At 68.4% G+C, this 56503-nt stretch carries 51 protein-coding genes, 1 tRNA gene, 3 pseudogenes and 1 riboswitch (1 of these 56 cut by a window edge); of the genes and pseudogenes, 20 read left to right on the forward strand and 35 right to left on the reverse strand.

All coding sequences use genetic code 11. The features are described 5' to 3' along the window. Positions 1-390: 390 nt before the first annotated feature. Entirely contained in the window at positions 391-612 is a 222-nt protein-coding gene (locus MD221_RS15590) for a helix-turn-helix domain-containing protein (RefSeq protein WP_242112856.1), read from the reverse strand. 549 nt (positions 613-1161) lie between these two features. Here MD221_RS15590 and MD221_RS15595 point away from each other — a divergent pair. The 5 genes and pseudogenes from MD221_RS15595 to MD221_RS15615 all read left to right on the forward strand — a co-directional run bounded on the left by MD221_RS15595 (position 1162) and on the right by MD221_RS15615 (position 6714). After that, positions 1162-2001 carry a hypothetical protein gene (locus tag MD221_RS15595; RefSeq protein WP_242112858.1) on the forward strand — a complete coding sequence of 280 codons (840 nt, stop codon included), beginning with the start codon at positions 1162-1164 and terminating at the stop codon, positions 1999-2001. A 269-nt stretch (positions 2002-2270) separates the two neighbouring features. After that, positions 2271-2505: pseudogene (locus tag MD221_RS17675) on the forward strand (transposase); the annotation flags it as partial. A gap of 387 nt (positions 2506-2892) precedes the next feature. Further along, complete coding sequence (locus tag MD221_RS15605; RefSeq protein ID WP_242112860.1) at positions 2893-3114, forward strand: hypothetical protein; 222 nt, start codon at positions 2893-2895, stop codon at positions 3112-3114. A gap of 16 nt (positions 3115-3130) precedes the next feature. Beyond that, on the forward strand, positions 3131-5392 hold the full coding sequence (locus MD221_RS15610; RefSeq protein WP_242112861.1) for a hypothetical protein: 2262 nt from the start codon (positions 3131-3133) through the stop codon (positions 5390-5392). After that, the gene (locus MD221_RS15615; protein ID WP_242112862.1) at positions 5389-6714 is read left to right on the forward strand and encodes a DNA methyltransferase; all 1326 of its coding nucleotides are present in this window, start codon (positions 5389-5391) and stop codon (positions 6712-6714) included. The genes MD221_RS15610 and MD221_RS15615 overlap by 4 nt, the downstream gene beginning before the upstream one ends. Before the next feature lie 239 nt (positions 6715-6953). Here MD221_RS15615 and MD221_RS15620 read toward each other — a convergent pair. The 3 genes and pseudogenes from MD221_RS15620 to MD221_RS15630 all read right to left on the reverse strand — a co-directional run. Beyond that, a pseudogene (locus MD221_RS15620) lies at positions 6954-7908 on the reverse strand (IS3 family transposase); the annotation flags it as partial. Between the two features lie 195 nt (positions 7909-8103). Further along, positions 8104-8271, reverse strand: coding sequence for a hypothetical protein (locus tag MD221_RS15625; protein WP_242112863.1), 168 nt, complete (start codon positions 8269-8271; stop codon positions 8104-8106). A 196-nt stretch (positions 8272-8467) separates the two neighbouring features. Next, complete coding sequence (locus MD221_RS15630) at positions 8468-8686, reverse strand: hypothetical protein (RefSeq protein ID WP_242112864.1); 219 nt, start codon at positions 8684-8686, stop codon at positions 8468-8470. A gap of 185 nt (positions 8687-8871) precedes the next feature. On the opposite strand from MD221_RS15630, the gene dinB reads away from it, so the two are divergent. Beyond that, positions 8872-9957, forward strand: coding sequence for a DNA polymerase IV (gene dinB, locus MD221_RS15635; protein WP_242112866.1), 1086 nt, complete (start codon positions 8872-8874; stop codon positions 9955-9957). Between the two features lie 10 nt (positions 9958-9967). Here dinB and MD221_RS15640 read toward each other — a convergent pair whose 3' ends face one another. Continuing rightward, entirely contained in the window at positions 9968-10606 is a 639-nt protein-coding gene (locus MD221_RS15640; protein ID WP_242112867.1) for an NAD(P)-dependent oxidoreductase, read from the reverse strand. A gap of 101 nt (positions 10607-10707) precedes the next feature. Here MD221_RS15640 and MD221_RS15645 point away from each other — a divergent pair, with 101 nt between their 5' ends. Together MD221_RS15645 and gph are read left to right on the forward strand one after the other, a co-directional pair. Further along, positions 10708-11613 (forward strand): LysR family transcriptional regulator, encoded by a 906-nt coding sequence (locus MD221_RS15645; RefSeq protein WP_242112868.1) that lies wholly within the window; start codon positions 10708-10710, stop codon positions 11611-11613. 35 nt (positions 11614-11648) lie between these two features. Next, the gene (gene gph / locus MD221_RS15650; RefSeq protein WP_242112869.1) at positions 11649-12323 is read left to right on the forward strand and encodes a phosphoglycolate phosphatase; all 675 of its coding nucleotides are present in this window, start codon (positions 11649-11651) and stop codon (positions 12321-12323) included. Positions 12324-12389: 66 nt separating this feature from the next. Here gph and btuB read toward each other — a convergent pair whose 3' ends face one another. The 3 genes from btuB to MD221_RS15665 all read right to left on the reverse strand — a co-directional run bounded on the left by btuB (position 12390) and on the right by MD221_RS15665 (position 15780). Next, the gene (gene btuB / locus MD221_RS15655; protein ID WP_242112870.1) at positions 12390-14318 is read right to left on the reverse strand and encodes a TonB-dependent vitamin B12 receptor; all 1929 of its coding nucleotides are present in this window, start codon (positions 14316-14318) and stop codon (positions 12390-12392) included. 227 nt (positions 14319-14545) lie between these two features. Next, a riboswitch (cobalamin riboswitch) is annotated at positions 14546-14752 on the reverse strand. Positions 14753-14929: 177 nt separating this feature from the next. Continuing rightward, on the reverse strand, positions 14930-15298 hold the full coding sequence (locus MD221_RS15660) for a TfoX/Sxy family protein (protein WP_242112872.1): 369 nt from the start codon (positions 15296-15298) through the stop codon (positions 14930-14932). Next, positions 15295-15780 (reverse strand): GAF domain-containing protein, encoded by a 486-nt coding sequence (locus MD221_RS15665; protein WP_242112873.1) that lies wholly within the window; start codon positions 15778-15780, stop codon positions 15295-15297. The genes MD221_RS15660 and MD221_RS15665 overlap by 4 nt, the downstream gene beginning before the upstream one ends. A gap of 35 nt (positions 15781-15815) precedes the next feature. On the opposite strand from MD221_RS15665, the gene bioD reads away from it, so the two are divergent. The 4 genes from bioD (at position 15816) to MD221_RS15685 (ending at position 22681) form a co-directional block, all read left to right on the forward strand. After that, positions 15816-16547, forward strand: a complete 732-nt coding sequence (gene bioD, locus MD221_RS15670) for a dethiobiotin synthase (RefSeq protein ID WP_242112874.1) — start codon at positions 15816-15818, stop codon at positions 16545-16547. A gap of 94 nt (positions 16548-16641) precedes the next feature. Beyond that, the gene (locus tag MD221_RS15675; RefSeq protein WP_242112875.1) at positions 16642-17889 is read left to right on the forward strand and encodes an efflux RND transporter periplasmic adaptor subunit; all 1248 of its coding nucleotides are present in this window, start codon (positions 16642-16644) and stop codon (positions 17887-17889) included. A 75-nt stretch (positions 17890-17964) separates the two neighbouring features. Continuing rightward, positions 17965-21114 carry a multidrug efflux RND transporter permease subunit gene (locus MD221_RS15680; RefSeq protein ID WP_242112876.1) on the forward strand — a complete coding sequence of 1050 codons (3150 nt, stop codon included), beginning with the start codon at positions 17965-17967 and terminating at the stop codon, positions 21112-21114. A gap of 70 nt (positions 21115-21184) precedes the next feature. Continuing rightward, the gene (locus MD221_RS15685; RefSeq protein ID WP_242112877.1) at positions 21185-22681 is read left to right on the forward strand and encodes an alpha/beta fold hydrolase; all 1497 of its coding nucleotides are present in this window, start codon (positions 21185-21187) and stop codon (positions 22679-22681) included. Between the two features lie 150 nt (positions 22682-22831). On the opposite strand, the gene MD221_RS15690 is transcribed toward MD221_RS15685, so the two are convergent. From MD221_RS15690 to MD221_RS15710, 5 genes and pseudogenes are all read right to left on the reverse strand, one after another. Beyond that, the gene (locus tag MD221_RS15690; RefSeq protein ID WP_242112878.1) at positions 22832-23230 is read right to left on the reverse strand and encodes a phasin family protein; all 399 of its coding nucleotides are present in this window, start codon (positions 23228-23230) and stop codon (positions 22832-22834) included. A gap of 134 nt (positions 23231-23364) precedes the next feature. Continuing rightward, positions 23365-23721 (reverse strand): 6-carboxytetrahydropterin synthase QueD, encoded by a 357-nt coding sequence (gene queD / locus MD221_RS15695; protein WP_277928923.1) that lies wholly within the window; start codon positions 23719-23721, stop codon positions 23365-23367. Between the two features lie 185 nt (positions 23722-23906). Continuing rightward, positions 23907-24056, reverse strand: a pseudogene (locus tag MD221_RS17540) (helix-turn-helix transcriptional regulator); the annotation flags it as partial. 28 nt (positions 24057-24084) lie between these two features. Next, entirely contained in the window at positions 24085-24519 is a 435-nt protein-coding gene (locus MD221_RS15705; protein ID WP_242112882.1) for a hypothetical protein, read from the reverse strand. A gap of 488 nt (positions 24520-25007) precedes the next feature. Then, a tRNA-Met gene (locus MD221_RS15710) sits at positions 25008-25084 on the reverse strand. 158 nt (positions 25085-25242) lie between these two features. On the opposite strand from MD221_RS15710, the gene MD221_RS15715 reads away from it, so the two are divergent. From MD221_RS15715 to bfr, 3 genes are all read left to right on the forward strand, one after another. Next, a complete protein-coding gene (locus MD221_RS15715; protein WP_242112883.1) occupies positions 25243-25842 on the forward strand; it encodes an RNA pyrophosphohydrolase in 600 nt (199 codons plus the stop codon). A gap of 106 nt (positions 25843-25948) precedes the next feature. Then, positions 25949-26185: a (2Fe-2S)-binding protein gene (locus tag MD221_RS15720; protein ID WP_242112940.1), complete on the forward strand. Its 237-nt coding sequence runs from the start codon at positions 25949-25951 to the stop codon at positions 26183-26185. 113 nt (positions 26186-26298) lie between these two features. Then, a complete protein-coding gene (gene bfr / locus MD221_RS15725) occupies positions 26299-26769 on the forward strand; it encodes a bacterioferritin (RefSeq protein ID WP_242112885.1) in 471 nt (156 codons plus the stop codon). Between the two features lie 10 nt (positions 26770-26779). Here the strand turns inward: bfr and MD221_RS15730 are convergent, their stop codons facing one another. The 3 genes from MD221_RS15730 to MD221_RS15740 all read right to left on the reverse strand — a co-directional run bounded on the left by MD221_RS15730 (position 26780) and on the right by MD221_RS15740 (position 31824). Further along, on the reverse strand, positions 26780-29221 hold the full coding sequence (locus tag MD221_RS15730; RefSeq protein ID WP_242112886.1) for a hybrid sensor histidine kinase/response regulator: 2442 nt from the start codon (positions 29219-29221) through the stop codon (positions 26780-26782). Positions 29222-29226: 5 nt separating this feature from the next. Next, complete coding sequence (locus MD221_RS15735; RefSeq protein WP_242112887.1) at positions 29227-31086, reverse strand: EAL domain-containing protein; 1860 nt, start codon at positions 31084-31086, stop codon at positions 29227-29229. Between the two features lie 144 nt (positions 31087-31230). Then, the gene (locus MD221_RS15740; RefSeq protein WP_242112888.1) at positions 31231-31824 is read right to left on the reverse strand and encodes a DUF4126 domain-containing protein; all 594 of its coding nucleotides are present in this window, start codon (positions 31822-31824) and stop codon (positions 31231-31233) included. Between the two features lie 129 nt (positions 31825-31953). On the opposite strand from MD221_RS15740, the gene MD221_RS15745 reads away from it, so the two are divergent. The 5 genes from MD221_RS15745 to MD221_RS15765 all read left to right on the forward strand — a co-directional run bounded on the left by MD221_RS15745 (position 31954) and on the right by MD221_RS15765 (position 35314). Then, entirely contained in the window at positions 31954-32721 is a 768-nt protein-coding gene (locus tag MD221_RS15745) for a DUF6776 family protein (RefSeq protein WP_242112889.1), read from the forward strand. A gap of 32 nt (positions 32722-32753) precedes the next feature. Then, entirely contained in the window at positions 32754-33134 is a 381-nt protein-coding gene (gene erpA, locus MD221_RS15750) for an iron-sulfur cluster insertion protein ErpA (RefSeq protein ID WP_242112890.1), read from the forward strand. A gap of 90 nt (positions 33135-33224) precedes the next feature. Beyond that, a complete protein-coding gene (locus MD221_RS15755; RefSeq protein ID WP_242112891.1) occupies positions 33225-33428 on the forward strand; it encodes a hypothetical protein in 204 nt (67 codons plus the stop codon). Beyond that, a complete protein-coding gene (gene nudC / locus MD221_RS15760; protein WP_242112892.1) occupies positions 33428-34345 on the forward strand; it encodes an NAD(+) diphosphatase in 918 nt (305 codons plus the stop codon). The genes MD221_RS15755 and nudC overlap by 1 nt, the downstream gene beginning before the upstream one ends. A gap of 51 nt (positions 34346-34396) precedes the next feature. Further along, positions 34397-35314, forward strand: a complete 918-nt coding sequence (locus MD221_RS15765; RefSeq protein ID WP_242112894.1) for a hypothetical protein — start codon at positions 34397-34399, stop codon at positions 35312-35314. A gap of 424 nt (positions 35315-35738) precedes the next feature. Here the strand turns inward: MD221_RS15765 and MD221_RS15770 are convergent, their stop codons facing one another. The 19 genes from MD221_RS15770 to MD221_RS15860 form a co-directional block, all read right to left on the reverse strand. Further along, a complete protein-coding gene (locus tag MD221_RS15770) occupies positions 35739-36149 on the reverse strand; it encodes a DUF2752 domain-containing protein (protein WP_242112895.1) in 411 nt (136 codons plus the stop codon). Continuing rightward, complete coding sequence (locus MD221_RS15775) at positions 36146-36520, reverse strand: CD225/dispanin family protein (RefSeq protein WP_242112897.1); 375 nt, start codon at positions 36518-36520, stop codon at positions 36146-36148. The genes MD221_RS15770 and MD221_RS15775 overlap by 4 nt, the downstream gene beginning before the upstream one ends. A 134-nt stretch (positions 36521-36654) precedes the next feature. After that, positions 36655-38613 (reverse strand): MFS transporter, encoded by a 1959-nt coding sequence (locus tag MD221_RS15780; RefSeq protein WP_242112898.1) that lies wholly within the window; start codon positions 38611-38613, stop codon positions 36655-36657. A gap of 86 nt (positions 38614-38699) precedes the next feature. Then, complete coding sequence (gene purD, locus MD221_RS15785) at positions 38700-39986, reverse strand: phosphoribosylamine--glycine ligase (RefSeq protein WP_242112900.1); 1287 nt, start codon at positions 39984-39986, stop codon at positions 38700-38702. Between the two features lie 282 nt (positions 39987-40268). After that, positions 40269-41927 (reverse strand): bifunctional phosphoribosylaminoimidazolecarboxamide formyltransferase/IMP cyclohydrolase, encoded by a 1659-nt coding sequence (gene purH / locus MD221_RS15790; protein ID WP_242112902.1) that lies wholly within the window; start codon positions 41925-41927, stop codon positions 40269-40271. A 352-nt stretch (positions 41928-42279) separates the two neighbouring features. Continuing rightward, positions 42280-42549: a DNA-binding transcriptional regulator Fis gene (fis, locus tag MD221_RS15795; protein ID WP_242112903.1), complete on the reverse strand. Its 270-nt coding sequence runs from the start codon at positions 42547-42549 to the stop codon at positions 42280-42282. Between the two features lie 107 nt (positions 42550-42656). Then, on the reverse strand, positions 42657-43829 hold the full coding sequence (locus tag MD221_RS15800) for a DUF3426 domain-containing protein (RefSeq protein ID WP_242112905.1): 1173 nt from the start codon (positions 43827-43829) through the stop codon (positions 42657-42659). Between the two features lie 8 nt (positions 43830-43837). Next, complete coding sequence (prmA, locus tag MD221_RS15805; RefSeq protein WP_242112906.1) at positions 43838-44758, reverse strand: 50S ribosomal protein L11 methyltransferase; 921 nt, start codon at positions 44756-44758, stop codon at positions 43838-43840. Positions 44759-44800: 42 nt separating this feature from the next. After that, positions 44801-46168 carry an acetyl-CoA carboxylase biotin carboxylase subunit gene (gene accC, locus MD221_RS15810; protein ID WP_242112907.1) on the reverse strand — a complete coding sequence of 456 codons (1368 nt, stop codon included), beginning with the start codon at positions 46166-46168 and terminating at the stop codon, positions 44801-44803. Positions 46169-46255: 87 nt separating this feature from the next. After that, positions 46256-46741 (reverse strand): acetyl-CoA carboxylase biotin carboxyl carrier protein, encoded by a 486-nt coding sequence (gene accB, locus MD221_RS15815; RefSeq protein ID WP_242112908.1) that lies wholly within the window; start codon positions 46739-46741, stop codon positions 46256-46258. A 134-nt stretch (positions 46742-46875) separates the two neighbouring features. Beyond that, complete coding sequence (gene aroQ / locus MD221_RS15820) at positions 46876-47325, reverse strand: type II 3-dehydroquinate dehydratase (protein WP_242112909.1); 450 nt, start codon at positions 47323-47325, stop codon at positions 46876-46878. Positions 47326-47648: 323 nt separating this feature from the next. Continuing rightward, positions 47649-48251 (reverse strand): TlpA disulfide reductase family protein, encoded by a 603-nt coding sequence (locus tag MD221_RS15825; protein ID WP_242112910.1) that lies wholly within the window; start codon positions 48249-48251, stop codon positions 47649-47651. Then, entirely contained in the window at positions 48251-50713 is a 2463-nt protein-coding gene (locus tag MD221_RS15830; RefSeq protein WP_242112912.1) for a protein-disulfide reductase DsbD, read from the reverse strand. The genes MD221_RS15825 and MD221_RS15830 overlap by 1 nt, the downstream gene beginning before the upstream one ends. Before the next feature lie 306 nt (positions 50714-51019). Next, positions 51020-51439 (reverse strand): VOC family protein, encoded by a 420-nt coding sequence (locus tag MD221_RS15835; protein ID WP_242112914.1) that lies wholly within the window; start codon positions 51437-51439, stop codon positions 51020-51022. 154 nt (positions 51440-51593) lie between these two features. Beyond that, positions 51594-51926: a divalent-cation tolerance protein CutA gene (gene cutA / locus MD221_RS15840; RefSeq protein ID WP_242112916.1), complete on the reverse strand. Its 333-nt coding sequence runs from the start codon at positions 51924-51926 to the stop codon at positions 51594-51596. Between the two features lie 249 nt (positions 51927-52175). Continuing rightward, positions 52176-52913, reverse strand: coding sequence for a phospholipase D-like domain-containing protein (locus MD221_RS15845; RefSeq protein WP_242112918.1), 738 nt, complete (start codon positions 52911-52913; stop codon positions 52176-52178). Then, a complete protein-coding gene (locus MD221_RS15850) occupies positions 52910-54028 on the reverse strand; it encodes a toxic anion resistance protein (protein WP_242112919.1) in 1119 nt (372 codons plus the stop codon). Before MD221_RS15850 ends, MD221_RS15845 begins: the two co-directional genes overlap by 4 nt. Further along, positions 54025-54741: a hypothetical protein gene (locus MD221_RS15855; protein WP_242112921.1), complete on the reverse strand. Its 717-nt coding sequence runs from the start codon at positions 54739-54741 to the stop codon at positions 54025-54027. Before MD221_RS15855 ends, MD221_RS15850 begins: the two co-directional genes overlap by 4 nt. A 26-nt stretch (positions 54742-54767) precedes the next feature. Further along, a protein-coding gene (locus MD221_RS15860; RefSeq protein ID WP_242112923.1) for a DNA repair ATPase crosses the window boundary here: on the reverse strand, positions 54768-56503 show its final stretch. 3649 nt of this gene lie beyond the right edge of the window; 1736 of the gene's 5385 nt are visible here — the last part of the coding sequence; its start codon lies off the right edge, out of view; the stop codon is at positions 54768-54770.

The raw sequence follows: 56503 nt of genomic DNA on the forward strand, positions 1-56503 counted from the left end.
CACGCCGCCCTGGCCCGCGGCACCGACGTCGACAAGCCGCGCAACTTGGCCAAGAGCGTCACGGTGGAATAGTTTTCAACGGGGGTAACCTGATCTACATGGTTATCGTGACCACGCCCCAGCTTTGGCAGCCTAGCCACTCTCAAGAACACTTGAAGTTGGTAGACGCAATCCTCTTTTTTAAAGAGAGGGGCCACGGCTTCCTCGGATCGCCAACGAGCTAAGTGTCCGCGGACTAGTCAGTCCAAGAGGAAAGCGGTTCTACCCCGCGCTCGTCTATTCCATCTACTGTAAATGGAAGCGTTGCCTTATCCGCGAGAGCAAGCGAGTCCGCTTCCACTTACACGCAGTTGTCGTGGAGATGTTGGTAGATCAACATGAGGCGGATTCCTAGCCTTCAGCTTCCCTCAATACTTCCCAAGCACGGCAGCCTAAACCCTTACATACACACTGCAGCGTATCGAGCTGTAGGTTCTTCTCGCCCCGCTCGATGGCGCTGTAGTGGCTCCGATGCATCCCAATATGGTCGGCGAACCCCTCTTGGCTGAAGCCAGCCTTCTCCCGCCGGGCTCGAAGGCCACTTCCAAGGCGCTGCAGGAGGGTAGCTGTCATAGCAGACCACCGTAGGGAAAACGCCCCTTTTGGCTCTACAGATGCCTAGGTAGACTACCTATAGGTAGTCAACGAAAGGGAGTGGCAAATGATTCGGGAAGCGATTGTATGGCTGATTCTCCTTACTGCAATAGGGTGTTTGCAGGAGCAGCCGACCAATAAAATCAGCTAAGTAGGAAGTGCGGGTGAGACTACAGCCGCGTCTGAGCCATCCTCGCCTCGTCTAACGAATGATGATCTGGCTGAGCAGAAGGCGCGAGCTGAGGCAGCAGCGAAAGAAGATGAGGAGCGTGCCCGCGACAGAGAGCAGGAAGCCGTCTACAACAAATGCTGGGCTCTCAACGACAGTGAAAGACCCCTGGTTTCGCGTGAGGAGTTCGGCTGGTATGTCGAGAACTGCTCGCACATGCACAATGCCGGCGACTACGAAACCTACTTGAAGGTCCACCAGAGCAGGTCCTGATCGCTCATATGTGCTTAGGAGCGCAACATAGACAGCCTCCAGTGTGATGGATATGATCGCCAAGATCATGATGTCGGAATGCCGATATGGCCGCGATTGGCATGCCTCCTGTAGTGCTGGCTCCGACATTCAAAGCTCTACTTAAAGAAGCACAGTTCACGCAAGAAATGCTGGGGGCTGGCGCTACTCAGATCCGAAAAGCGAACTACGCTTCTAAGGGCTTGTACTTCCAGGCGTTCACCAGCTTGGCGACCGGGCTAGAACGAATCGGTAAGCTGTGCCTTTTACTCGATTGCTATTTGAGTAGCGGAAGATTTCCTGATGACGACTACCTAAGGACGGAAATTGGTCACAAACTCAAGCTGCTGTACGCGAGATCGCAGAATGTTATCGCTCGTCACTCGATCGAGATTGAATACAAGCAGGACCTTTCCGATCCAATACTTCAAGCCATCATTCAAGTGCTACATGATTTCGCCCTTGGTGATCGCTACTCCAACATCGACATGGTCATCCGAAATCCGAGATCGAGTGACCCTGTAATCGCTTGGTATAAGACAGTTGATATCCCGCTTTATGAAAGCATGGTCACGGACGCCAAGAAGCAAAAAATTGCGCACAACGCCGCAGCTGTTGCCGCGCTCATTGGGCAGCATTCCATGGTGCTGCATACGTCAGAGATAGGCGAAGAAATCACCGATATCGAACAAGCAAGCCAAAGAACGGGAATGTTCGAGGCTGTAGCGCCGCATCGTCAACTGCGAGTTCTGCAAATAATCAGATACTGGGTAGAGTTGTTGCGCGCCCTACAATGGAAAGTCTATTTCCGAAATGGGGGTGATATTCCGTGCTTCGGAGAAATATTCGCCATCTTCAACAATGATGACTCGTACTTCCGAACAAGAAAGACATGGATCAGCCCGTGACTTCGCTTAGAGCTTAAGAATTGGGTGGTCAAAACGGTTGGGAATATCGCTGGCGAAGCATTTTCTGCATGTCGGGGCTGCTGACGATAAGACTGGCCTCATCCTTATGAGGTCGCGAAGGAGGGGTGATGGGTCAGTCCCGACGAGTTCGGCGGTAGCCTTCATTGCTGGTCCAGTTCTTCACTGATTCGGAAGTTGCGGTGACCTGAGACGAATCGTGTGGCCACTTGGAAGGTGAGTTCTCTACCCTGAGAGGCCAAGGAGAACTCATGAAGAAGCGATTCACCGACGAGCAGATCATCACGATCCTGCGCGAAGCCGAAACTGGCGCTTTGTCGATCAAGGGGGTGTGTAGGAAGCACAACATCACCGACCAGACGTTCTTCTGCTGGTGCAACAAGTTCGGTGGTCTGGAGGTACCCGATGCACAGCGGCTGAGGGATTTGGAATCGGAGAACAATCGTCTGAAGCGCCTGGTGGCCGAGCAGATGCTGGTGATCGAAGGGATGAAGGAGGTCGTCCGAAAAAAAGACGACCCCGTCGGAGCGACGCGACACGGTCCAGATCCTGGTCCGTCGAGGTCTCTCGCAACGCAAGGCATGCCGCTATCTGAGGCTGAGTCGGCGCATCACCAGTATGCGCCGCGGCAGGCGGCAGCGGGCGGGCAAGCGAGGAGGAGCTTCTCAAGTGGTGGGCGGGGCTCAGGGGCAGGCTCAGGCGGGGCAGGTTAAGGCACCTGATGGGGGACGCCCGCTCAGGGCGGGCTAACCTTTGCTCAGGGGCTCACATATCCAGAATACTTGCTACTGGTAGAATACATTTCATAAATGGATTGCAAAAATGGAGGGAATTGTATATTCTGCTGCCCGAGCAACCAGAGGTCCGGTCACGATGCGAGACAAGCGCGAGCGGTTCCTGGCGCTGGCTGAGAGCCGCGTCAATAGACTGCTTAAGGACATGCGGTTGGTTGGCAACCTCAGCAACCGCGCGAACTATCACTACACCTCTGAGGAGGTGCGAAAAATGTTCGCCGCTATCGAAGCTGAGGTTAAGGCGGCTCGACGCCGCTTCGACGAGCGCACGGAGTCGGCGGAAGCCGGTTTCAAACTCTAGACAGGGCATACAGCAAATGGAACGCAAGGTTGTTGAGCAACTTCTAGCCGCCACATCGGTACGCGATTTGACGAGCTTTACCCGTGCCCTCCAGAAGGAAGTTGGCAAGCTGAAATGGCTTCCTGTTGGCAACAATGACAACAATCTCGCGATCATCAACTTGGGAAGCGACTCCGCCGCAGGTTTGATTGAGCGCGTCACCAACGCGGTGGATGCTGTTCTCGACCGGGAGTGGATTCAACAAGGGCGCCCGGACGGCGTCAAATCACCACGCGCGGCAACCTCTACGTGGTTCGATATTCCAAATGGACGGCTCGGGGGGATCGTCCGAGATGATCTGAAGGAAATTCAGGACCTGTCAAAGAACGTTGTTGTTACGCTCTTGGATTCAGATCACAGCGACCTTCCGACGGTAGATATTCGCGATCAGGGTGTAGGTCTGCTGCCGCAGGAGTTTGGTGATTCGATTCTCAGCCTAAACAAGAATAGAAAGCTGAAGAAGCTTTTTCTTGCGGGTGCGTTTGGTCAGGGTGGTTCGACGGCACTCGCTCACTCTCAGTACACGGTGATCTTCTCACGCCGCGCGGCGCTTGAGGGGGAGGCGGCGGGTCCGTTGGCATTCACAGTGGTTCGCTACAACCCTGGCAACGTTGATCAAGACAAGCACGGCGTCTACGAGTACTTAGTGGACGCTAAGACTAAGGCCCCCTTCTTCGTTGACTGCAACGACAGCTTCTTCGAGCCGGGAACGCTTGTGCGTCACGTTGCGATGTCGCTACAGAAGTACTCTGCCGTTATGACGTCGCCCACCGGTTCCATGTGGTGGCTCGCGCACAACTATCTGTTTGACCCTGTAATGCCTTTTCGCATTGAAGAGAAGCGGAAGAGCAAGCTTAAGGACAAGGAGCCGACGGCGCGAATGGTGACAGGAAACCATCGCCGATTGACTCAAGCTGGGAGTGACGTCGAGCACAAGAGCAGTGCGCATCTTGTATTTCGTGACGGTCGTATCGATATCCATTGGTGGGTTCTATCGTCCGATTCAGAGGACTCCCGAGACAAGATTCGCAACTATGCGATGGTCGGCAAGCCGATTATCGTGACCTACAACGGACAGAAGCAGGGCGATTTCCCCAACACAATCATTCGAGAGGAGGTAAAGCTTCCATTCCTAGACCGCTATTTGGTCGTCCACGTCGATTGTGATGGCTTGGATGGCGAGTCCCGTCGCCAGCTATTTCCAACGACGCGAGAGACGATCCGTGATTCTCAGATCGGTGATGACTTGCGCCGTCTGATCGTCGAGGCATTGGTCGGTGATGATCGTCTCCGTGAGTTGGATCATAAGCGCAAGCAGAAGTATCTGAAGACGTCGTCTTCACCAGTCGAAGCGATCCGTAAGCGTCTCGCCAAGCGCATTAAGGCATCGCTTCTTACAGGCGGCGGCAAGGAAGGTCCGCGTAGCGCGCCACCTGAATCGCCGCACGAGCATGAGGACCCTGCGGCGATCCCGGTAGTGGACCCGCCGACCTTCCTTCAGATCACAAGTGCGGTGCCTCGTAAGGTGTACGCAGGAAAAATGTTTACCGTCAAGTTCGACACTGATGCTCGGGCAGACTATTTCTCATCGCTCGACCACTTCATGGCGCTGGTGACTCCCCCGACATTTGGCGCTTTCCAGGGTATTGCCAATGTCCGCGAAGGTCACGGAGTCGCGTACTTTCGCGCAATGGAGGACATCGAAATTGGGGCAACCGCAAAAGTTACGCTCGAAGTTCGGCCGCCTCGCTCTGCGAGTTTGAGCGACTCTCTCGACCTTGAAGCGGTCGAGCTGCCTCAGACGACGGGCGACAATAAGGGCGACGCAAAAACGCCGAATATCAACATCTGCCCAATCGAGAAGGAGGACGCCTACTACTCGGATAAACATTGGGATGGAAAGTCGGTCGCCGGGGTGGAAAGCGACGACGAATCCACAAACGTGTTTATCAATGTATCCAACGACCGGCTGACAGCGCTCATTACGCGTGCGCAGAGGAAAGATGACTCTGCCGTTGAGGCGATTCGTAGCTTCTATCTGGAACATATCGCGTTCTATGCCGTACTCGATCACGTCACAAAGCGTTTGGCGCCAGCTCAAGATGAGAACGGTGACGCAGGCGAAGCGGCTGTTCGCAAAGATGCAACTCTCATCAATGCCTGCGAGACGGTTTGCGGCATTATGGAGGCGCTGTTTGATGTCCTTGCCGTCGGATCCCCGGAAGCGGCTGTAGCATGAAGCAAGCTGTCGCGAGCCATACCTTGACCGAAGAATCAGTTCTCGAAATCTCAACACCTTGGTCTGGGCTCGGGCAGCGATGGGGACATTCGTGGCACAAGATGTGTTCGTATTTGGGTACGTATCCGCCATCGTTAGCCCGTGCTGCGCTTGCGCTCTTTAGTGGGCGCGGGGATATCGTTCTAGACCCGTTTTCGGGTCGGGGTACAACCCTACTCGAAGCTCGTCTAACCGAGAGGCGTGCATATGCTTCGGATCTGAATCCGATCGCTCTTGCTCTCTCCAAGGCTAAGGGGGCCGCGGTTTCTTACGATGCTGCGATAGAGCGGATTGAAGAATTGCGGGATGAATATGATCGCGTCCTGTATTTGCCAGAAGCACAAGTTCAGCCTGAGCACATCCAGATCATCTTTCACCCCGGCACACTTGCGCAGCTCTGCTATCTAAGGAGCATGCTTGTCGACTCGAACGATTCGACGGATGCTTTTCTCCTAGGTTGTCTTCTCGGGGTGATGCACGGCGCAGAACGGCAGGATGGAACATCAGGATATGCATCAATCAGCATGCCTAATACATTCAGCATGTCACCCAACTACGTGCGTAGGTACGTAGCGGAGAACAGGCTGAACAGAGTAGAGCGTGACGTATTCTCGATTCTTGCGTCAAAGGTTGAGCGGCTCAGAGTAGATGAAGCGCCGCGAGAGTTTGAGGCTTGTGTAAGTGCGTGCGATGCGAAGGAATTGGCTAAGTGCCCAGCGTTCCAGCCAATCATGGGCAAGATTGATCTTGTGGTTACCAGTCCGCCCTACTTGGACGTTGTGAACTACGCAAAGCAGAACTGGATACGGAATTGGTTGTTAGAGGAGGGAAGTACAAGTCATCTTGCTAAGCACCTGGACGATGACTTGAACTTGGGGGAATGGATGAGCTTCTCTTCGCTGGTACTTGAACAAATGGTGCAGACCCTTTCTCCGGATGGCGTGATCGTGTTTGTCGTAGGCGATGTAGCGCGTTCGGGAAAGGGGTCAATCAGTCTCGCGCGTGAGTTCATTCGGCGGGTTGCCCACGACGGGCATTTCGGATTCGTAGGATGCCTTGATGATCACATTGGGGATGACATCAAGACGACGCGCATCTGGCGAGATACGAAAGGCAAAGCTACGCAGATGGACCGCATCATCGTTCTGTCTCGGCGAGAGCCTGAGATCCGAGTCGAGCAGCTGGATGCCGCGTTCCCCGGCGTAAGCCTCATACAAGAGAGCAAACAGTACCTAGCTCCGAAGTACCTAGCGGAGTACGCCCGCAGATTTGCGGGTACCTAACTAAGCCTCGGCTGCGCAGGGCGTAAAGCTCGCTGTAGCGCACTTTACGAGTTGTAAAGAAAAGCATCTAAGCTTTACGAGGACTCCGCTTCCGGGCTTGCTTACGACGTTCGCCGCCCCCGGTCGGGGTCGGCTCGGGGAATCGAAACATTGGGTTTTCGGGCTGGCAATCTCTCCTCGTTGCCAGGCGGTCGCCTGCGATTAGGAGGAGGTGACCTGCGTACGGGTTTTGTAGCCACTCAGGCAGTGAGTCCTGTGGGGATGTTATCGGTTTCCGGCCAAGCACGCCGCACCGTGGCTGGAGGCTTGTAGCCATGCGCGCTGTGCGGCCGCTGCTCGTTGTAGAACTACCGCCAGCGCTCGATCAACACCTTCGCCTCGGCACGGCTACGGAACCATTCGCGATTGAGTAACTCGTCGCGTAGCTTGCCGTTGAAGCTCTCGACGAGGCCGTTTTGCCACGGGCTGCCCTGGGTGATGAAGGCCGGGCCGATGGCGGCGTCGCGCAGCCAGCGCATCACCTTGGCCGCGATGAACTCGGCGCCGTTGTCCGGACGCACGAACGCCGGCTTGCCGCACAACCGCATAAGCCGCGAGAGCGTGAGGATCACGTCCTGCGAACGCAGGCTCGCGCCGGCCTCGATCGCCAGGCACTCGCGGGTGTATTCGTCGATCACGCACAGCAGCTTCAGGCTACGCCCATCGACCATCTGGTCGTGCACGAAGTCGTAACTCCACACCGCATTGGGCCGCACCGCACCAGGGAGCCGAATGTCGCTGCCCGAACGACGTCGCCGCGGACGGCGGCGTGGAATGCTCAGCCCCAGCGCCCGCCACTGCCGACGGATGCAGGCCTCGCCCAAATTCAGCCATGCGGCCATGCGCCGGTAGCCGAAGCGCGGCACTTCCGGCGACGCCGCCAGCAGCTTCTCGGCCACGGCCTGATCCTTGGCCGCCTGCCGCGGCGCCTAGCTGGTGATGCGCCGACTCAACCCCAGATAGCGGCATGCCTTGCGTTGCGAGAGACCCCGACGGATCAGGAGCTGGACCGTGTCGCTCGTTCCGACGGGGTCGTCATTTTTTTCGGACGACCTCCTTCATCCCCTCGATCACCGGCATCTGCTCGGCCACCAGGCGCTTCAGACGATTGTTCTCCGATTCCAAATCCTTCAGCCGCCGTGCATCGGGTACCTCCGGGCAGCAGCGCAAGGGCTGCAAATTGAAGAAGGGGTCTGTCAATAAGCTGGTAGCGCTGCCGATGAGGGGGCCGCCGGGAAAACGATCCCCCCTCCCCCGTTGGAAACGATTCCGTGACGGTGGAATAAGCCCGCGTCCTCGCGCTGCCGGCGCGAGGACGCGGGTGTCATCGTTCATGGACCGAGACGCCGGTCAGCCCTGTTCGCGCGTCCTTTCCTCGTTCGCAAGCTGGGCGGCCAGGCGATCCTCCTCGCGGCACCAATGGCACAGGCGCGGGCCGGGCGCGAGGTCGTCCTCCAGCGGCAGCACGCAACGCTTGCAGAGGATCCCCTGTGCAATGGCATCGCTCCAGTCTTGCATGCCCCCTCCGAGGGTCGGTCAGGTATCGGAAGCGCGCCTATCGTCCTCGCAGAACAGGCCGCAATCAAGACGGTCCGTCGAGGACGTGAACGGGCGCACGGATTGGCGGGCGGCCGTCGTCGCGCGCCACGGGATCGCAATGCAATGACGATGCAAGGCGCGATCGGCGGGGTCGCAAAGCCGATGGCGTGCGGGGCTATCGATGCCCCTTCGCGGGAATGAACGGCGAGACCGGGTCGCTGGCGGGGAACGTCTCGTCCAGGGCTTCGTCCTGGTTCTCGCTCTCGTGGCGCTTGCGCCGGGCGCGCGCCTCGGGCGTCTCCGGGGCATCGTCGCTCCCGGGCGCGGGAATCTCCTTGCGGTCGCGTTCGCCGCTCACCACGGCCGCGAGCCTGCGGGCATTGCGTCCGGCCATGCCCGAGGCCGTGGCGGCAAGGCGTGGGGAAGCGGTGCGGAGACGGCTGGCATGGCGGACTCCCGGCGGGAGGATCGATGCTCCCGCCGGCCGCGTCAGCGGTGCGTCAAGTTTCCGATAAGGGCCGGTGATGCAAGGGCTGGCGATGCGGTGCGCCGCGGGCGGACAGCGCGGATAATCGCCGCATGCGCAAGATCCTCCATATCGACATGGATGCCTTCTATGCCTCGGTGGAACAGCGCGACGATCCCGCCCTGCGCGGCAAACCGGTGGTGGTGGCCTGGCGCGGCGCGCGCTCGGTGGTGTGCGCGGCGTCCTACGAGGCACGCACCTTCGGCGTGCGTTCGGCGATGCCGGCCGTGCGCGCCGAGCGGCTGTGCCCCCAGGCGGTGTTCGTGCCGCCGGATTTCGTCCGCTACAAGGCCGTCTCGCGACAGGTGCGCGAGATCTTCCTGCGCCATACCGACCTGGTCGAGCCGCTGTCGCTGGACGAGGCCTACCTGGACGTGACCGCGCCGAAGATCGCCTCGCCCAGCGCCACCGCGACGGCGCAGGCGATCCGCGCGCAGATCCGCGAGGAAACCGCGCTCACCGCCTCGGCGGGCGTGGCGCCGAACAAGTTTCTGGCCAAGATCGCCTCCGACTGGAACAAGCCGGACGGGCTGTTCGTGATCAAGCCGGCGCAGGTCGAGGCCTTCCTGCGCCCGCTGCCGGTCTCGCGCATTCCCGGCGTGGGCAAGGTGATGGAGAAGAAGCTCGCCGAGCTGGGCGTGGCCACGGTCGGCGACTTGCACGCCTTCGCGCGCGAGGAGCTGGAAGCGCGCTTCGGCAGTTTCGGCGCCAGGCTCCATGCGCGCGCCCGCGGCGTCGACGAGCGCGCGGTGGAACCGAACCAGCCGGTGCAGTCGATCTCGGCCGAGGACACCTTCGAGCGCGACCTGCTGCTGCACGAGCTCGAACCGGCGATCGTGCGCATCGCCGAGAAGGCCTGGCAGGCCTCGCGCAAGACCGAGCGCATCGGCCATACCGTGGTGCTGAAGCTCAAGACCGCGCAGTTCCGCATCCTCACCCGCAGCTTCACGCCCGAGGCGCCGCCGGCGACGCTGCAGGAGTTCGCCGCGATCGCGCTGGCGCTGCGCGATCGCGTCGACCTGGATCCCTCGACGCGCTACCGGCTGGTCGGCGTGGGTCTGTCGGGCTTCCGCGAGGCCGAGGAGAGCGCCGGCCAGCGCGAGCTGTTCTCCTTCGAGACGCCCGCGCCGGCCGAATGAGCGCCGGTGCTCAGTAGGCGACGGTGGCGATCTGGCGCACGAACTGCGGCCGCTCGATCTCGTCGACGAACGCGGCGGCGTAGTCCGGATAGCTGATCCGGCTATGCCCCTGGGCGTCGGCGAGCAGCGTGCGGGCGGCGGTGCGGAACGTCCCGCGCGCCTCGCCCGGGCCGATCTCGGCGGCGGGGGAGTAGAAGGTCCAGTCCAGGTCGTCCGCGGCCTGGAAAACCTTGAGCGCCTCGCGGTGCGCGAGGGCATAGGGCTTGTAGGCCTCGGGGAAATCCGGCGTGTCGACCAGTTGCAGGCCCGGCGCGACTTCCAGGCTGCCGGCGCCGCCGACGGCGACCAGGCGGCGGATGCCGGCCGCGCGCGCGGCGGCGATCAGCGTGCCCGCGACGGTGGCGACCGAGTCGGCCGGCGTCCCCGGCGCGGGACCGTAGGCGCTGGCGAGCACGTCGTGGCCGCGCGCGGCGGCGGCCAGCGCCTGGCCGTCGTCGAGGCCGGCGACGACGATGCGGGCGCCGTCGAGCTCGGCGGGAAGCGCGGCGTCGCTGCGCACGATGGCGGTGACGGCGTGGCCGCGGTCCAGGGCGGTGCGGGCGATCTGGCGACCGATCTTGCCGGTGGCGCCGACGAGGGCGATTTGCATGGCGAACTCCTGGCGGGTGGGAATGGAACCAGCTTAGTTGCCTGAAATGGATCGAAAAACCGCGTATAAGACGCGAGTCTGTTGCACGGATCGCCCCAATCATGGATCGCATGACCGCCGTCGCCGTCTTCGTCGAGGTCGCCGAGCGCGGCAGCCTGACCGCCGCCGCCGAGGCCCTGGACATGTCGCGGGCGATGGCCACGCGCTATCTGGCCGAACTGGAGGGCTGGCTGGGCGCGCGGGTCTTCCACCGCACCACCCGCCGCATCAGCCTGACCGCCGCCGGCGAGCAGGCGCTCTCGCGCTGCCGGCAGATGCTGGAGCTGGGCGAGGAATTGCGCGGCGCGGTCGGCGAGCGGACCGGCGCCGCGCCGCAGGGGCGGCTGCGCATCGCCTGCAGCACCTCGTTCGGACAAAGCCAGCTGGCCGCGGCGGTGGCCGCGTACGCGGCGCGCCATCCGGGCACGTCGGTGGACATGGTGCTGGCCGACCGCACGGTGAACCTGGTCGAGGAGCGCATCGACCTGGCCATCCGCATCGCCCACGCCCTCGACCCCAACCTGATCGCGCGCAAGCTCTCGGTGTGCCGCTCCGTGCTGTGCGCATCGCCCGCCTATCTGGCCGCGCACGGCACGCCGCGCCGCGCCGAGGAACTGATGCGGCACAATTGCCTGACCCATCACTTCGTCGGCAAGAGCCTGTGGCACCTGCGGCGCGAAGGCCGCGAACTGGCGGTGGCGGTGGGTGGCAGCGTCAGCGCCAACGAGGCCGGCGTGCTGCTGGCGGCGGTGCGCGCCGACGCCGGCATCGCCATGCTGCCGACCTACCAGGTGGCGCCGCTGCTGCGTTCGGGTGCGTTGGTGGGCGTGCTGCCCGACTACGACATCGAGCCGATGGGCATCTACGGCGTGTACGCCTCGCGCCGGCAGCTGCCGGCGCTGGTGCGCAGCTTCCTGGACTTCCTCGCCGAACGTTTCGGCGACGCGCCGCCCTGGGACCATCCCTAGGCGGCACGATTCCGCCCCCGCATCTGGAGACCGATTTGAACTTTCCGTATTCGCTGGCGCTGTTCGATCTGGACGGCACCCTGGTGGACACCGCCGCCGACATCGCCGAGGCGGTGAACCGCAGTCTGCGCGACTGGCAGCTGCCGCAGGTCGAGGAGGCCGTGATACGCGGCTGGATCGGCGACGGCGCCCGCGTCCTGGTCGAGACCGCCTTCCGCCACGCCGGCAGCGCCGTCGCCGTGGACGAGATCATGGACGGCTTCATGGTGCACTACGGGCAGACGCTGCTGCAGCGCGCGCAGCCGTATCCGGGCGTGGCCGACACGCTGCAGGCGCTGCAGGCGGACGGCGTCGCGCTGGCGGTGTGCACCAACAAGCCGCAGCGCTACGTGCGTCCGCTGCTCGAGCACCTGGGCATCGCCGGCTTCTTCGGCGCCATGGTCGGCGGCGACACGCTGCCCGAGCGCAAGCCCAGCGCGCTGCCGCTGCTGCACCTGGCGCGCCAGTTCGGCATCGCGCCGGAGGCGAGCGTGATGGTCGGCGATTCGGCCACCGACGCCGCCGCGGCGCGCGCGGCGGGCATGCCGCTGGTGCTGGTGCGCTACGGCTATCCGCGCGGCTTCGACCTGGATTCGGCCGGCGCGCTGGCGGTCATCGGCGAGATGCGGCAGCTGCTCGACCTGCGTCCCGTCTCGCCCGCTTCCGCCTGAGTCGCGCCGCGCGGCGATCCTGGACAGCGGCCCCTCTCCGCCCGGCGGAGAGGGGCGCGGCGAACCTCACTGCGGACGGTAGCGCACGCTGATCCCGTACTCGCGTCCGGGCTGGTTGTACCACTGCACCGTCTCGTAGCGCTTGTCGAAGACGTTGCTGGCGCGCGCCTGCAGCGTCCAGGCCGGCGACAGCGCGTATTCCAGGCGCAGGTCGGCGGTGGCGTAGCCGTGCAGGCGCGAGGCGACGGTGTTGGCCGGATTGTCGTAGCGGTAGCTGGCGCCGGCGACGGTGACGCCGACGCGGAAATCGCCGAAGGCGCGGTCCAGGTCGATGCGGCCGGTGTTGCGCGCGCGACGCGCCAGCAGGTTGCCGTAGTCCGCGTCCGGCGTGCCGTCGGGATTGCGGCGGCTGCGGTTGCGCGGCGAGGTCAGGCTCCACTGCGTGGACAGGTCCCAGCCGAAGACGGTGGTGGCGAAGGTCAGCTCGGCGCCGCGCACGCGCGCCTTGTCGACGTTGTAGCCCTGGCCGACGTAGAGCGGCGGCGGGTACACGAACACGATCAGGTCGTCGAAGCGGCTCTCGTAGACGTTGAAGGTCCAGCTCAGCAGCTCGGTGTGCTGGCCGATGCCGAGGTTGAGCGTCTTGGAGGTTTCCGGGTCGAGGTCGGGACTGGCCGAGCCGGGGAAGTACAGGTCGTTGAAGGTCGGCGCCTTGAAGCCGGTGGCGTAGTTGGCGCTGAGGCGGAAGCCGTCGCCGAACTTCATGCCCCAGCCCAGGCCGCCGGTGGTGTGGTTGCCGAACTGCTCGTTGTCGTCGTTGCGCACGCTCAGCTGCAGCTGGTGCGCGCCGAAGCTGCCCTGGTACTCGGCGAACACGCCGGTGTTGTCGCGCTCGGTCTCGGCGTAGTCGGCCGTGCTGGTGATCCTGTCGTTCTGCCAGTCGAGGCCGGCGGTGAGCAGGTGGTTCTCGGCCAGGGTGAAATCGCCCTGCAGCGAGGCGGTGTCGCGGCGCGTGTCGAAGGTGCTCACGTGCGTGCGCGCCGCGCCGGGCGCCTGGAAGTAGGAGTCGGCCTTGTCGTCGCTGCGGCCGGCCTGCAGGTTCACCGCGAGGCGCTCGGACGGCTTCCAGGCGAGCTTGCCGCCGACGACCTGCTGCACGTTCCTGGCGAAGTTGCCGGCGAAGGGGCTGCCGTCGAACTCGGTGTCGGCCTCGGCGCGCAGCGCGTGCGCTTCCAGGCCGAGCGTTTCGCCGATGTTGAGGCCGCCGCGCAGGTTGAGCGAGCGGTTGCGGTTGCCGTCGCGGTCGGGTTCGTCGGCGAAGCAGCCGGCGAACAGCGCGGCCGAGCCGCGGCAGGCGTCGATGCCGTCGGTGCGCGAGTAGGCCACGTCGGCGCCGTACCAGCCGCGCGCGCCGCCGCCGCCGAAGCCGGCGCTGGCCTCGCGCAGGTTGTGGCTGCCGGCGCCGAGGCGGAAGTGCGGGGTGAACTTGCCCTGGTCGCGGCGGGTGAAGATCTGGATCACGCCGCCGATCGCCTCCGAGCCGTACAGGCTCGAGCGCGGACCGCGCACGATCTCGATGCGATCGATCTGTTCCACCGGCAGGTCCTGGAACGCCATCGCGCCGTTGGTGGCCGCGCCCATGCGCACGCCGTCCACCAGCACCAGCACGTGGCCCGAGCCGCTGCCGCGCAGGAACACGCTGGTCACCTTGCCGGCGCCGCCGGAGTTGCCGATGTCCACGCCGGCGCGGCCGCGCAGCAGGTCGGGCAGGTCGCGCGCCTGGCTGCGTTCGATCTCCTCGCGGTCGATCACCTCGGCCGGGAACAGGCTGTCGATCAGCGGGACCTCGGTGCGCGTGCCGGTGACCACCACCTCGTCGAGGTCGATGGCGGCGTCGGCCGCGGGGTTGCCCGCCGCGAACGCGGCCGGGGAGAGCAGCAGCGCGCAGGCGGCGGCGAGCGGGGAGAGCGCGTAGGGTCGAACTCGAGCGTGCATTGAACAGGATCTCCGTGGCGTGCGCCCACGCACGCGTGAAGTGGAAGGTCCGCGCGGAATGCGCGGGTCTTCGCGGCGCCTTCGCGGAAGCGGCGCGCGCCGCGACGGGCGCGGGCGGACGGGTTCCGGCGACGGTGCCGCGCGCAGGCGGCGAAGGGAGAAGGGAATGGCGGCGGAGCGCCGGACGGGCCATGGGCCTCGGCACCGCCGCGACGCCCTCCGCATCGCAACCTGTCGGCTTCGGGGCCGGTCTCCGGGCTGGCGAGTGGAGGTCGTTGCCGACTCCGGCCGCGGCGCCTTCCCGTGCCGGAGCACAGTGGCGGATGCGTTGGCGCGACTCGCTTACCGTTGCGGGGGCAGCGCCGGAATGGCCAGGCGCGGACTGCGCGCGGCGTCACCGGCTTCCCGTTTCAATCCTGAAGCATTGAAAAGTCCGCACAGGGATGTGCGGCCCTTTGCGAGGGATTCGCATACCACTCAAGTCCGCACATCGTAGCCACGCCGTCAGCGTGGCGAAGGGTGCGGGCTCTTGCGAAGGAACTCGCGAATGCCTTCGGATCACCTCGAAGCGCGGCAATTGTATGCGATCGGCAGCGCGGCCGCCGCGCGGCTCAGTCGCGGTCGGGTTCGTCGAGCAGCCCGGGCGACGGGACGCCGTCCTCTTCCGGCCCATGCGTGGTGGTGACCGGCGCCGCGGCGGGACGGCCGCGCGGCGCGGGCAGCAGCGCGGTCGCGGCCTCGGCCTCGGCGACGAGCTGGGCGCGCCGCGCCTCCGGCACTTCCTGCCAATGGCAATCGCACAGGGCGCCTTCCAGGGCGTAGAGCAGGTTGAGGCTGGGCCGGAACCCGGCGCGCTTGACGCGCATGAAGGCCTCCACCGGGCCGGCCGCGGCCAGGTCGTCGAGCGTGCGCAGGCCGACCTGGCGCAGCCAGGCCGCGCTCTTGGGCCCGACGTTGCGCAGCTTCAGCGGCGCGCTCATGGCAGCGCCGCCACGAAGATTCCGGCGATCGCTTCCAGCCCGGCCTGGTCGTCGGCGTCGAAGCGCGCCGGCGACGGGCTGTCCAGGTCGAACACGCCGACCAGGGCGCCATCGGCACGCACCAGCGGCACCACCAGCTCCGAGCGCGAGGCGGCGTCGCAGGCGATGTGGTCGGCAACGGCGTGCACGTCCGCCACGCGCTGGGTGGCGCGCGTGCGCGCGGCGGCGCCGCACACGCCCTTGTCGAGCGGGATGCGCACGCAGGCCGGCAAGCCCTGGAACGGGCCGACCACCAGCTCGGTGCCGTCGAAGAAGTAGAAGCCGACCCAGTTCAGGTCGGGCAGGGCGTGGTACACCAGCGCCGAGAGGTTGGCGGCATTGGCGATGCGGTCGCGTTCGCCGGCGAGCAGGGACTGGGCCTGTTCGGCGAGCTGCGCGTACTGCTCGCGCTTGCCGCCGCTTAGACTGGAGGCTGTGAACATGGGTGCAGTCTAGCGTGGCAATGCGGGAGGCGGCGATGCCGCGGGAAAAGGACACGGCAACGGGCGGCGGCGCGCAGGCGCGCGGCTTCTACGTCACCGGCACCGACACCGGGGCCGGCAAGACGCTGGCCAGTGCCGCGTTGCTGCATGCCCTGCGCGCCCTGGGGCATGCCGCGGTGGGCATGAAGCCGCTGGCCAGCGGCTGCGACCGCACGCCCGAAGGCTGGCGCAACGAGGACGCGCTGGCACTGCAGGCGGCCAGCGATCCCGTGCCGCGCTACGAGGACGTCAATCCCTATGCCCTGCCGCAGCCGCTGGCGCCGGAGCTGGCCGCGCGCGAGGCGGGCGTGGAGATCGCGCTGGCCCCGATCCTGGCCGCGCACGCCCGGCTGTCGGCACTGGCGCGGATCGTGGTGGTGGAAGGGGTCGGCGGCTGGGCGGCGCCGCTCACGGCCGAGCTCGATCAGGTCGATCTCGTGCGCGCCCTGGACCTGCCGGTGATCCTGGTGGTGGGTCTGCGCCTGGGCTGTCTCAACCATGCCCGCCTCACGGCGCGGGCGATCGCGCAGGACGGCGCCCGGCTGGCCGGCTGGATCGCCAGCGAGGTCGATCCGCAGATGGCGCGCCGGGACGAGAATTTCGCCTTGCTGCAGCGGCGCATCCCCGCCCCCTGCCTCGGGCGCCTGCCCTTTTCCGCGAGACCGGACGCCGGCGTATTGGCGCGGCAACTGTCGACGGCTCAGCTTCTCGATTCGTCCGCAACATAACTTCCGGCACAGTACGCGCGCGTACCAAATGCTATCCTGGTGAGTACAAGAATTACTCGAACCTTCCGTCCGGCCCCTGTTCCCGGAGTTTTCTATGGCGATGCATCTGCGTACGCTGGCCCTGTCCAGCGCACTCCTCCTAGTGCTGGCGGCCTGCGGTAAAGGCCAGGAAGCAGGCCCCGAAGGCGCAGGCGGCATGCCGCCGCCGCAGGTCGGCGTGATCCAGGCCAAGGCCGGCAACGTGCCGCTGCTGCAGGACGTGGTCGGACGCCTGGCGGCGTATCGCAGCGCCGACGTGCGCGCACGCGTCCCCGGCGTGCTGCAAAAGCGCGTCTACGAAGAAGGCCGCGACGTGCGCGAGGGACAGGAGCTGTTCATCATCGACCCGGCGCAGCTGCGCGCGGCGCTCGGCCAGTCGCAGGGCGATCTGGCCCGGGCCCAGGCCGACTACGCCAACGCCAAGGCGGCGGCCGACCGCGCCCGCCGCCTGCTGCCGCAGAAGTACGTCTCGCAGTCCGACTACGACAATGCGCTGGCCGCCGAGCGCACCGCCGCGGCGCAGGTGCAGACCGCGCGCGCGGCCGTGGACAACGCCCAGATCAACCTCGGCTACGCCAGCGTGCGCGCGCCGATCGCCGGGCGGGCCGGCAAGCAGCAGGTCACCGAGGGTGCGCTGGTCGGGGCGGGCGGCACGCCGACGCTGCTGACCACCGTCGACCAGATCGATCCGCTGTACGTGAACTTCTCGATGAGCGTGACCGAGCTGAGCCAGGTGCGCCGCCTGCAGGGCGACGCCCCCGGCGGCAAGGCCGAGGTGGACGTCGTGCTGCCCGACGGCTCGGTGTATCCGCGCAAGGGCACGCTCGACTTCTCCGGCGACGTGGTCGATCCGACCACCGGCGCGGTGGCGCTGCGCGCCACGCTGCCCAATCCCGACCGCGTGCTGCTGCCCGGCACCTACGTCACGCTCAAGGCCTCGCTCGGCTCGATCGACAATGCCTTCCTGATCCCGCAGGCCGCGGTGCAGCGCGATGCGCAGAGCGCCTACGTGCTGGTGGTCGGCAAGGACGGCATCGCCACGCGCAAGAACATCGACGCCGAACGCAGCCAGGGCGCGAACTGGATCGTGACCAAGGGCGTGGCCGAGGGCGATCAGGTGATCGTCTCCGGCCTGCAGGCGGTGGGCATGGCCGAGCAGATGGGCGGCGGCAAGCCGGTCAAGGTGCAGGCCACGCCGTGGCAGCCGGAAGGCGCCCCCGGCGGCAAACAGCAGCAGGCGCCCGGCCCGGGCAAGCCCGAGGCGGCGCCGCAGAAAGGCGACGACGCGGCGAAGCAGGGCTGACCCCTCACCCTTCCTTCCGGCACGCGCGCATCCGGTCGCGCGCGATGCCGCAGGAAGCCATGAACAGGTTCTAGCATGTCCAGATTCTTCATCCATCACCCGGTCTTCGCCTGGGTCATCGCCATCCTGATCAGCCTGGGCGGCGCCCTGGCGATCATGAGCCTGGGCGTCGAGTCGTATCCGAACATCGCCCCGCCGCAGGTGACGGTCGCCGCCGGCTATCCGGGCGCGAGCGCGGAAACCGTGGAAGGCGCGGTCACCCAGGTGATCGAGCAGGAACTGACCGGTATCGACAACCTCGACTACTTCAGCTCCTCCTCCAGCGCCAACGGCGGCGCCTCGATCACGCTGACCTTCAAGCCCGGCACCAATCCCGACATCGCCCAGGTACAGGTGCAGAACAAGGTGTCGCTGGCCACGCCGCGCCTGCCCTCGGAAGTGGTGCGGCAGGGCGTGGTGGTGGCCAAGCAGAACCCCGGCTTCCTGATGGTGATCGGGCTGCGCAGCAACAGCGCCGCCTACGACGAGCACTACATGGCCGACCTGCTCGGCTCGCGCGTGCTGGACCAGATCGCGCGCGTGCCCGGCGTCGGCGGCACCGAGTTCTTCGGCGGCGTCTATGCCATGAACATCTGGCTGAACCCCGAGAAGCTGCAGGGCTTCGGCCTCTCGGCCTCGCAGGTGCTGGCCGCGGTGCAGGGGCAGAACGTGCAGTTCGCCGCCGGCAGCATCGGCTCGGCGCCCTCGCCCAGCGGGCAGGCGTTCACCGCCTCCGTCTCGGCCGAAGGGCGTTTCAGCACGGTGGAGGAGTTCGGCAACATCCTGCTGCGCGCCAACAACGACGGCAGCGCGGTGCGGCTGAAGGACGTCGCGCGCATCGAGAAGGGCGCGCAGTCCTATGGCGCCAGCCTGAAGTGGAGCGGCTCGCCCGCGGCCGGCTTCGCCGTGCAGCTCGCCCCGGGCGCCAACGCGCTCGGCGTGGCCGAGGCGGTGAACGCGCGCATGGAGGAGCTGGCGGCGACCTTCCCGAAGGGCGTGACCTGGTTCGCGCCCTACGACACCTCCGACTTCGTGCAGGTCTCGATCGAGGAAGTGGTCAAGACGCTGTTCGAGGCGATCGTGCTGGTGTTCCTGGTGATGCTGATCTTCCTGCAGAACCTGCGCGCCACGATCATCCCGACCCTGGTCATCCCGGTGGCGCTGCTGGGCACCTTCGCCGGCATGTACTTCATCGGCTTCTCCATCAACCAGCTGAGCCTGTTCGGCATGGTGCTGGCGATCGGCATCGTGGTGGACGACGCGATCGTGGTGATCGAGAACGTCGAGCGCATCATGACCGAGGAGCACCTGCCGCCGCAGGAGGCCACCATCAAGGCGATGGACCAGATCAGCGGCGCGGTGGTGGCGATCACCGTGGTGCTGGCGGCGGTGTTCGTGCCCAGCGCCTTCCAGGGCGGCAGCGCCGGCGAGATCTACAAGCAGTTCGCGCTCACCATCGCCCTGGCGATGGCGTTCTCGGCGTTCCTGGCGCTGGGCTTCACGCCGGCGCTGTGCGCGACCATGCTCAAGCCCACCGGCCACCACGAGAGCCGCAACCCGATCTTCCGCGGCTTCAACAAGGTCTACGACTGGGTCAGCGGCACCTACGTCGGCCACATCGGCAGCGCGATCCGCCATGCGCCGCTGTGGATGATCGTGTTCGCCGCGCTCACCGCGCTGTGCATCTTCGTCTACACGCGCCTGCCCGGCAGCTTCCTGCCGGAAGAGGACCAGGGCTATGCGCTGGCGATCGTGCAGCTCCCGCCGGGCGCCACGCTCGAGCGCACAGACAAGGTCATGGACCAGCTGCTGCACACCGTCGAGAAGATCGACGGGTTCGAGGGCGTGTTCACCGTCTCGGGCTTCAGCTTCATCGGCCAGAGCGAAAGCGCGGGCATGGCCTTCATCAAGCTCAAGCCCTGGGGCGAGCGCAAGACCAATGCCGAGGAGTTCATCCAGCAGGCCAACATGCACCTGTTCGGCATTCGCGACGCGCAGATCTTCGTGGTCAACCTGCCGACGGTGAACGGCCTGGGCCAGTTCGGCGGCTTCGACATGTACCTGCAGGACCGCGGCGGCCAGGGCCGCGCCGCGCTCGCGCAGGCGATGGGCATGCTGCTGGGCAAGGCCAGCCAGAACTCCGTGCTCACCGGCGTGCGTCCGAACGCGCTGGCGGACGCGCCGCAGCTCAAGCTCGAGGTCGATCGCGTGCAGGCGCAGGCGATGGGGCTGTCGGTCACCGACATCTACAACGCCATCCAGCTGATGCTGGCGCCGATCTACGTCAACGACTTCGTCGACGCCGGCCGCATCAAGCGCGTCAACATGCAGGCCGATGCGCCCTACCGCACCGGGGCCGAGGCGCTGAGCCGTTTCTACACGCCCAACCCCAGCGCCGCCGCGGCGACCGAGGGCGACGCCAGCACCGGCGCCATGATCCCGTTGTCGAACGTGGTCAAGAGCAGCTGGATCACCGCGACACCGTCCCTGCAGCGCTACAACGGCTACGCCGCGGTGCAGATCAACGGCTCGCCCGCGCCCGGGCACAGTTCCGGCGAGGCCATGAGCGCGATGCAGCAGATCGTGCAGAAGGACCTGCCGCAGGGCTTCGGCTACGACTGGACCGGCCAGTCGTACCAGGAAATCCTCTCCGGCAACCAGGCCGCGGCGCTGATGGTGCTGTCGGTGCTGGTGGTGTTCCTGTGCCTGGCGGCGCTGTACGAAAGCTGGTCGGTGCCGGTGGCGGTGCTGCTGGTGGTGCCGCTGGGCGTGCTCGGCGCGGTGCTGCTGACCCTGCTGCGCGGCCTGCCCAACGACATCTACTTCAAGATCGGCATGATCACGGTGATGGGCCTGGCGGCGAAGAACGCCATCCTGATCGTGGAGTTCGCGCTGGAGCAGCGCAAGGAAGGCAAGACGCTCGCCGAGGGCGTGGTGGAGGCGGCGAAACTGCGCTTCCGGCCGATCCTGATGACCTCCTTCGCCTTCATCATGGGCGTGATGCCGCTGGTCTTCTCCAGCGGCGCCGGCGCCAACGCGCGCCACGCCATCGGCACCGGCGTGGTCGGCGGCATGCTGTTCGCCACCTTCCTCGGCCTGCTGCTGATCCCGGTGTTCTACGTGGTGGTGCGCAGGATGCTGGGCGACAAGATGGACGAGGCGCCGCCCGCGGCGAAGGCGGGCTAGCCGGCGACGCGCGCGAGGCGGAGGATCCGCCTCGCGCGGCATTGGAGCGGGCACGCTCCCGGGAGAGGGGATGGGACGTTTCCTGCTGGGGCTGCTCGCGTGCGGATGGCTGGGATGGGCGTCAGGCGCGTCGGCGCAAAGCGCCGGCCAGGTGGTGCTCGAGCACGGCACTCTCAAGGACGAGCAAGGGGCGCCCGTTCCCTATGAGATCGGCACCCTGTACGTGCCCGAGAACAGGCGCCAGGCCGACAGCCGGCTGATCGGGGTCGGTTTCGCGCGCATCAAGTCGTCGCGGTCGCCGGACGCGCCTCCGGTGTTCTGGCTGCCCGGTGGCCCGGGCCTGAGCGTGCTGGATGCATTCGCCAGCAACGACATGGGACGCCTTCGCACCTGGCTGAGCCTGAGCCAGGCCGGCGACCTGGTCGTGCTCGAACAGCGCGGCTACACGGTGCGCGGCGAGAAACTGATCGGCACGGGCACTGCCGCGCCTTTGCGCGAACCCGGCTCGGTCGCCGCCGCGGCCGCGGCCATGCGCGATCTCGCCAGGGCGGCGGTCGCGCAGAATCCCGGCAAGGACCTGTCCGGCTACGACATCGGCGAGTTCGCCGCCGATGTCGACTCGCTGCGCCGCGCGCTCGGCTATGACCGGATCAACCTGTTCGGCGGCAGTTTCGGCTCGCAGTGGAGCCTGGCGGTGATGCGCCTGCATCCGCAGATCGTCGCGCGCGCCGTGCTTTCGGGCGTCGAGCCGCTCGACAACGGCTACGACATGCCGTCGCAGGTCTATGCGGCTCTGCAGCGCATCGCCTACGACGCCGATCGCGATCCGGGCCTGCGGCCCTATCTGCCGCCAGGCGGCATGATGGGCGCGGTGCGGGCCCTGCACGAGCGCTTCGCGAAGGCGCCCGTGCGCGTGAGCGTCCGCGACGATGCGGGGCGAGCGGAAACCGTGGTGCTGGGGGCGCAGGATCTGCAGCTCGCCCTGCTGTCGCACACGCAGGACGGCGAGCGCTGGCCGGCGTTCCTGCTCTCGCTCTACCACGGGCATTACCAGGACTGGGCACGCGAGGTTGCGGCCGATCGCCGCAGCACGGACACCGTCCTGATCGGTCCGCTGGTCGACAGCAGCCTGGGCGTGAGCGCCGAACGCGAGCACCTGTTGCGGACCGATCCGGCCCTCGAACTGCTTGGCGCCTGGAATTTCCAGGCCAACATCGCCTCGGCCGCCGACTGGCCGACGCGCGACATGGGCGATGGGATCAGGAAGCCGGTCGCCAATCCGACGCCGGTCGTCTTCGTGCACGGCGACTGGGACACCTCCACGCCGATCGACAACACGCTCGGCCTGCTGGCGTATTTTCCCAACGCCCGCGCCATCCTCGTGCATCGCGGCGGCCACGACGGCGCGTTCTACCAGCTCAGGCACGAGCCGGCGGTCAAGCAGGCGCTGCTGGAATTCCTGGGAGCCGGTCGAACGGACGGCTTGCCCAGCGAAGTGGCGCTGCCCGCGCCCAAGTTCGAGCTGCCCGGGTTTGCGCCGCCGCCGCGCGCCACGGCGCGTCATTGAAGCCGGCGCCCCGCCGTTCTCGCGGCGCGCGCTGGCGGCGCGATGCTGCGCGCGAAGACTGCGCGCAAAGAAAAACCCGGCAGCTTGCGCTGCCGGGTTCGGACGCGGAGAGAGAGCCGCGTGGCCGGTCGCCCGGCCGGAGAGAACGAATTACTTGCGCTTGGCGGTGGCGGCCTTCACGACCTGCTCGGCCTGGGCCTGCGCCTTGGCGGTGGTCGAGGCGACCTGGGCCTTGGCGAGCTCGGCGATGGCTTCGTTGGTCTTCAGCGTGCGGCCGAACACTTCCTGGCCGGTGGTGACCACGCGCTCGGCGTTCTCGCGCGCCACCTGCAGACCCTTCGGCCACACGGCCTTCAGGCCGTCGATGTCGCGGATCTCGGCCACTTCGCCGAGGAAGGCGAAGGTCGCGTTGGCGTTCTCTTCGAACGTGGCCAGCTGCAGGCCGAACACCTTCTCGGCGTTCTCGAGGGTGAGGCGGTTGAACTGGGCGGCGGCGTCGGCGAACTGGCGCGACGCGGCAGCGAACTGCTCGTTGAACTGGTAGGACATGGCGGACTCCTGCGTTGTGATCCGGCAGGGAATGCCGGGAATTTGTGCGATGCAGCATAGCGCGCATTTTGTTGCGCCGCAACAAATTCCGATGCAAGCCCCTGAATCGTTCAGGTGCCAGTCAATTCAAGGGCTTAGCCGGGGGCGTAGCGGCAGCCGGAGGTGCAGGTCTCGTGCACCACGACCTGGCTCAGGGCCGGCAGGGCCGGCTTGAGGCGGTCCCAGATCCAGATCGCCAGGCGCTCGCTGGTCGGGTTCTCCAGGCCTTCGATCTCGTTGAGATAGTGGTGGTCCAGCCGCTCGTAGAGCGGATGGAAGGCGGCCTTGATGTCGCCGAAGTCCATCACCCAGCCGCTCTCGGCGCCGGGCTCGCCGGACACGTGCAGCTCGATGCGGAACGAATGCCCGTGCACGCGCGCGCACTTGTGCCCGGGCGGCACGTTCGGCAACCGGTGCGCGGCTTCGATGGTGAAGGTCTTGAAGATGTCCATGCTGGACGAAAGGCGTGGTGGCTATGGGGGCGCCGTGATCGGTTCGCTAAATATATGCCATTACAAGGAAAAACAATTTGGTATTTGTCAGATACCGCCATAAGTACCGTCAATCCGCTTTGCTGCTTCCTGCGCCATGACCGGTGGCGTCGCGTTAGCTCTGCGCGGGCCAGAATCCAAGCCTGGATTTCGCTTGCCATCCAGGCCGAACTGCGTTGACTCAATTTGACGCTATTGGGGAAGCGGCCGAGGGCGGTTAGGCGATAGATCGTGGGCCGGCTCAACCCTGGAATGCCGATGACTTCCTTCAATCGCAGCAGTCTGCCCGTTGGCATTGCTGCAAATGGCGAAGCTACGTCATCGTTAGTCGCAGCTTCTGATACCCGTACCTGCTTGCACGCCTCTGTAATCCATAGTTCCAACAGCGGCTACGCATCGACCTTTGCCATAGATCCTTACGGGCCCGGCTTCGTATCTGTAATAGCCAGTGTCGATGTCGCGCGGATTCGCCGGGCGTGCACAGGTGCTGTCCGTGCAGGTGAACAGATCCACCTTGGTACGCAGGGAAACTCCCCAGGTCGGACTGGCATGCTTGAGGACCGCGCAATTGTTGCCGTTTGCGGCGTTGTAATATAGCTGCAGCTGCCCGATGGTGAGGCCGTTGCTGTAGATCCGGCTGTAACCGATCAATTTGCCGCCGCACGTATCGGCGAATGCGGAGCCCGCAAAAAACAGCAGCAGGATCGCAACCAGAAACTTCGACATATTTCTGACTCCAGAAATGGGGTCGCCGATCATTGCGTTAGTTCAACGCTCGTGCGCAGGCGGCGACTGTTAGGAATGAGCATCTCGAAACTAGAAGGTCGTCGTGGGCTGTCAACGGAGGAATGATCAGGGCCATGGAGCGTAAGCTGTCCCGGAGCGCACCGTGATCGGCTCTCTAACTATATGCCATTGCAAGGAAAAACAACTTGGTGTTTGTCAGCTACCGTCAAGCCGCTTTGCTAATTCCTGCGCTATGACCAGTGGCGTCGCGTTGCTCTGCGCGGGCCAGAATCCAAGCCCGGATTTCGCTTGCCTCCAGGCCGAACTGCATTGACTCAGTTTGACCCTGTTGGGGAGGCAGCCAAGGACGATTAGGCCATAGATCATGGGCCGGCCCAATATCTGTAATGCCGATGACTGCCTTCGCGGAATTGGAAGCCGCACGAATCTTTCTAGCCCCTATGAAACAAAGGAGGGCGGCTTTGAGCGGGATTTCCTGGGAGTGTCGCGGATTCTGAATATGGTGGCTATGGGTGGACTCGAACCACCGACCCCAGCATTATGAGTGCTGTGCTCTAACCGGCTGAGCTACATAGCCATCGGCCGCGCGAGGCCGCGGCGGACCGCGAATTGTCCATGCCGCGCGCGCCGGCGTCAATGCGCTTCCACGAACGTGAACGCTGGCCGGGCTTGGCTTGTCGCTTCACGCCCGGCATGGCAGAGTCGGGGGCAGTTGGAAGATTTGGAGTCCGCATCGTGATCGATCCGGACGGTTACAGGCCCAATGTCGGCATCGTGCTGATGCAGCCCGATGGCCGCGTCTTCTGGGCGCGCCGCGTGCGGCGCGACGGGTGGCAGTTCCCGCAGGGCGGGATGAACACCGACGAGACGCCGCTGGAGGCCATGTACCGGGAGTTGCGCGAGGAAACCGGGCTGCTGCCCGAGCACGTGGCCGTGCTCGGCGTGACCCCCGGCTGGCTGCGCTATCGCCTGCCGCAGCGGGCCATCCGCCGCAACGACCGGGTGATCTGCATCGGCCAGAAGCAGGTCTGGTTCCTGCTGCAGTTCACCGGCGCGGAGAGCGACCTGCGCCTGGACCTGACCGACAAGCCCGAGTTCGACCACTGGCGTTGGGTCGACTTCTGGTACCCGCTGGAGCACGTGGTGACCTTCAAGCGAGGGGTCTACGCCAGCGCGCTGCGGCACCTGGCGCCGTTCGCCCGGCAGATCGCCGGCGCCCTGGCCATCCCCAATGCCCAGGTGGAGACGCGGGCGCTCGGTGCCGGCCGGCACCGGCCGCAGCGGGCCCGGCATCGCCCGGCCGGCGGCATCAAGTCCGGGCAGGGGCCGGACTAGCCCCGGGTCCCGGCGCCGTCGCGGATACGGCAGCCGTTAAGAATTGACAATCATTCTCATTGGTGGCGGAATGGGCTCCTCCGAACGGCCCGAGGCCCCCGCAACCGTGTACGTGTGCATCTGCAACGGCGTGACCGAGCGCGACATCCGCCAGGCGGCCCAGGCCGGCTGCACGGGCATGCCCGAGCTGACCATGCGCACCGGATGCGGCGCGACCTGCGGCAGCTGCGTGTCGATGGCATGTGCCATTCTCGATGAGAGCCGCCTCGACGAGGTCCGCGCCGAGAACGGCGCCGCGGGCGGCAACGTGGTCACTTTCCCGCTGGTGCGCAGCGCCGCCTGATCGGCCGCGGCGTCGACGCCGCGCGATGCGGTCGATGCACACGATTCGCGTTTCGTCATGGTTTTTTCCATGGCGCTAGAGTGCGCCCCGTCCCGGTATTGCGGAGGTCGGCCATGAAGGGCGACGCACAAGTCATCAAGTTCCTCAATCAGGCGCTCTACAACGAGCTGACCGCGATCAACCAGTACTTCCTGCACGCCAAGATGCTGAAGAACTGGGGCCTGCACGAGCTGGCCAAGCACGAATACGAAGAATCGATCGACGAGATGAAGCACGCCGACAAGCTTGCCGATCGCATCCTGTTCCTGGAGGGGCTGCCGAACTTCCAGGCGCTGGGCAAGCTGAAGGTGGGCGAGACGCCGCGCGAGATCATGGAGTGCGACCTGGCGCTGGAGATGGAGGCGATCCCGCTGCTGCGCGAGGCGATCGCCCATTGCGAGAAGGTCAACGACTTCGTCAGCCGCCGCCTGTTCAACGACATCCTCGATTCGGAAGAGGAGCACGTCGACTGGCTGGAAACTCAGCTCGACCTGATGCAGCGCGTGGGCGAGCAGAACTACCTGCAGCGCAAGATCGAGGACTGAGCGCCCCGCGCTAGTCCGCCGGACCGCGCCGCAGCCGCAGCAGCGCCTGCCTGGCGCGGTCGAACTCCGCGCCGATGGCCGCGACCTCGTCGACGGCGTGCGTGAGCGTCCTGGCGCGCGCACCCGCCTCCACGCGCCGCGCCGCGTCCGAGAGCGGCATCGCGCCGAGGTTGGCGCTGGAGTTCTTCAGCGCGTGCGAGGCCTCGTACAGGCGCTGGAAATCCGCGGCGGACGCGGCGTCCCGGAGGATGCCGATGTGGCGCGGCGCATCCTCCAGGAACAGGTCGACCAGCTGTCCGAAGTCGCCGCCGAGCAGGCCGCGCAGATCCTCGAGGATTTCGCCGTCGATGGCCGGACGTTGCGCTTGCTGCGCTTGCGCCGCCGGCGCGGCGACCGCGACGGCGGTGCCGGAGGCGGCTTCCGCTTCCGCAATCATCTCCGTCTCCGCATCCGTTTGCATATCCGTCTTCATGGGTGCGTCCGCGCCGGTGGCCGTGGTTGCCTGCGTGCTCGCCGGCGGCGGGGCGGCGCGCGCCGCGGCATCGGCGTCTTCCAGCAGCGCCTGGGCGATCTCCGGGTTCCACCAGCGCTGCAGGCAGGCTTCCAGTTCGGCGCGCGTGACCGGCTTGGGCAGATAGTCGTCCATGCCGGCGTCGAGGCATTTCTGGCGGTCGCCGGCCATGGCGTTGGCGGTCATGGCGATGATCGCCAGGTGCCGGCCGTCGCCGGCGGCGCGTTCGCGCTCGCGCCAGCGCCGCGTCGCGGTATAGCCGTCCATGACCGGCATCTGGCAATCCATCAGCACGATGTCGTAGGGCTTGTGCGCCATGTGCTCGAGCGCGATCTCGCCGTTGCCGGCGGTGTCGCAGCGGATGTCCAGCACGCCGAGCAGGCGCTGCCCGACCATCAGGTTGACCGGGTTGTCCTCCACCAGCAGCACGCGCGCTTCCTGCAGCGTCGCGCTCGCGGCCGCGGCATGCGGGACGGCCGCGCCGCCGGCGGCCGTGCGCGCGGGCGCGGGAAAGTCGAGCGCGGTCAGGGCGTCGCGCAGGTCCTCGTCCGGCGCCTGCCGGCTGAGCAGGGTGGCGCTGCGGCGCAGGTCGTCGCCGACCGGCTCGTCGCCGTACAGGCAGACCAGGTGCAGGTGCTGGGAGACGGTCTGGCGCGCCAGATAGCGCTGCAGCGCGGGCACGGTGTTGCGCATGCCGGCCAGGTCGGCGACCACGATCGAATACGCCCACGCGGCGCCCTGGCTGATCGAGTTGCGCAGGCGGTCGATGGCTTCCTGGGTGGTCTCCACCGCGCTCACGCGCAGGCCCCAGTTGGGCAGCAGCAGCGACAGGCGCAGGCGCAGGCGCGAGTCGGCGCTGAGCAGCAGCACGCGGCCGCGCGTGGCGGCATCGGGCGGCGCGCCCGGGATGTCGCCCTGCGCCTTGAGGATCGGCACCTCGAACCAGAACGCGGCGCCCTGCCCAGGCATCGACTCCACGCCGATGCGCCCGCCCATCAGTTCGACGATGCGCTTGCAGATCGCCAGGCCGAGGCCGGTGCCGCCGTACAGGCGCGTGGTCGAGGCGTCGGCCTGGGTGAAGGCCTGGAACAGGCGCGCCTGCGCGTCCAGCGCGATGCCGATGCCGGTATCGCGCACCTCGAAGTGCAGCAGGTGCTGGGCGCCGGTTTCGCCGATGCGGCGCACGCTCACCGTCACCGAGCCGCGCTCGGTGAACTTCACCGCGTTGCTGACCAGGTTGCTCAGCACCTGGCGCAGGCGCACCGGGTCGCCGCGCACCGGCAGGCGCACCGCCGGGTCGATCTGCAGGCGCAGGCGCAGTCCCTTGTTCTGCGCCGGGCGGTCCATCAGGTGGATCACGCCGTCGAGCATCTCGCGCAGGTTGAAGCCGGTGGACTCGAGTTCGAGCTTGTCGGCCTCCAGCTTGGAGTAGTCGAGGATGTCGTCGACGATGCGCAACATCTGCTGCGAGGAGGTGTAGGCGGTGCGCACCAGGTCGCCGTGGTCGGGGGCGAGCGAGGCGTGGATCAGCAGGTCGAGCATCGGCACGATGCCGTTGAGCGGCGTGCGGATCTCGTGGCTCATGGTGGCCAGGAACTCGTCCTTCGACATCAGCGCGGACTCGGCCGCCTGCTTGGCCTGGCGCAGCTCGCGCTCGAGCTGTGTGTGCCGCTCCAGCTCGCGCCGCAATTCCTCCAGGCGCTCGGCGTCGCGGCGCGCGATCTCCTCGCCGAGCTCGCGTTCCACGCGCTTGCGCTCGTTGTCGGCGCGGATGCCGTAGACGCCGGCGCCGGCGGCGAGCAGGGCCAGCAGCAGGGCCAGCAGCGGCCAGGGGCCGCCGACGCCGAGCACGGCGGGCAACAGCAGCAGGACCGCCGCCGCCGCCGCCGCCGGCGAAAGCCAGGGCGGGACCTGCGAAAGCGGCTGCGCGCGCGATCCCATGCCGCTCAGAGGATCGAATGCTGGAAGTCGAAGTCGAGGGAGTCGGCGGCCTGCTGCACCAGGTTGCCCTGGATGTAGTCCACGCCGCTCACCCACAGCGTCGCCGCCGACTGCGGGTTCTCCACCTGCTGGCCGATCACCTGCAGGCCCAGGCGGTGCGCGTACTCGATCGCCGTGCGCATCTCGTCGCGCACCGGGGGCTCGTCGAGCTGGCTCGAATAGCGCGCCGACAGTCGCACGAAGCTCAGCGGCAGGCGCGCCAGCAGCGCGTCGGCGTCCGCGCCGGCGCGGTATTGCCCGATGCACAGCTGCACGCCGGCGATGACCATGGCCGCGCAGAATTCCTGCAGCGCGATGGTGTGGATCAGCGCGTCCTCCAGGCGCACGTCGAGCACCAGCGAACCGCTGTCGATGCCTTCCTCGTGCACCAGCGCCGTCAGCCAGTCGGCGTAGCCGTCGCGGCCGAGGCTGCGCGCCGACTGCGAGACGAACAGGCGCACCGGCCGCTGCTCGCGCCCGCGGCGCCGCAGCACGGCCACGGCGTGCTGCATCACGCGGCGGTCGATCTCGTGCAGCGCGCCCGCCGCCTCGGCCAGCGGCAGGATCTCGCCGGCGGTGTGCAGCCGTCCGCTGTCGTCGCGTAGGCGCAGCAGGGTCTGGAACTGCGCCTCGCCGCCGCCGGCCACCGCGATGATCGGCTGGTAGGCCAGCTCGAAGCGGTCGTGCGCCAGCGCCTCCTGCAACAGGCGATGGCCGGCGCTGTCGGTCTCGCGCGCCCTGGGCGCGGGCAGGTGCGCGGCGATGCCGGCCGGCAGCGCGCGCGCCTCGCGCAGCGCCTGCTCGGCGCCGGCCAGCGCGCTGCTGCCGTCCTCGTACTCGTGCGGGAGCGGGGTGTAGCCGACCAGCGCGCGCAGGCGCACGGTCTCCCCGGCCAGCGCGATGTCGCGGCGGCCGAGTCCGTCGCGCAGGGCCCGCGCCCGGTCCAGCTGCGCGGCGGCGCCGGCGTCGTCGCCGAGCAGCAGGAAAGCGTTCTCGTTCAGGCGCGCGATCGGTTGGCCGTCGGCGATCGCGGCCAGGGCGCGGCCGGCCTCGATCAGCGCCGCTTCCAGGGCGAAGTAGCCGAAACGGTCGCGCAGCGTGGCCACGCCCTCGATCTCGACGAAGTACAGCGCGCCGCGCGCCCTGGCGTGCACGGCCGCGTCCAGGCGCTGCAGCATCGCCGGGCGGGTGTGCAGGCCGGTATGCGGATGCAGGCCCTCGCCGTCGCGCTGGCGCTGCCAGGCGCGCGCGCGGCGCACGCGGCTGGCCACCGCGACGATCAGGTGCCGCGGCCGCACCGGCTTGGACAGCACGTCGTCGGCACCGGCCTGCAGCACCTCCAGTTGCTGGTCCGGATCGGTGTCGCCGGTCAGGATCACCACCGGCATCTGCGAGAACGCCGGATCGGCACGCACCGCGGCGGTGATCTCGATGCCGTTGGTGCCGGGCATGTGCAGGTCGGTGAGCACCAGTTCCGGGCGGAACTCGCGCAGCGCCGACAGGATCTCGGTGCCCGAGCCGACCACGCGCACGTCCATGCCGGCGCCGTTGAGGATGCTCTGCGCGAACAGGGCCTGGCTGCGGTCGTCCTCGATCAGCAGGACGCGGTAGGGCGCCTCCTCGTCGGCCCCGGGCGCGGGCGGCGCGAGCAGGGACGGCGGCGGGCCGGGCTCGGCGGCGCCGGCCGGTGCGTCGGCGGCGGGCAGCTGTGCCGGCGGCGCATCGCCCGCGCCCCAGCGGTGCCAATACCGGGGCGGCGGGAATTCGGCGCGCGCGGCGGGCGTGCGCTCTGCCTCGGCAGCCGCGGTCGTGGGCGTTGCGTGCACGGTTCCAGCTCCCCTGGTCGGTGTCGGCGCAATGGATTCCGACAGCCTACAGCATGGCGCCCTACCGGCAGCGTGGAGGCGGTGGCGACTCCGGCGATCCCCCCGGCAATCCCCGCCCGGAGCGGCCGGGGCCGGGCGGCCCGGCTAGGCCCGGGTGCCTTCCAGCGGCGGCCTGGGCGCGCGGCGGAACAGCTTGCGCCACACCCACCACAGCAGCAGGGCGAAGGACAGGCTGACCGCGACCACGATCGCCAGCGCGATCCACGGGTGCGCGAACGCCAGGGCCAGGCCGCCGACCACCACCGCGTCCTCGGTGATCGAGGCGGTCCAGTTGCTGACCGGCTCGGGCGAGGTGTTCATCAGCGCGCGCGAGCCGGCCTTGATGACGTGGCTGGTCAGGGCCACGCCGGCGCCGGTGGCGAGCATGCCGGCGCCCAGCTGGCCGTCCGGCGACAGCGTGGCGGCGGCGAGGAAGGCGCCGGCCGGGACCCGCAACAGGGTGTGCAGCAGGTCCCAGCCCGAATCCACGCCCGGGATCTTGTCGGCGAAGAACTCCGCCAGCGCCAGCACGCCGGACACGCCCAGCACCCAGGGCGAGGCGGTGACTTCCAGCGCCTGCGGCAGATCGAGCCAGCCGAAGAAGCCGGCGATACCGATGCCGAACACGGTGAGATAGACGCGGATGCCGGCCAGCCAGGCCAGCAGCACGCCGATCGCGAACAGATGGGCTTCCGACATCGTGGGTCTCCAGGCCCCCCGGGGCGGCGACGAAAATGCGCGTGCGCAGATTAGCGCAGGCTGAGCGGGGGGAAGGCGACGGTCCCGCCCAGGTTGACGCCGGCGCGAGCGGCTCGCTATACCGTGCCGATGACCGAAGCTGAACACCCCTCGGCCGACCCGTTGGCGCCCGAGGCCGCCGCCGTCGCGGCACCCCCGGCCCCGGACCCGGAGCCGCGCCCGAAACGGCGCATGCGGCGCTGGCACTGGACCGCGATCGTGATGCTCGCCCTGCTGTTCGGGCTCTGGGGCCTCTGGCGGACGCTGGTGCCGGCCGCGGGCGACCCGCGCGCGCGCCTGCGCGAGCAGCAGGCGCAGAACGAGGCTCTGCAGCAGCAGGTGGCCACGCTGACCCGCTCCGACCAGATCAGCCGCGACGCCAACCGCGACCTGCAGGGCACCCTGGCCGAGCGCGACGAGGAGATTTCCGGCTTGCGCGCCGACGTGGCCTTCTACGAGCGCTTCGTCGGCGCCACCGGCCAGCGCCGCGGGCTGACCGTGCACGAGCTGCAGCTGCAGCCGCAGAGCGACGTCGCCTGGCATTTCACCGCCACCCTGACCCAGAACCTCAACCGCGGCGCGGTCAGCAGCGGCCGCGTGGCGCTGTCGGTGGAGGGCACGCGCGAGGGCAAGCTGCAGCGCCTGGACTGGAGCGACCTGCGCCAGCAGGCGAGCGCACCCGGGGTCGCCTATTCCTTCAAGTATTTCCAGCAGGTCGAGGGCGACATCGTGCTGCCGGCCGGCTTCCAGCCGATGCGCGTGAGCGTGCGCCTGGAGCCGCAGGGCGGCGCGGCGGTGGAGCAGTCCTTCCCCTGGGCCGAGGCCGCCGCGACCGAGCGTTCCGCCGCCGGAACTTGAAGGCGGGCCGCCCGCGCCCCATCCTGTCGCACATGGAATCCACGATCGCCAGCACCGCCGCCGCCCCGGGCTACCAATCGCTCGAGCGCCCGCTCGAATTCACCGCCGCGGCCGCGGCCAAGGTGCGCGAGCTGATCGCCGAGGAAGGCAACGCGGCGCTGAAGCTGCGCGTGTACATCCAGGGCGGCGGCTGCTCGGGCTTCCAGTACGGGTTCGAGTTCGACGAGCAGCAGGGTGAGGACGACCTGGCCATCGCCACCGACGGCGTGACCCTGCTGGTCGATCCGCTCAGCCTGCAGTACCTGATGGGCGCCTCGGTCGACTACGTCGAGAGCCTGCACGGCGCGCAGTTCACCATCCGCAACCCGAACGCGAAGTCCACCTGCGGCTGCGGGTCCTCGTTCACCGTCTGAGCGCGCCTGGGCGCCGGCGCGCCCGCACCCGGACGGCGGAACGGCACAGCACGCAACACAATTCGGAGGGTCCGCGTGGCGCTAGGGGATGTGGCTGATCTCATTTCGACGGTGATCGATCTTGCATCGTCCTGGCGCTTCTTCCTCTGTGCCGCGCTGACCGGCCTTGCCTGGTACGCGATCCTGCACCTCGTCCCGGACGGGACCGCGCAGTGGGTGCTGTGCGCGATCACCGGCGCTGGCGGCCTTGGCGGCGGCTTCTACTGGCAGATTCGAGCGGACGACCGCCCTTGATGACGTCCTCCAGCCAATCCTATGCCTTCGTCGAAGGCGCGCTTGACCGCGTCGAACACCTGCGCCGCGACACCGAGGCCCTGGCCGGGTTGTGGCCACGCGCGCGGCTGTTGCTCGTGGACGGCGAAGGCCGCGCCATCGCGGACGCCGAAGGCGGCATGCCCGCCCTGCACGGTGCCGATGCCGGTGGCGTGGACGCCGCACGCGGCCTGTTCCTGGGCCTGGCGGGCGAGCAGGCCTGGTTCGCGTTGCCGGCCGAGGAGATCGCCGACCCGTTCCCGCAGCGGGTGGACCTGCGCACCGCCGCGGCCACCTGGCCGGCGCCGGCCGCCACCGCCTTCGCCCAGGCGCGCGCGCTGCTGCACTGGCGCGCCCGGCACCGCCATTGCGGCGCCTGCGGCGCGGCGCTCGATTTCCTGCAGGCCGGCTGGCTCGGCCATTGCCCGCAGTGCGGGCTGGACCACTATCCGCGCACCGATCCGGCGGTGATCGTCGCCGTCACCGACGGCGAGCGCCTGCTGCTCGGGCGCCAGGCCGGCTGGCCGCCGCGGCGCTATTCCACGCTCGCCGGCTTCGTCGAGCCGGGCGAATCGCTGGAGCAGACGGTGATGCGCGAGGTCTTCGAGGAGAGCCGGGTGCGCGTGCGCCGCTGCCGCTACCTGGCCTCGCAGCCCTGGCCGTTCCCGTCCTCGCTGATGCTGGGGTTCCTGGCCGAGGCCGAGCCGGACGAGCCGGCGGTGGACGACGAGCTGGAGGATGCGCGCTGGTTCGGCTTCGCCGAGATCGACGAGGCCCTGCGCGCGGCCGGCGGTCCGCGGGAAGCGCGCGAGCAGGCGCCCCTGCTGCTGTCGCCGTCGATCTCGATTTCGCGCTGGCTGATCGGCCACTGGCACGCGCAGATGCTGGCCCGCCGCTGACCGGGCGGCCGGGCGCTGCCCGCGGTCACGCCCGTGGATTAAACTCCGGGGATGTTCGTCACACTCATCGCCGCCGTCGTCACCCTCGCACTGGGCCATCTCGCGCCGTCGCTGGCGCCCGCGGTGCGCCACTACGGCTGGTATCACGCCTGGACGCGGTGGCTGGACGCGAAATTCCCGCAGGAGAGCTTCTGGCGCGGCCGCTACGGCATCGTGCTGGCGCTGCTGCCGGCGCTGCTGCTGGTGCTGTTCTTCCAGCTGGCGCTCGCCGACGGCGCGGTGCTGGGGCTGGCGGGCATCCTGTTCGGCATCGCCGTGCTGTTCTACGCCTGGGGGCCGGCGGACCTGGACCGCGAGGTCGAGGCGATCACGGAAGCGCGCGATCCGGTGGCGCGCCACAACGCCGCCTCGCACCTGTGGCCGCCGGGCGAGCCGGTCTCGCTCGATGGCGGGGCGCTGGTGGGCGCGGTGTTCCGCAACGCCCAGCGCCGCTGGTTCGGCGTGCTGTTCTGGTTCATCCTGCTCGGCCCGGTGGGCGCGCTGCTGTACCGCCTGACGGCGATCACCGCCGAGGGCGACGGCACCCACGTGCTGCCGTCTGAGACCGTGGCCGGGGCGCGCGTGCTGCTGGCCATCCTCGACTGGCCGGTGGCGCAGCTGATGACGCTGGCGATGGCGCTGGTCGGCAATTTCGATTCGGTGTTCGGCGCCTGGAAGGAAGCCGGCGGGGCCTCGTTCGCGCTCGACGGCGAATTCCTTGCCGCCGCGGCGCGCGCCAGCGTGAAGAGCGAGCTGGCCGAGGAAGCCGCCGACGAGACCGAGTCCGGCGTGGCGGCCACCTCCTCGGCGCTGGTCGCCAGCGCGCCGGAGCTGCCGGAACTGCGCGACGCAATGAGCCTGGTATGGCGCATCCTGCTGGTATGGCTGGCGGTGCTGGCCCTGTTCGTGATCGCGGGATGGGTGAGCTGAAGCGCGCTTTGCGCGGCATGCCGCGCAGCTTCAGCGAACGCCCGGCCATGGATGGCCGGGCCGGACGATCCGAAGCCGATATTCGCCGCCAGGGATGGCAACGCCTAATTGACAGAATTGGGAAACACCCTTTGCACGGGTGAGCCAAGACGTGCTTTGCGCGGCATTGCCGCGCAGTCTTAGCGAACGCCCGGCCATGGAAGGCCGGGCCGGACGATCCGAAGTCGATAGTGTTTCGCCAGGGATGGCGGCGCGAAGTTCGCGGAACCGACGCTTCTGCCCTTCGAGTCAGCTAAAGAAACCCGTCATTCCTGCGAAAGCAGGAATCCAGTGCCTTCGCTTTCCCGCACATCAAGTCGCTGGATTCCTGCTTTCGCAGGAATGACAGGACATGGGCCCGCAGCCAGCAGGCAAAACCGGGCCATCACCCCGGCGCCAGCAACGTGAACGGCCACCACGGCAGATTGCGCGCGATCCAGTAGGCCGGCAGCAACACCAGCCACAGCCTCGGCTCGGCGAGCAGCGCCACCCCCGGACGCAGCCAGCGCGGCTGCCAGCCGAGCTTCCACGCGGCCAGCAGCGGCGCCAGCATCAGCAGCGCCGTCGCCAGCGGGTTCATGGAGAAGGCGCGCGCGAGGTCGCCGTGCACCAGCGCGTGCAGGGCGCGGGTGATGCCGCAACCCACGCACCAGTAGCCGGTGAGCGCATGGAACACGCACGGCGGAAACAGCCCGGGCACGTTCGGATCGAAATTCCGCAGCACCCAGACGCCGACGGCGGCGGTTGTGGCCGCCGCCGTCGCCAGGCTGAGCTGCAGGGCCCGCGATGCGGTCACTGCTGCTGCATGGACTGCATCTGCTGGATCCACTGCTGGTACGCGGCCGGTCCGCCGGTCATGTAGAAGTAGACGTTGATCAGCAGGCCGATGATCGCCAGCGCGGTGGCGACCCAGGCCCAGGTCTTGGCGTTCTTCGAGGCGCGCTTGGCGCCTTCCAGGTCGCCGCGCTGCAGCAGGCCGTTGACCTTGGAGGAGAAGACGATGCCGACGATGCCGATCAGGCCGAGCGGGCAGCACAGGCAGGCGCCCAGCACCGTCGCGATGATCGACCAGGCCAGGTAGTTCGGCACGCTGCCCGGCGGCAGCGACGGCGTGTCGCCGAAGGACTGCCCGGGAGCGGGCGGAGGTGAAGGCGGCAGGGTGCTCATGGTCGATCTCCGTTATCGATGGGTAGAAAGGCGGGGAACCCGGATGGGCGCCGCTGCGCACCGGACGCTGTCCGCCGCTCGGATTTCCCCCGCGCCTAGCCTAACCGAGGCCGCCGCCCAGGCAAAGCTGGCGTTCAGGCGGCGTCGCCGCGCAGCGCCCGGACCTTGGCCTCCAGCAGTTCGGCCGTGAGATCGCCGTCGGCCACCGGCGCGCTGCCGACCACCTCCACGTGGGCGCGGAAGCGCCGCGGCACGCGCATGCGGGCCAGGCGGCCGCTTTGGGACGACGCGCTGCGATGGCTCCACATGCTCGCCCACATGCCGCGCAGCGCCATCGCCATCACCGGCACCGGCCGGCCGTTCTCGGCCGCGCGCGCCAGGATCCGCTCGACGCCCGACTTGAACGGCGCGATCTGTCCGTCGCGGGTCAGTGCGCCCTCCGGAAAGATGCCCACCAGCTGGCCGTCGGCCAGGGCCGCGTCGATCTCGTCGAAGGCGCGCTGCATCAGCGCCGGGTTCTCCTTGGCGCCGGCGATCGGGATCGCCTTGGCCTGGCGGAAGATCCAGCGCATCACCGGGATGTTGAAGATCTTGTAGTACATGACGAACCGCACCGGCCGCGAAATCGCCGCCGAGAGGATCAGCGCGTCCATGTAGCTGACGTGGTTGCACACGATCAGCGCCGCGCCCTGGTCCGGCACGTGCTGCTCGACCTCGCGCACGCGCAGGCGGTACAGCGTGCGCACCAGCACCCAGCTCAGGAAACGCATCAGGAACTCGGGCACCAGGGTGAAGATGTAGATCGCCACCACCGCATTGGCGATCGCCAGCGCCAGGAACAGCTGCGGAATGCTCAGCCCCGGCATGCCGATGCGATGGCCGAACAGGGTGAGTTGCTTCATCTGCAGGGCGATGCCCAGCACCGCCGCCAGCACGATGAAGGCGGCGTTCTGGATGTTCATGCCGGCGATCACGCGCGAGATCTCGTCCTTCGGCGTGCGGCTCTGGATCAGGGCGAACAGCGGCACCACGAAGAAGCCGGTGAACAGGCCGATGCCGACCAGGTCGATCATCAGCCGCACGCTGCCCGGCGCCTGCAGGAAGCCGCCGAGCCCCAGCCCGGACACGGGCGGGGCGCCGCTGCGCGAGAAGTACAGGTCGATCAGGAAGGCGCTGATGCCGAACGCGCCCAGCGGCACCAGGCCGATCTCCACGGTGCGCCCGGAGAGCTTCTCGCACAGCAGCGAGCCGACGCCGGTGCCCACCGAGAACAGCGCCAGGCAGAACACGTAGACCGTGGTGTTGTTCGGCAGCGCGCCCAGGTTGACCACCGCATAGCTGGGCAGCTGCGCGGTGAGCATGGTGCCGATGAACCAGAACCAGGACACGCCCAGCACCGCGTTGCGCACCGCGGTCTGCTTGCGGGTGAGGCGCCAGATGGCCAGCGATTCGGGGATCGGATTCCAGTTGATCTTCAGGTCGGGCGCGCCCGCGTCCACCTTCGGGATCATCCGCGAGACCAGGTTGCCGGTGATGGCGAGCGCGATGATCGCCACCGCCGCCACCACCGTGCCGTGGCTGCCGGCCAGGGTGAAGATCAGGCCGCCGAAGATCATGCCGACCAGGATCGAGATCGAGGTGCCCATCTCGACCAGGCCGTTGCCGCCGGTCAGCTCCTCCGGCTTGAGCACCGAGGGCAGGATCGAATACTTCACCGGCCCGAACAGCGTGGACTGCACGCCGGTGCAGAACAGCGCCACCAGCAGCAGCGGCATGTTCTGGGTCAGGAAGCCGACCGCGGCCAGCGACATGATCGCGATCTCCATCGCCGTGGTGACGCGGATCAGCCGCGACTTCTCCAGCTTCTCGGCGAACTGCCCGGCGATGGAGGAGAACAGGAAGTAGGGCAGGATGAAGATCGCCGGCGCGAGGTTGGCGTACAGCGTGCGGTCGGCGTCGGCCACGGCCAGGTAGCCGAGCAGGCCGATGATCGCCTGCCGGTACACGTTGTCGTTGAAGGCGCCCAGCGCCTGGACCGCGAAGAAGGGCAGGAAGCGGCGCTGCCGCAGCAGTTCGAACTGGTTGTGGGCCATGCGGTCCTCGCGCGATTTCGCGCAAGCCTAGCGGAAGTCCCTTGCGGCTGCGCGGGCCGCGCAGCCGCGGCCTCCCCGCCGGCGCGCTAGGCCTGCTCGCGCTCGATGGCGCGCCAGCCGATGTCGTGGCGATGGAACTCGCCGGGCCAGGCGATGCCCGCCACCTCGGCGTAGGCGCGCCGCTGCGCCTGGGCCACCGTGTCGCCCAGCGCGCACACGCACAGCACGCGGCCGCCGGCGGTGACCACGCGGCCCTCGGCCAGCCGGGTGCCGGCGTGGAAGACCTTGGTGCCGTCCACGTCGGGCACGTCCCGGGCATCGATGGCGTCGCCGGTGCGCGGCGTGCCCGGATAGCCGGCCGCCGCCATCACCACGCCCAGCGACGGGCGCGGGTCCCAGTCGGCCTGGGCCAGGTCCAGGCGGCCGTCGATCGCCGCCTCCACCAGGTCCAGCAGGTCCGAGCGCAGGCGCAGCATCACCGGTTGCGTCTCCGGGTCGCCGAAGCGCACGTTGAACTCGATCACCTTCGGCGCGCCGCTCCGGTCGATCATCAGCCCGGCGTACAGGAAGCCGGTGAACGGCACGCCGTCGGCGGCCATGCCGCGCACGGTCGGCATCACTACCTCGCGCATCACCCGCGCGTGCACCTCCGGCGTCACCACCGGCGCCGGCGAGTACGCGCCCATGCCGCCGGTGTTGGGGCCGGTGTCGCCGTCGCCCACGCGCTTGTGGTCCTGCGAGGTGGCCATCGGCAGCGCGGCGGTGCCGTCCACCATGGAGATGAAGCTGGCTTCCTCGCCGTCGAGGAACTCCTCGATCACCACGCGCGCGCCGGCCGCGCCGAAGGCGTTGCCGGAGAGCATGTCGACGATGGCCGCTTCCGCCTCGGCGAGCGTGGTCGCCACGATCACGCCCTTGCCGGCGGCCAGGCCGTCGGCCTTGATGACGATGGGCGCGCCCTTCTCATGGAGATAGGCGAGCGCCGCCTCGGTGTCGGTATGCACCGCGTAGTGCGCGGTGGGGATGCCGTGGCGGGCCAGGAAATCCTTGGCGAAGGCCTTGCTGCCCTCCAGCTGCGCAGCCGCGGCGCTGGGTCCGAAGATGCGCAGGCCCTGTGCGCGAAAGCGGTCGACCACGCCGGCCACCAGCGGGCCCTCCGGGCCGACGACGGTCACGGCCACGTCCTCGCGCCTGGCCAGCGCGATCAGCCCGTCGAGATCGCCGGCCGCCACGTCGACGTTGCGGCATTTGGCTTCGTGCGCGGTGCCGGCGTTGCCCGGCGCCACCAGTACCTCGCTCACCCGCGGGGATTGCGCCAGCTTCCAGGCCAGGGCGTGCTCGCGGCCGCCGGCGCCGATGACGAGGATTTTCATGAGGATTCGATCATTTGAGCAAGTAGGCGGCCAAGCCTATCAGTGGAGGAAAAACGCACGAAACGAAATTCAGCCAGAGGGACAGACGCTCATTGCGTTCGGTGGTTTCCCAACGGTATCCCTTCGAATCTGATTTCCTGAGTTTTCGGTTCTTGTCCATGTCCGGCTTCCGGAATTCGCCCGGTTCCAGACATTACGCATCGTGCGGTGGGGGCGGAAGTGGACACGTAATGTAAATCGGCCATCTACGGGCAAGGGGGGCTTCGTCGCGCTTGGTCGAGTCTAATGCCGGAAATGCCGCACGCCGGTGAACACCATCGCCATGCCGTGCTCGTCGGCGGCGGCGATCACCTCGTTGTCGCGCATCGAGCCGCCTGGCTGGATCACTGCGCCGATGCCGGCGCCCGCCGCGGCGTCGATGCCGTCGCGGAACGGGAAGAAGGCGTCGGAGGCCATCACCGAGCCGGTCACGGTCAGGCCCGCTTCCTCGGCTTTCAGTCCGGCGATGCGGGCGCTGATCACGCGGCTCATCTGCCCGGCGCCGATGCCGATGGTGCGCTGGTCCTTGGCGTAGACGATCGCGTTGGACTTCACGTACTTGGCCACGCGCCAGGCGAACAGCAGCGTGTCGAGCTCGGCGGGCGAGGGCGCGCGCCGGGTGACGACCTTGAGCTCCTCGCGCGCCACCTCGCGGACGTCGGCGCTCTGCATCAGCAGGCCCGAGCCGACGCGCTTGACGTCGACGTTGTTGCGGCCCTCGCCATGCGGAATGCGCAGCACGCGCACGTTGGCCTTCTTCCTGGCGTAGTCGAGCGCGCCGGCCTCGTAGTCGGGCGCGATCAGCACTTCCACGAACTGGCGGTCGAGGATGACCTTGGCCGTGGCCGCGTCCAGCGGCGTGTTGAAGGCGATGATGCCGCCGAACGCCGAGGTGGGGTCGGTGGCGTAGGCGAGCTCGTAGGCGTCGCCGCAGGCCGCGCCGGCGGCCACGCCGCAGGGGTTGGCGTGCTTGACGATCACGCAGGCCGGCGCCTCGAACTGGCGCACGCATTCCCAGGCGGCGTCGGCGTCGGCCAGGTTGTTGTAGCTCAGCTCCTTGCCCTGCAGCTGGGCGAAGGTGGCCAGCGTGCCGGGCACCGGATACAGATCGCGGTAGAACGCGCCCTGCTGGTGCGGGTTCTCGCCGTAGCGCAGGTCCATCACCTTGACGAAGGTGCCGTTGGATTGCGCGGGGAAGGCGGCGCGCGTGCCGTCCGTCCTTACCGAAAGTCCCTGCATCGCAGTCGCGCCGTCGGCGGGGCGAAGGCTGCGGTCTTCCGCGGAGGGATCCACATAGGAGGAAAGATAATGGCTGATGCAGGCGTCGTACTGCGCGACGCGGTTGAACGCGGCCACCGACAGCGCGAAGCGCGTGTTCGCCGAGAGCGTGCCGTCGTGGGCCTGCAGCTCCTCCAGCAAGCCGGCGTACTGCGCCGGATCGGTGGCCACGGCCACGCGCGCGTAGTTCTTGGCCGCCGCGCGCAGCATCGCCGGGCCGCCGATGTCGATGTTCTCGACGATCTCGTCCATGGTGCTGTCCGGGTTCGCCGACACGCTCTCGAACGGGTACAGGTTGAGCACCAGCAGGTCGATCGGCGCGATGCCGTGCTCGGCCATCACCGCGTCGTCGGTGCCGGCGCGACCGAGCAGGCCACCGTGGATCTTCGGGTGCAGCGTCTTGACCCGGCCGTCCATGATCTCGGGGAAGCCGGTCGCCTCGGAGACGTCGCGCACCGGCAGGCCGGCCTCGCGGATCGCCTTGGCGGTGCCGCCGGTGGAGAGCAGTTCCACGTCGCGCGCGGCCAGGGCGCGGGCGAGGTCGATCAATCCGGTCTTGTCGGACACGGACAGCAGCGCCCGGCGGATCTTCACGGGCGTGCCGGGCAGGCGGTCATTGGACATGCGGGGAGGGGAGGGCTGGAGCGGGCCCGGAATTATAAGGGAGCGCTGGCCGGGCTTCGGCCGGACGGGATTTCAGGACGGAAAGCGCGGCCCGGGCTTCATGGCGCGGGCATTCGGGCACGCAGCCGATGCCGACAGGGCGTTCGATATGCATGGCAATGCGGGCGCGCCATCCCGGGTCAGGCGTTCGCGCCGCAGCCGATGCCGATAGGGCATCGATATGCATGGCATTGCCGGCGTTGCCATCCCTGGCGGTAATGCGTCGGCTTGCGGAAGGTCCTGCCCGACCATCCCTGGCCGGGCGTTCGCGCCCGCAGCCGATGCCAATAGGGCATCGGCTGAGCGCGGGCGCTCACCCCAAGCCGTAGTCGCGCAGCTTCTTGCGCAGCGTGGCGCGATGGATGCCGAGCATGCCGGCGGCGCGGCTCTGGTTGCCGTCGCAGTGGTTCAGCACTTCGATGAACAGCGGAATCTCGAGTTCGCGCAGCGCGATCTCGTAAAGGTTGTCGGCGTCGCAGCCGTTCAAGTCGCCGAGGAAGCGACGCACCGAATTCGCCACGTGCTCGCGCAGCGGCGCGCGGGCGCCGATGCGGCTGGCAGTGTCGGAGCGTTCGGCGTTCAAAGGCGTTCCCGTCAATCTGTCGCGCCCGCCGAAACGCGGCAGGGGGAAGCGAGTCTAGCGCGCCCGGGGCGCGGACGCCAATGTGACGCGCATCGAAGCGGAAAACATCACTGCAGCGCGAAATCGAACGCCACGCTCTGCTTGGAGGGCTCGACGATGTCCATCGCGATGGACGCGCTCTGGCCGCTGGCGAGCAAGGGTTGTGCGGGCGCGGCACCGAGATATTCGCTTTCGGTGAATACGCGCGCGGCGACCGGATTGCCGTTGACGTCCGACAGGGTCAGTTGCAGGCGCGGCCACGGCTGCGCCCAGCGCGCCTCGTTGCGGAAGGTGGCGGTGACGCGCAGCACGCCGGACTTGTTCGGGTGCGACTGCACGTCGCGGTCGACCAGCACGAAAGCGGCCGGTTCGCGCCAGGGCGGCAGCGCGCAGCGCAGCACGCCGCACAGCGCCGAGACGACCGGTCGCCAGCCCGCATCCATCGCCAGCCGGTCGCGGTCCGCGAGCAGCAGCTGCAGTCCCAGCGCGAGCGCCAGCGCGGCCACGGCGGCCGGCAATTTCCATCCGTGCGCAAGCTGCACGGTTTCCGGGGCGTCGGCGGCGCGCGCGAAGCTCGGCGCGGGTTTGGCCTTCGGTGCCACCGCCGACTCGCGCGCCGGTGAAGACGGCGGCGTCACCGCGTCGGCGTTCTCGCTCGATATCTCGGCAGGCGATGATTCGACGGGTGCCGCGGGTTCCCCGGACGGTGGCGTTTGTGGGGCGATCGCATCCGCCGCTGCAGGCGGCGCGGCGTGGCTCCCGGCGCGTTCGCCGGGAGGCGCAAGGGGCGCGGCATCGAACGCCGTCGCGGCCGCGGGCGCCGCTGTTTTCAGCAGCGCGACGAAGGTGCGCGGCTCGGGGGCCGCGGGCGCGGAGAGGGGCGCCGGCGGCGGCGTGCCCGGCAGCGTGACGATCAGGGCGGGATCGTCGGCGGGCAGCTCGCGCTGCGCCGCGGGTTGCGGAGGCGTAACCGACGAGGCCGTTGTTGTTGATGTCGGCGTCGGTGCCGATACCGGCGTTGCGACCGATGCCGATGCGGGAGCCGTCGCGGATGAAGACGCGGAGACCGGCTCCGCAGCGCGGGGTTCGGATGCCGCCACCGTCTCCGTGGCGGGCGCGACCGCCTGCGGTTGCGGCGCCTCGCGCAGCCGCTGCGCGCAGCGCGGGCAGCGCTCCGGCGGCAGGCCCGTGGCCAGGTCGGTGGCCACCAGCGCGCGGCAGTGCGGGCAATTGATGAACATGCGGCTATTCAATCACGCTTGCGGCCGTCGATCCGGACCCAGTCGCCGTCCACGGCGACGCGCAATTCCTCGAACCAGGCGCCGTAGCGCCGCAGCAAGGCGTCCTGCTGGCCGTCGAGGATGCCCGACAGCGCGATGCGCCCGCCGGGAGCCACGCGCGCGGCCAGCGTGTCGGCGAGCGCGTCCAGCGCCGAGGCCAGGATATTGGCGAGAACGACGGGATACTGCGCGGCCGGCTCGTCCTGCGGCAGGTGCACCGACAGGGCGCCGTCAATGCCGTTGCTCTCGGCGTTATCGTGCGTGGCGACCAGCGCCTGCGGGTCGTTGTCCACGCCCACGGCATTCCCCGCGCCCAGCTTCAGCGCCGCCAGCGCCAGGATGCCGCTGCCGCAGCCGAAATCGAGCACGCGCTGTCCGCGCAGCAGGCCGTCGGCGGCCAGGGCGTCGAGCCAGCGCAGGCACAGCGCCGTGGTCGGATGCGTCCCGGAACCGAACGCCAGGCCCGGGTCGAGCCGCACGATCGCCGCCTGCGGGGCGTCCGCCTCGGCGGGCACCTCGCAGTTCCAGGGCACGATCCAGACGCGCTCGCCGAAGCGCAGCGGCGCGTACTGGTCCATCCACGCGCGTTCCCAGTCCTGGTCCTCGACGTTGCGGAAGCCCGCCCGCGACCAGTCCAGTTCCGGGTCGAACGCCTCCAGCGCGGCGAGCAGCAGCAGCGCGTCGGTGTCGTGCGCGAACAGCGCGCTGAGCGTGATCGCGTCCCACAGCGGCGTCTCGCCGACGCCGGGTTCGAGGATGGCCTGCTCGTTCGACGTCTCGGCGTCGGCGTCGAGCATGGTGACCGCCAGCGCGCCCACGTCCTCCAGCGCGCGCTCGTAGCGCGGCTGTTCGGATTCGCGGCAGCGCAGGCTGAGTTCGAGGAAGGGCAAGCGGGCGTTCCGGTGTCTGTGCGATGCGTACTGGGCTGGCGATCACACGATCGAGAGCGATTTTTCCTTGCGCTCGGCCAGCCGCTTCTCGAGGTAGTGGATGTTCTGCCCGCCCTGCTGGAAGCCGCCGTCGGCGAGGATGCGCTGCTGCAGCGGGATGTTGGTCTTGATGCCGTCCACCACCATCTCGGAGAGCGCCACGCGCATGCGCGCGATGGCCTGCGCGCGGGTGGCGCCGTGCACGATCAGCTTGCCGATCATCGAGTCGTAGTTGGGCGGCACGCGGTAGCCCTCGTAGACGTGCGAGTCCACGCGCACGCCGGGACCGCCGGGGGAGTGGAAGTGCTGGATCAGGCCGGGCGAGGGCAGGAAGGTGTCCGGGTCCTCGGCGTTGATGCGGCATTCGATGGCATGGCCGGTGAGCACCACGTCCTCCTGGCGGATCGACAGCTTGTGGCCGGCGGCGATCAGCAGCTGCTCGCGCACCAGGTCGATGCCGGTGACCATCTCGGTGACCGGATGCTCGACCTGGATACGCGTGTTCATCTCGATGAAGTAGAAGCGGCCGTTCTCGTAGAGGAACTCGAAGGTGCCGGCGCCGCGGTAGCCGATGCGGATGCACGCCTCCACGCAGACGCGGCCGATCTCGGCGCGCTGCTCGGGCGTGATGCCCGGCGCCGGCGCCTCCTCGACGACCTTCTGGTGGCGGCGCTGCATCGAGCAGTCGCGCTCGCCGAGGTGGATGGCGTTGCCCTGGCCGTCGGCCAGCACCTGGATCTCGACGTGGCGCGGGTTCTCGAGGAACTTCTCCATGTACACCATGTCGTTGCCGAAGGCCGCCTTGGCTTCCGACTTGGTGGTGGCGATGGCGTTGTTGAGTGCGGCCTCGGTGTGCACCACGCGCATGCCGCGGCCGCCGCCGCCGCCGGCCGCCTTCACGATCACCGGATAGCCGATCTCGCGGGCGATCTTGACGTTGGCGGCGGCGTCGTCGCCGAGCGGGCCGCCGCTGCCGGGCACGCAGGGCACGCCGGCGCTCTTCATGGCGCGGATCGCTTCGACCTTGTCGCCCATCAGGCGGATGGTGTCGGCCTTGGGGCCGATGAAGACGAAGCCGCTCTGCTCCACGCGCTCGGCGAAGTCGGCGTTCTCGCTCAGGAAGCCGTAGCCGGGGTGGATCGCCTGCGCGTCGGTGACCTCGGCGGCGGCGATGATCGCCGGCATGTTGAGGTAGCTTTCCGAGGACGGCGCGGGACCGATGCACACCGACTCGTCGGCCATCGCCACGTGCTTGAGGTTGCGGTCGACGGTGGAATGCACCGCGACCGTGCGGATGCCCATGGCGTGACAGGCGCGCAGGATGCGCAGCGCGATCTCGCCGCGGTTGGCGATGACTACTTTGTCAAGCATGTTTCATGTCCCATGTAATCGTTCCGGCCAGCCGGCAGGGCCGGCGGGCGTTCGCGGGCTCGCGGCAGCGCCGCTCGAAATCCCCGCTCACCCAATCACGAACAGCGGCTGGTCGAACTCGACCGGCTGCCCGCTCTCGCACTGGATCGCCAGCACGGTGCCGGACACGTCGGCCTCGATCGGGTTGAACATCTTCATCGCCTCGATGATGCCCAGGGTGTCGCCGGCCTTGACGGTGGCGCCGACCGTGACGAAGGCCGGCTTGTCCGGCGCCGCCGAGGCGTAGAAGGTGCCGACCATCGGCGAGCGCACCACGTGGCCGTCGGGCAGGCCCTGGTTCGGATCGGCCGCCGACTTGCTGCCGCCGGTGGCGGCCTCGGTGGGCGAGTGCATCGGCATCGGCACGGCGGGCATCGGAGCGGCCGCGACGGTGTGCACCACGGTCGGCGCGGCGGGGAGCCCCTTGGGCGCGCGCGCCAGGCGCACGGATTCCTCGCCTTCCTTGATCTCGATTTCCGACAGATTCGATTCTTCGAGGAGATCGATCAGTTTCTTGATTTTTCGCAGGTCCATGGATGGCCTCGTGAGAGTGAAAGGCGGCGCTCAGCCGGCGCCGTGCCGGAGACGCTCGGCCCGGGAGTGGGCGCGCCACGCCGGGCGCGAGGGCGCCGGAGAAAAGGGGGGACGACGTCGGGGCATGCGGACGGCTATCCCTGTGCCTTGGCCAGCCGCGCCAGCGCGCCTTCCAGCGCGTAGCGGTAGCCGTCGGCACCAAAGCCGCAGATCACCGCTACCGCCAGGTCGCTGAAATAGCTGGTGTGGCGGAACGGCTCGCGGCTGTGCGGGTTGGACAGGTGGACCTCGATGAAGGGGATGGCCACCGCCGCCAGCGCGTCGCGCAGGGCGACCGAGGTGTGGGTGAAGGCGGCCGGATTGATGAGGATGAAGGCGGTGCCGTCCTCGCGCGCGGCCTGCACGCGGTCGACCAGGGCCGCCTCGGCGTTGGACTGCAGGCTGTCCAGGGCGTGGCCGGCAGCGGTGGCCTGCGCCCGCAGCGCGGCATCGATCTCCGCCAGCGTGGTGCGGCCGTAGACCTCCGGCTCGCGTGTGCCGAGCAGATTGAGGTTGGGGCCGTGCAGAACCAGCAGATTGGCCATGGGACCGGTCGTGGGGACAGGCGCGCAGTCTGCGGGAAGCGGGGGATGCTGTCCAGATCGCCGAAGTTTGCCCCGATTCGGGTGATTTAAGCGCTTGTTTGAATCCCGGAGCGCTCGCGGCGCGGCAGTGCGGGCTTCAGGCGTCCGGCCCGGCCTTCCGTGGCCGGGCGCTCGCAAGCGCAGCCGATGCCGATAGGGCATCGGTCAAATCCGGAAAGAGGACCACTGCCATCCATGGCGGCGCATCTCGGGCTTCGGAACGTCCGGCCCGGCCTTCCTTGGCCGGGCGCTCGCAAGCGCAGCCGATGCCGATAGGGCATCGGCTAATCGCGCTTGCTCGCCCAGGTGTCTATCTCGCCTTTCCGGAACGGTCCGATGCGCTGCTTGAGCAGGCGGCCGTCGGCGGAGATCAGCACCGAATAGGGCAGCACGCCCTTGGGGTTGCCCAGGCGCACGCCGGCATCGGCGGGGCCGGCGGCGTCGATCAGGATCGGGTAGGTGACGCCGACGCGGCCGAGGAAGCCGCGCACGGCCTCGGCATCGTCGAGGGCGATGCCGACCACCTGTGTGCCGTGCTCACCTTGCGCGGCGTGGAAGCGCTGCAGCTCCGGCATTTCCTCCACGCAGGGCGCGCACCAGCTGGCCCACAGGTTGATCAGCACCGGCCGGCCGGCGTAGGCGCCCGGCACCTGGATCTGGCCGTCGTCGAGCGCCGGCACCGCGAAGTCGGCGATGCGTTCGCCGCGCCGCGCCACCGCGACCCCGGCCGGGACCGGCGGCGCGCTCGCGTCCATGGACGATTGCAGCACGCGCTGGCCCAGCTCGCTGCCGAAGAACGGGCCGGGACCGTTCGTGGCGAGGCTGGCGATCACGCCGAGCGCGCCCGCCGCCGCGGCCACCAGCAGGATCTTGGTGTTGGCTTGCATCACTCGGCCTTGCGCGCGCGCTGCACGCGCGCGGCGAAGACCTCGGCCTTTTCGAAGCCGAACAGGCGCAGCTCGCGCCGTTCCGCGGCGCCGGCGAAGAACAGGGTGGCGGGGGGACCGATGATGCCGAAACGTTTCATCAGCGCCTGGTCGGTCTCGTCGTTGGCGGTGACGTCGGCCTTGAGCAGCACGAAGTCGGCCAGCGCTGCCTGCACCGCCGGATCGGTGAAGGTGTACTTCTCCATCTCCTTGCAGGCCACGCACCAGTCGGCATAGAAGTCGAACAGCAGCGGCTTGCCGGCGGCCTGGGCGGCGGCGAGTTCGCGATCCAGGTCCTGCGCGGACTTGATGGTGCGGAAGGCGAGTTCGCGATGCTGGGCACCGCCGTTGAACACGCCGGCCAGCGGCTGCAGCGGGTCGCGCCCGCCGCTGAGCGCGCCGAGCAGCTGCGCCGCGCCGATCACCGCCAGCACCAGGCCGGCGAAGCGTGACAGCCAGCGCACGCGCGCGCTCTCGCTGCGCGCGCCGGCGAAGGCCCAGGCCGCCGCGGCCATCGCCAGCAGGCCGTACAGGGCCAGCGTCACCGATCCCGGCAGGATGCGCGAGACCATCCAGGCCGCCAGCGCCAGGAACACGAAGCCGAACACGCGCTGCACCGCGATCATCCACGGCCCGCTGGTCGGCATGCCGCGGCCAGCGGCGGCGCCGAAGGCCAGCAGCGGCACGCCCATGCCCATCGCCAGCAGGAACAAGGCCAGGCCGCCGAACACCGGGTCCCGCCATTGGGTGATGTACAGCACGCTGGCCGCCAGCGGCGGCGCCACGCAGGGACCGACGATCAGCGCCGACAGCGCACCCATCGCGGCCACGCCCAGCAGCGAGCCGCCGCGCTGCCGGTCGCTGAGGCCGCCGAGCTTCGCGCGCAATGCGGCCGGCAACTGCAGTTCGTACAGGCCGAAGGAGGACAGTGCCAGCGCCGCGAACAGCAGCGCGAACAGCACGATCACCCAGGGCGTCTGGAACAGGATCTGCAGATTGAGGCCGGCCAGCCCGGCGATCACCCCGGCCACGGTGAACACCAGCGCATTGGCCAGCACATAGACCAGCGACAGCCCCAGCGCGCGCGCGCTGCCGAGCCGGGTGCCCTGGCCGGCGATCAGTCCGGACAGGATCGGGACCATCGGCAGCACGCAGGGCGTGAAGGCCAGGCCGAGGCCGCCGAGGAAGAACCAGAACAGGGCGGTCCAGCGGTTCTTGCCGGCCAGTTCCGCGGCGAGGCGGACGTCCTCGGCCTGCGAGGCGGCATCGGCGGCCCGCAGGCTTTTCGCCGCTTGGCGGATGGGGGTTCCGTCCGCGGAATTGACCGGGGCGCCGTCGTTCGATGCGGAGGCGGTGTCCGGGGACGCAGGCGCCGTCGCGGCCTCCGGACTCGCGGCATCCGCGCCGGCGGCATCCGAACCTCCGGCATCCGTGGCTTGCGGGGCGGTATCGGCCACGCTGCCCGCGGGCAGCGCCACCGTGACGTTGCGCGTCATCGGCGGATAACAGATGCCCTCGTTCTGGCAGCCCTGGAAGGTCGCGGTCAGCGTGACCTGCTGCGCGCCGGCCTGCGTGCGGCGCAGCGGCAGCGGCACTTCCACCTGGTCGAAATAGACCACCACCTCGCCGAAATGCTCGTCGCGGTGCTGCACGCCGCGCGGCCAGCGCGGCGCGCCGAGCGCGATGCCGTCGGCGGCGAGCTTGAGCCGGGTCTTGTCGCGATACAGGTAGTAGCCGCGCGCCGGCGTGAAGCGCAGCAGCAGCGCATTGCCGCCGTCGGCGATCGCCTCGAAGCCGAATGCCTGCTCCGGCGGCAGCGGCAGCGCGTCGCTGCCGGCCTGGGCGGCCGGCGCGAGCGGGCGGCGCCCGCCCAGTGCCGCGCCCAGCGCGGCCAGGCTGCCGTCGCCGCCGCCCTGCGTGTCGTCCGCGGCGGAGGCCGGCGCGGGCAGGGCGACATTCAAGGTCCTCGTCTGTGGCGGATAGCACACGCCGGCATCGGCGCAGCCCTGGTATTTCACCCGCAGCGTCAAGGCGCGCAGGCCGTCGATGCCGTCGCCGCCGACCAGCGCGGTGACGCCGTCGCGATAGGTCTCGACGTTGCCGAAGAATTCGTCGTGGTGCTTCTCGCCGCCGGGCAGCTGCGGCGCATCGAGCCTGATGCCCGCCTCGACCGCCTGCACCGCGATGCGATGCCGGTACAGGTAGTAGCCGGGCGCGATCTTCCAGTGCACCTCGATGCGGCCGGGCGCGGCGGCCTGGGCCGTCAGCGCGAAGGCCTCGTCGACGGGCAGCAGGTCGGCCTCGTTGATCGCGGCCGAGCCGGGCACGGGCGCGAGCAGCAGGACGGTCGCGACGACGGCGGCGGCAAGGCTGGCGGCGACAGTGGCGATGGGGGCGGACAGGCGTCGCGGGCGCCAGGGCATCGGCTTCAAATCTCGGTTCCGGGATGGGGGAGGCGGCGGCCCGATGGCAGCGGGCCCGCGCGCGCCGGACCGGTTCGACCGTCGCGGCCGCCGGGAGTTCTTCGGGCGCGCGGAAAGCGGAGGCGGAGAGGTCGCTGGCTCGGGACGGCCGAGACCGCAAGCCTACCCATGCGCCCGCCCGCTGTCATGGGCCCCGCGGCCCGGTCTCGCGCCGCAGATCGCCGCATCGAGGCACGCGGCGCCGCGGATCGCCGGGCGCCGCGCGCTGGAGAACGAGGTCCCGGCGAATGCGGCCGGGACGCCGGCTCAGCCCTGCGCGTCGCCCGACATGGCGCTCATGTCCATGTAGAACACTTCCCAGGTGTGGCCGTCCAGGTCGTCATAGGCGCGCTGGTACATGAAGCCGAGGTCCTTGGGTTCGTGCGCCTTGGCGCCGGCGGCGACGGCCTTGTCCACCAGGGCATCGACCGCCTCGCGGGTGTCCAGCGGCACGGCCAGCAGGGTCTGCACCTGGCGCTGCGGGTCGATCACTTCCTTCCTGGTGAAGGTCTGGAAGTACGGCCGCACCAGCAGCATCGCGAACAGGTTCTCGCCCAGCAGCATGCAGGTGGCGTTCTCGTCGGTGAACTGCGGATTGAAGCTGTAGCCGAGCGCGGCGAAGAACTTGACCGAGCGATCGAGGTCCTGCACGGGCAAATTGACGAACAGCTGGGAATGGGCGGTCATGGCATCGGTCCTGGGATTGAGGATGGGGTCGAATCACGGAGCCGTTTCCGGTCCGTTCGGCAAGGCGACGAACCAGGATCGCGCGAATCGACACCGCCGGCGGATTTTTTTCGCTCTCCCCGCTGGCTCCGCGCCGCGCCCGGGGCGCCCGCGCTCAGCCGCCGGGCGGGTGCCCGGTCTCCGCGCGCACCCAGTCGAGATAGTCCGGCAGGCCGCCCGACGCGGCGATGGCGAGGATTTCGGGGAGCTCGTAGGGATGCAGCGCGCGGACCCGCGCGATGAGCGCCTCCAGGCGCGGCTCGACGGTCTTGGCGATCAGCTGCACTTCCCGCGAGCGCTCGAGCGCGCCTTGCCAGCGGTACACCGATTCGACGCCGGGCAGCAGGTTGACGCAGGCGGCCAGCCGCTCGCCGACCAGCGCCTGGGCGATGCGTTCGGCGGTGCCGGCATCGGGGCAGGTACAGAACACGATGCGGACGTCGGACATGGCAGGATTCTAGCGGGGTCCGGATTCTAACGGGGTCGGATTCCAGTGGGGTCGGATTCCAGCGGGGCCGGAGGCGAGCGCCCGGATGCGGTCGCAGACAGCGCGGGCCGCGAACAAGGGAGCATGGAACAGACTGTTCGTCGTCGTTCGCGTCCGCGACCTGGGCGAGGGCGTCGCCGTCGGCTACCCGTCACCGGCGCGGTCGTGCCGGTCGGCGGCGGCATGCATTATTTCGCCCACTAGGCGCCCTCAGGCGGCCAAGGCGGGGAAGCGCTCCCACAATGCCTCGAACTGTCCGCCGAAGCAGCGCAGCAGATAGGCGTCGCGGCTGACCACCAGGTTCTCCTGGTTCGACGAGCTGGCGCTGCGCGTCCAGTTGAAGCTGCCGTTGGCGAGCAGGGCGCCATCGAACAGGGCGAACTTGTGGTGCATGTGGAAAGGCGTCTCGTCCACCCGCACCGCGATGCCGGCGGCGGCTAGGCGGATGATGTCGCTGCCGTCGTCGAAGCGCTTGTCGTTGTCGCTGATGATGCGCACCCGCACGCCGCGGCGGTGCGCGGCCAGCAGTTCCTCGCTCAGGCGGTCGTCGGCGATGGTGTAGACGCACACGTCGATGCCGCGCCGGCTGCCGCGGCACAGTTCGCGCAGCTTGCGCAGGCAGCTGTCGCCGGGGGTGAAGAAGGCCGTGGTGCCGGCTGCCGCGGCGGTGGCGGACAGGTCGAGGGTCTTCACCACCTGCTCCAGCCAGCGCAGCGCGGGCAGCATGGCGCCGGCGTCGGCCAGCATCAGCTCACGCGCCATCTCGAAGGCGCGGTTGCGCAGGAAGCGCAGCCGGTCGGCGTCGGCGCCCGATCCGATCTCGCGCAGCTCGAAGCGTTCCTCGTTGTCGAGCTCGAGATCCGCCGCCGAGTCGCGCAGCAGGTGGTCGAGCCGGCCGAAATCAAGCCGGTCCAAATCGGGCCGGCTCGAGTCTGGCGCGGCGCTCATCGCGTTTCGATGGTCGGGGCGGCCAGGCGCTTCTGCACGTCCTCGCGCATCTGCGCCAGCTGGTGTTCGGCCTGGCGCCGCTTCTCGATGCCCTCGCGGTGGATCGCGCGCACGTCCTCGACGGTCCGGATCAGCTGGTCGTGGACGTACTGCAGCGTCTCCACGTCGATCACGCCGCGCTGGTTGGCCTTGGCCGTGTCGACCGAATTCTGGTGCAGCAGGTCGGCATTGCTGCGCATCATCTCGTTGGTGGCGTCGTCGATGGCAGTGGCCAGCTCGACGGCGTTCTTCTGCTCATGCAGCGACAGTTGGATGGCGAAGCTGCGCTTCCACGCCGGGATGGTGATGTCGCGCACCGCGGCGAACTTCTCGATCAGCAGCATCGCGTTGGCCTGGATGATGCGGATGGTCGGCAGCGACTGGTCGGCGGCGTGCTGCAGCAGCACCAGGTCGCCCACGCGCTTGTCGAGCAGGCGCACGGCATTGTCCACCTCGGCGCGCCGGTTGCGCGACTGCGGGTCCTCCGCGCCCTCCAGCGCGCGCCGCTCCTGCTCCAGGCCGGCCAGGCGCATGCGCCCGGCGGCGATGTGCAGGCCGAGTTCGTGTCGCTCGTCGAGCACGATCTCGTACATGCGGTCGAAGTCCTTGACCCGCTTGCCGAGGTCGTCCTGCTGGCGCGAGACGTCGCGCATCAGCTGTTCGATCTGCTGGTTGGTGTTGCTGAACTTCTGCACCAGCTCGCCCTTGGAGACGCGCATGCGATCGATCAGCGGTCCGATCACCGGCACCTTGGAGCGGGCGCCGAGCTTGCGCAGGTTGAGCGTGCGAGCGATGCGCACCACCTCGCCGAGCTTGTCTCCGGTGCCGTCCAGGTCGCGGTTGCGCACCTGGTCGAGCAGCTGGCCGGAGAACTCGGTGGTCTTGGTGGCCGCCTCGCGGCCGAAGCCGTGGATGCCGGCGGGCGCGAGGTCCTGCAGCGTCTGGCGGATCTCCAGGATGCGCGGGGTGTCCTCGGCGGTGAGGCCGAGCGCCGTCAGCGCGGCTTCGTCCGGCACGCCCTCGGCCGCGAAAGTGACGAGGTCGGTGTTGCCGAAGTCCGAAGTGGGCTGGGTCATGGCGTGGGCTCCTTGGATGGGCGTTCGATGTCAGCGGACGGTGAGGCGGCAATCTGCAGGGCGGATGCGCGCAGCGGGATCAGTTGCGCGCGCAACAGGGTCCGGAGACGGCGTTCGTTCCCGGGGTCGGCGGCAAGCTGCGCCGCCGCGGCGGTGGCCGCCGCGCGCTGCCGCCACAGCGTGGTGAGCAGGTCCCGCACCTGTGCATGGCGGTCGAGCAGCAACGCGGCATGGTCGCGCACCACCGCGATCTGCGCCACCGTGGCACGCCACGAGGCCGCGATCGCGTCCAGGTGCTCCAGGCGGCGCTGACGGGCCACGGTCCGGTGCGCAGCGTCCGCCTCGGTGTCGGCGAGGCGTTCGCCGGCGAGCAGTTCGTCGAGGCGGGCGGTCTGTCGCTGCAGATGCGCGGACAGGGCGGCGAGTGCGTCGCTGCCTTCGGCCAGCTCGACGGCGAGCGCCTGGGCGCCGGCCAGCTGCAGCCGTATCCGGTTCTCGACGGGATCCGGTTGCGCCTGCGCCACCAGGTCGCGGCCGAGCAGGCGGCCGAGCACGCCGGCGCGCTTGCGCCGGCGTGCCGGGTCGGCGTTGTCGAGCGTGGCCACAACGCCTTCCAGCGCATCGAGCAGCGCGGCCGTGGGCAATCGCGACAAGCGCGCGGCGACGGCGTCGAGATCGACCTCGGCCAGGAGCGCCGCGCCCAGATCGCGCACTGGTTCAGGGGCCGGGGCGCCGGGTTTCACGCGGAGGCGTCCGGCTGCGGATCGGACAGGTGCAGTTGCTGCAACGCCTCGTCCAGCGGTTGTTCGGCGGAGGTCGGCTTGTGCGGCGGCTTGCGCGTTGCCGGCGTCCGGCCCCTGGAGGGCGCGCCGCCGTCGCGCATCGCGCCGGCCAGCTGCAGCATCGCGGCGTTGATCCGGTCCTGCTGCGCGTGGCTGGCGCGAATGGCCTCCAGCAGCGGCTCCACCGCCGCGCGCAAGCTCTGCGGCAGTGCCGTGGCCAGCGACGAGGCGTCGCCGGCATCGGCGGGGGCTTGCCCAACGGAAGCCTGCGCAACGGGCGCCTGCCGCTCCGCGGCGACCTGGCGCAGCAGGGCGAGCACGTCGTCCCAGGGCGCCGGCGTAGCAATTGGCGGCGTGGCGGGTGGCGGCGCGCTCTCGCCGAGAGCCTGCAGGCCTTCGGCGATGTCCGCCAGTTGCGCCACCACGCGGCCGCCGACGTCGGCATCGTCGGCGCCCATCGCCTTGTTGCGCAGGAAGTCGCGCTGGATCTGTGCCCAGCGCGCGGCGTCCTCGCCGCTCAGCGTGCCGCGCAACTCGGCCAGCTTGAGCAGGTTTTCCTCGGCGCCGGTGGTGAGCAGTTGCGCCTCGCCGAGATAGTGGTCGGCGATGAGCTGCTGCAGCTCGGCGGCGTTCATCACCGGCGACACCTTCTCAGCCAGCTTGTTCATGTTGCGGTAGCTGCCCTGCAGCTTGAACGGCGGCTCGGTGCGGTACTTGTCGGCCTGCGCGGCGCTGGCGATGTACTGCTGGTTGACGCGATAGACGACGTCGCGCACCTGCATCAGCCGCTGCAGCGTGGCGACGATCTCGTTGCTCTCGGCGCCGCTGTAGGCATGGCTGAGCGCGTTGAGCGAGACCTCCTTGCCGCCGGCCTTCTCCGCCAGCAGGTAGAGGTCGGCCAGGTCGCGCGTGGCCAGCGGCGCCAGCACCGGATTGGAGGTGAGGCTGTTCTCGATGTAGCTGAGCGTGAACGCCGCCTCCATGCCGCCGAGCACGTCGCCGAGATTGTAGATGTCGGCGCGGTTGGCGAGCATGTCGGGGATCTTGAACACCTCGCCGGACTCGGTGTACGGGTTGCCCGCCATGACCACGCAGAACTTCTTGCCGCGCATGTCGTAGGTCTTGGTGCGGCCCTTCCACACGCCTTCGATGCGGCGGGTGCCGTCGCACAGTGAGATGAACTTCTGCAGGAACTCCGGGTGCGTGTGCTGGATGTCGTCGACGTACAGCATCACGTTGTTGCCCATCTCCAGCGCCAGGTTGAGCTTTTCCAGCTCCTGGCGCGAGGTCGCGTCCGGCGCCTGCGCCGGATCGAGCGAACGCACGCCGTGCCCTAGCGCCGGGCCGTTGACCTTCATGAACACCAGGCCGAGCCGGTGGGCGACGTATTCCATCAGCGTGGTCTTGCCGTAGCCCGGCGGCGAGATCAGCATCAGCAGACCCATCAGGTCGCTGCGCTTGCCTTCGCCCGCGGTGCCGATCTGCTTGGCGAGGTTGTCGCCGACGATCGGCAGGTAGATGTCGTTGATGAGCTTGTTGCGCACGAACGAGGTCAGCGGCCTTGCCTTGAACTCGGACAGGCGCAGCGCTTCGCGCTCGCGCCCGGCGATCTCCTGGCGCAGCGACTGGTAGCGGCGATAGCCGGGAAGGAAGCATTCGCGGTGGAGGCGCAGGCGACCGAGCAGGTCGTCGG

Source organism: Luteimonas aquatica, assembly GCF_022662575.1.
Taxonomy (GTDB): Bacteria; Pseudomonadota; Gammaproteobacteria; order Xanthomonadales; family Xanthomonadaceae; genus Luteimonas; species Luteimonas aquatica.

Coding starts and splice junctions, on each gene's coding strand:
- MD221_RS15590 (WP_242112856.1), bottom strand. CDS start 612: ATGACAGCTACCCTCCTGCAGCGCCTTGGAAGTGGCCTTCGAGCCCGG.
- MD221_RS15595 (WP_242112858.1), top strand. CDS start 1,162: ATGGCCGCGATTGGCATGCCTCCTGTAGTGCTGGCTCCGACATTCAAA.
- MD221_RS15605 (WP_242112860.1), top strand. CDS start 2,893: ATGCGAGACAAGCGCGAGCGGTTCCTGGCGCTGGCTGAGAGCCGCGTC.
- MD221_RS15610 (WP_242112861.1), top strand. CDS start 3,131: ATGGAACGCAAGGTTGTTGAGCAACTTCTAGCCGCCACATCGGTACGC.
- MD221_RS15615 (WP_242112862.1), top strand. CDS start 5,389: ATGAAGCAAGCTGTCGCGAGCCATACCTTGACCGAAGAATCAGTTCTC.
- MD221_RS15625 (WP_242112863.1), bottom strand. CDS start 8,271: ATGCAAGACTGGAGCGATGCCATTGCACAGGGGATCCTCTGCAAGCGT.
- MD221_RS15630 (WP_242112864.1), bottom strand. CDS start 8,686: ATGGCCGGACGCAATGCCCGCAGGCTCGCGGCCGTGGTGAGCGGCGAA.
- dinB (WP_242112866.1), top strand. CDS start 8,872: ATGCGCAAGATCCTCCATATCGACATGGATGCCTTCTATGCCTCGGTG.
- MD221_RS15640 (WP_242112867.1), bottom strand. CDS start 10,606: ATGCAAATCGCCCTCGTCGGCGCCACCGGCAAGATCGGTCGCCAGATC.
- MD221_RS15645 (WP_242112868.1), top strand. CDS start 10,708: ATGGATCGCATGACCGCCGTCGCCGTCTTCGTCGAGGTCGCCGAGCGC.
- btuB (WP_242112870.1), bottom strand. CDS start 14,318: ATGCACGCTCGAGTTCGACCCTACGCGCTCTCCCCGCTCGCCGCCGCC.
- MD221_RS15660 (WP_242112872.1), bottom strand. CDS start 15,298: ATGAGCGCGCCGCTGAAGCTGCGCAACGTCGGGCCCAAGAGCGCGGCC.
- MD221_RS15665 (WP_242112873.1), bottom strand. CDS start 15,780: ATGTTCACAGCCTCCAGTCTAAGCGGCGGCAAGCGCGAGCAGTACGCG.
- bioD (WP_242112874.1), top strand. CDS start 15,816: ATGCCGCGGGAAAAGGACACGGCAACGGGCGGCGGCGCGCAGGCGCGC.
- MD221_RS15675 (WP_242112875.1), top strand. CDS start 16,642: ATGGCGATGCATCTGCGTACGCTGGCCCTGTCCAGCGCACTCCTCCTA.
- MD221_RS15680 (WP_242112876.1), top strand. CDS start 17,965: ATGTCCAGATTCTTCATCCATCACCCGGTCTTCGCCTGGGTCATCGCC.
- MD221_RS15685 (WP_242112877.1), top strand. CDS start 21,185: ATGGGACGTTTCCTGCTGGGGCTGCTCGCGTGCGGATGGCTGGGATGG.
- MD221_RS15690 (WP_242112878.1), bottom strand. CDS start 23,230: ATGTCCTACCAGTTCAACGAGCAGTTCGCTGCCGCGTCGCGCCAGTTC.
- queD (WP_277928923.1), bottom strand. CDS start 23,721: ATGGACATCTTCAAGACCTTCACCATCGAAGCCGCGCACCGGTTGCCG.
- MD221_RS15705 (WP_242112882.1), bottom strand. CDS start 24,519: ATGATCGGCGACCCCATTTCTGGAGTCAGAAATATGTCGAAGTTTCTG.
- bfr (WP_242112885.1), top strand. CDS start 26,299: ATGAAGGGCGACGCACAAGTCATCAAGTTCCTCAATCAGGCGCTCTAC.
- MD221_RS15730 (WP_242112886.1), bottom strand. CDS start 29,221: ATGGGATCGCGCGCGCAGCCGCTTTCGCAGGTCCCGCCCTGGCTTTCG.
- MD221_RS15740 (WP_242112888.1), bottom strand. CDS start 31,824: ATGTCGGAAGCCCATCTGTTCGCGATCGGCGTGCTGCTGGCCTGGCTG.
- MD221_RS15745 (WP_242112889.1), top strand. CDS start 31,954: ATGACCGAAGCTGAACACCCCTCGGCCGACCCGTTGGCGCCCGAGGCC.
- erpA (WP_242112890.1), top strand. CDS start 32,754: ATGGAATCCACGATCGCCAGCACCGCCGCCGCCCCGGGCTACCAATCG.
- nudC (WP_242112892.1), top strand. CDS start 33,428: ATGACGTCCTCCAGCCAATCCTATGCCTTCGTCGAAGGCGCGCTTGAC.
- MD221_RS15765 (WP_242112894.1), top strand. CDS start 34,397: ATGTTCGTCACACTCATCGCCGCCGTCGTCACCCTCGCACTGGGCCAT.
- MD221_RS15775 (WP_242112897.1), bottom strand. CDS start 36,520: ATGAGCACCCTGCCGCCTTCACCTCCGCCCGCTCCCGGGCAGTCCTTC.
- MD221_RS15780 (WP_242112898.1), bottom strand. CDS start 38,613: ATGGCCCACAACCAGTTCGAACTGCTGCGGCAGCGCCGCTTCCTGCCC.
- purD (WP_242112900.1), bottom strand. CDS start 39,986: ATGAAAATCCTCGTCATCGGCGCCGGCGGCCGCGAGCACGCCCTGGCC.
- purH (WP_242112902.1), bottom strand. CDS start 41,927: ATGTCCAATGACCGCCTGCCCGGCACGCCCGTGAAGATCCGCCGGGCG.
- MD221_RS15800 (WP_242112905.1), bottom strand. CDS start 43,829: ATGTTCATCAATTGCCCGCACTGCCGCGCGCTGGTGGCCACCGACCTG.
- accC (WP_242112907.1), bottom strand. CDS start 46,168: ATGCTTGACAAAGTAGTCATCGCCAACCGCGGCGAGATCGCGCTGCGC.
- accB (WP_242112908.1), bottom strand. CDS start 46,741: ATGGACCTGCGAAAAATCAAGAAACTGATCGATCTCCTCGAAGAATCG.
- aroQ (WP_242112909.1), bottom strand. CDS start 47,325: ATGGCCAATCTGCTGGTTCTGCACGGCCCCAACCTCAATCTGCTCGGC.
- MD221_RS15825 (WP_242112910.1), bottom strand. CDS start 48,251: ATGCAAGCCAACACCAAGATCCTGCTGGTGGCCGCGGCGGCGGGCGCG.
- MD221_RS15830 (WP_242112912.1), bottom strand. CDS start 50,713: ATGCCCTGGCGCCCGCGACGCCTGTCCGCCCCCATCGCCACTGTCGCC.
- MD221_RS15835 (WP_242112914.1), bottom strand. CDS start 51,439: ATGACCGCCCATTCCCAGCTGTTCGTCAATTTGCCCGTGCAGGACCTC.
- cutA (WP_242112916.1), bottom strand. CDS start 51,926: ATGTCCGACGTCCGCATCGTGTTCTGTACCTGCCCCGATGCCGGCACC.
- MD221_RS15845 (WP_242112918.1), bottom strand. CDS start 52,913: ATGAGCGCCGCGCCAGACTCGAGCCGGCCCGATTTGGACCGGCTTGAT.
- MD221_RS15850 (WP_242112919.1), bottom strand. CDS start 54,028: ATGACCCAGCCCACTTCGGACTTCGGCAACACCGACCTCGTCACTTTC.